The organism is Flavobacterium sp. IMCC34518 (assembly GCF_027111095.2).
Classification (GTDB): Bacteria; Bacteroidota; Bacteroidia; order Flavobacteriales; family Flavobacteriaceae; genus Flavobacterium; species Flavobacterium praedii.
Genome location: NZ_CP114284.2, coordinates 3,362,146 through 3,419,816, shown reverse-complemented (window position 1 = coordinate 3,419,816; position 57,671 = coordinate 3,362,146). Strand labels below are relative to the sequence as shown.

Sequence of the window (57,671 nt, the reverse complement as noted above, 5' to 3'; positions counted from 1 at the left end):
AATCCGATCGGAGGTCGTTCGGCAATAGTAAAATGGAAATGGGGACTTACAGCTGATGAAATGCTATACAAGGATCAACCAAAATTTATCAAATTTGCTTTGGGTGAAAATGTAAAACAAGCCAATTGGGGTACAGACAACCCAACCCGTTTTCCTCAAACCAGAATGGGTGTAGAACAAGTATTTACCGACTATTTCCAAAGAGCTAAGGAATATGAAGCTACTTGGAAAAACTACAATTCGAATGCTAAAAAAGACAAAACCAAAGCTCCAAGAGTGGACTTAGAATTGCAAACTTTGGTAGAAATTTTAAACAAAGAGCGATTCATCACTTGTCATTCTTATGTGCAATCAGAAATACTAATGATGATGGAAGTAGCTGAGAAATTCAATTTTAGAATAAACACTTTCACTCACATATTGGAAGGTTACAAAGTAGCTGATAAAATGAAAGAACATGGTGTAGGCGCTTCGACATTTTCGGATTGGTGGGCTTATAAATTTGAAGTTAATGATGCCATTCCTTATAATGGACCAATATTACACAATCAAGGTTTAGTGGTTGCCTATAACTCTGATGATGCTGAAATGTCAAGACGTTTGAATCAAGAAGCCGGAAAGGCCGTAAAATACGGAAACATTTCTGAAGAAGAAGCTTGGAAATTTGTCACTTTGAATCCAGCCAAATTATTGCATTTGGATGATAAAATTGGAAGCATAAAAGTAGGCAAAGATGCCGATATTGTGTTGTGGAATAACAATCCGTTGTCTATATATGCCAAAGCAGAAAAAACAATTATTGAAGGTGTAGTTTATTATGATTTGCAAAGAGATGAAGCACAAAGAATTGCAATTGCAAATGAACGAAATGAAATAATTGCTCAATTATTGTTGGAGAAAAACAAAGGAATGATCACACAAGAGCCTAAAAAGAAAGAAAAAAAGGAATATGAATGTGATACTTTAGAACAATAAAAATAAACAGAAAATGAAACACAAAAATATAGCAATCGTTCTTTTGGTTTTACTTTTATCGATAACGACAAAAGCACAACAAATTACGGCTCCAAAACAAAGCAAATCAATTTTAATACGCAATGCAACGGCCCATTTAGGCAATGGAAAAATTATAGAAAATAGCGCTATCGGATTTAAAGATGGTAAACTAATACTTGTTGCAGATGCTACCACGATTCGTTTGGCAAGTGGCACTTACGACATCACAATTGACGCTAGTGGAAAGCATGTTTATCCCGGTTTTATTGCACCAAATTCCACTCTAGGATTGGTAGAAATAGATGCCGTAAAATCATCGGATGATGAAGACGAAATTGGCTTATTCAATCCTCATGTACGTAGTATTATTGCATACAATTCTGAATCTAAAGTAATTGAAACAGTTCGTCCGAATGGAGTTTTGATTGCTCAAATTACTCCTCGAGGTGGTCGTATTTCTGGAACTTCATCAATTGTTCAGTTAGATGCATGGAGCTGGAAAGATGCACTTTTAAAAGAAAATGATGGTATCCATTTGGATTTTCCTTCTAGTTTCAAAAGAAGTGGAAGTTGGTTTGAACCTGGAACAAAGGAACCAAACAAAGATTATAAAACTCAAATCGAGGAAATTAATTCTTTTTTATCGAATGCTAAAGCCTATAATTTAGATACAGCAAAAGAAAGAAACCTCATTTTAGAAGCCACAAAAGGATTGTTTGACGGAACTCAAACCTTATTTATACATGCCGATGAAGAAAAGCAAATTAGAGACGGGATTCAAGTAGCCCTATCAAATGGGATATCAAAAATAGTTATTGTAGGTGGATATGACGCCTATAAAACTACCGATTTACTTCAAAAAAATAACATTGGAGTACTCCTAAGACGTGTTCACGATATGCCTTTAAGTGACGATCAAGATGTGGATTTACCTTTTAAAATGGCAAAACTATTGACGGATAAAGGAATCCTAGTTGGTTTGGAAAACAGTGGAAGTCATGAAAGAATGAATACCCGTAATTTACCTTTTTTGGCAGGAACTTGCGCTGCTTATGGTTTGGACAAAGAAATAGCATTACAATTGATAACTTATAATACCGCAAAAATTTTAGGAATTGATAATTTATGCGGAACTTTGGAAATAGGTAAAGATGCCACTTTGTTTATCTCCGAAGGGGATGCATTGGATATGAGAACAAATAAATTGACTCAGGCTTTTATACAAGGAAGAGCAATCAGCTTGGAGACGCATCAAAGTCAACTGAATACTAAGTTTAAAGAGAAATACAATCAAAAATAAAACCAAATTATGGGACTATTTAATGCAATTTTAGGAAATGCTTCAGAAGTTAATAACGAGAATCTTTCGAAAGAATTTGAACCCCTATTAATTGAAGGAGAAACTATTGAGAAAGGGTATAAAGTAATAAAAGACATGTTTGTTTTTACCAATAAAAGATTGATTTTGGTCGAAAAACAATTGGTAGGCAGCAAAGTTGATTACCTTTCGATTCCGTATTCATCCATTAAAAAATTCTCAAAAGAAAGTGCTGGAATACTTGACATGGATGCCGAATTGAAGATTTGGTTAACTGGTGAAGATGCTCCAATTTCTAAACAATTTGGCAAAGGCGGAAATAACATCAACGAAGTGTATCAAATCCTGAGCCAGCATATTTTGAAATAATCGTAGCTTTTCAATTACTGATTTTAATTATTAGAGAAAAGAAGATAGAGAAAAGAAAACAGATTGTAAGACGTTGATTTTAGAATACAGAATTTAATTTTAGTACTCTAACTATTGAATATTTATTCTTCTCTTTATTCTATATTCTTTTCTCTATTTTCTATTAAAAAAATCTTAAAACCCACTCTTATGAAAATCATTATTCGAACTTTTAAGCTAAAATTAAAACACACCTTTACAATTTCTAGAGAATCACATGATATTCAGCCCACTTTGATTGTTGAGTTACAAAGCGACGGATATTCTGGTTTTGGTGAGGCTACTTCGAATCCTTACTATAACATTACGGTGGATTCTATGAGAGCCAATTTAGAAGCGATCATTCCGTTTATTGAATCTCATAATGATGAGACACCCGAGGAATTTTGGAATAGCGCTTCGGCATTATTAAAAAATGACATGTTTGCTTTATGTGCTTTAGATATGGCTTACAACGATTTGTATGCCAAGAAAAAGGGCAAGAAACTATACGAACTTTGGGGAAATTCTCCATCGCACAACCCAAAAACCGATTACACTATTGGGATTGACAAAATAGACAAAATGGTCATGAAACTCAAAGAGATGCCATGGCCTATTTATAAAATTAAATTAGGTACAAAAGACGATATTGCTATTGTAACAGAATTACGCAAACATACTGATGCTCGGTTTCGAATTGATGCCAATTGCGGTTGGACAGTTACAGAAACGATTAACAATGCTGTTGCATTAAAAAAGCTAGGAGTCGAATTCCTCGAACAACCCATAAAAGCAGATCAATGGGCGGCCCACAAAGAAGTTTTTAAACATTCTGTCTTGCCAATTATTGCCGACGAGAGTTGTATCATAGAGGAAGACGTTGCCAAATGTCATCATCATTTTCACGGTGTAAACATAAAATTGGTAAAATGTGGAGGACTTACACCAGCCAGAAGAATGATAGCCGAAGCCAAACTCTTGGGTATGAAAACTATGGTGGGATGTATGACAGAATCCTCGGTTGGAATTTCGGCTATTGCCCATTTATTGCCACAATTGGATTTTGTAGATATGGATGGCGCTTTGTTATTATCAGAAGATATTGCCTCCGGAGTAACAATTACTGATGGAATTATACATTATGCAGATTCTAATGGAATTGGAGTTACACTAAATTAAATAACATGGATGTAAACGAGATTCCAAATAGAGTGTTTTATAAGGATGGAAAAGAATATCTATATTTTGGTGGTACCAATTATTTAGGAGTTACTACCCTACCAGAATTCCAATCAATACTTTGGAAAAGTTTGAAAAAATGGGGAACAAGTTATGGAAGTTCGAGATCAGCAAATATTCAATTAGAAATTTATAAAACCGCCGAAGATCTACTGTGCAAATTGATGCGTACGGAAGCTACTGTTACCGTTTCATCTGGGATGTTGGCTGGAAAACTGGCATTAGAACAATTACAACACACCACTGATTTAATTTTTCACTTCCCCAGTACTCATCCTGCTTTAATACATCCTTCTTCTTTGCCGTTACTTCTAAATGGAAAATTAAATCCATTTCTTTTTGACAATACTGTTTTAAAAATAGGAATAGTTGCCGATGCGATTCCTTCATTAGAGGCCACTCCTATTGATTTAAGTATTATAAATAAAATTCCAAATGAAAAAAAAATAACGTTACTACTAGACGAATCTCATAGTATTGGAATAATGGGTAATGAGGGCCAAGGTATTTTGAAGCAATACGAGTTACCAAACATTATCCAAAAAATAGCCATTGCATCCTTTGGTAAAGCCTTAGGGTTATCAGGCGGATATATCTCAGGTGATTTGGATTTTATAAATGGAATAAAAAAACTACAAAATTGTATTGGCGCTTCAGGAATGAATCCAGCATTTCTAGAAACTTTTGTAAACGCACAAGAAATCTACCAATTGCAAAGACAACTTTTAAAGCAAAATATAAAGCATGTTGCTGAAAATTTAATACCAAATCCAGCTTTTACTTTTTCAAAAGAATATCCAGTAATCTATTTTGACAATGAAGAAGTTTTACAATTAGTATTAGAAAATAATATAATACCAACCTGTTTCCCCTATCCCACTTCCTCGGGAAAATTAAGCCGAATTGTTATCTCCGCCCATCATACAAAAGAAGACTTAGATAAAATGATTCAGCAATTGAATATTGCAACAAAATTAGCTTCAGATTTTGAAGGCGATATCCGATTTGTGTTGTAATTTATGAATCAGCATTTTTCAAAGTGTATACTTAAAAGTATAACTGCAAAGAATTATGCACTTCAAACACATTAAACTTAAAATGCATTTTTAACATTAAACAACATTCTTATTTGATTTATAACATATCAATATATTTTGAAACAATTACACTGATTTAAAAAGAAAATCTGACACAAATAAGCTTGTATAATTACATAAAATTATACATTTTTCGATTTAAATACGAATTTAAACAAATGACCCCTAATTTAAGGGGGTCTAAATGAAAATATCATAAAAATTAAAAACCAACACCCATTTTAACTACCGCTTATGAATGATTTTTTATTTTTGCAAAAAAAATTAATTTTTAAAACAATGCGAAAAATAGTTTTAACTGTGATTCTAGTCACAATTTTGGTATTAACCTATTTCTCTAATTTTTTCCTGACCAACAACACAATAAACCCATCCGAAGTTGCTAAATTCAACACAGGCGATATTGCATGGATGCTTGTAGCCTCTGCTCTAGTATTATTAATGACACCAGGACTAGGTTTCTTTTACGGCGGAATGGTTGGAAAAAAAAATGTTATTAGTACAATGCTCCAAAGTTTTATGGCAATGGTTATTGTAACCGTATTATGGGTTCTTATTGCATTTGGATTATCCTTTGGCCCATCAATAGGAGGCATAATCGGTAACCCATTACCTTACATACTATTTCAAGGGGTAGGAATTGGAACTTCCTGGAAACTTGCCCCTACAATTCCATTTTTATTATTTGCCTTATTTCAAGTTAAATTTGCAATAATTACGCCCGCAATAGTAACAGGTGCTTTTGCAGAACGCATTCGTTTTTGGGCTTACATGCTATTTATGGTTTTATTCATATTATTTGTATATGCTCCACTTGCACATATGACTTGGCATCCAGACGGAATATTATTCAACCTTGGTGTACTTGATTTTGCCGGTGGAACGGTAGTACATATGAGTGCAGGATGGGCAGCATTAGCAGGCGCAATGTTTCTTGGAAAACGTAAAGTTCCCAAAGCAAATCCAGCGCGTATCACTTATGTGCTATTAGGCACAGGATTACTTTGGTTTGGATGGTTTGGTTTTAATGCAGGTTCAGCTATGGGAGCTAATGGTCTTGCTGCTCAAGCATTAGGCACAACAACAGTAGCAGCCGCAGCCGCCTCAATGGCATGGGTATTTATTGATAAAATAATGGGCCACAAACTTTCAGCAATGGGAGCTTGTATAGGTGCTGTAGTAGGTTTAGTAACTATTACTCCAGCTGCAGGATATGTTAGCATGCCACATGCAATAACAATAGGCGTATTAGGAAGTTTAATCAGTAATATCATGGTAAGTAAATTCCCAAAAGGAAAAATCGACGATGCTTTAGATGTTTTTGCCTGTCATGGCGTTGGAGGAATGGTAGGAATGGTATTAACAGGCGTCTTTGCTTCAAAAAATATAAATCCAGCAGTAGTAGATCAAGGTTTAGCTTTTGGAGAAACAAAGTTATTCACCAACCAAATGATTGCATTAGTAGGGGTTTCAATATTTGCATTTACAATGTCTTACTTCCTTTTCTTTATTGTTAATAAAATAACTCCTTTAAGAGTTTCTGAAGAAAGAGAAGAATTAGGACTCGATATCAGTCAACATGGCGAATACCTATAATACTATTAAATTTTAATAATTCTAAGCACTCTAAAAATCATTTTAGGGTGTTTTTTTTTACCAGCAATACTCCTAACTACAATTCCACAAAAAAAACAACATATTGAATATAATATCAATTTCATCATTCAAAAGATATGATAGATATTAAAAACAATATTTCATATCATTTAGTCTAAAGATTTCCCTTATAGTATTCAATTATAACTAAAATATTTGAAACACAAAAACATAAAGTAAGCTTCATACAAAATGCAATACTGAATAAAAATTAAGTTAACATTAACATTTTTACCGTTCAATTACCCAAAAAGTCGATAATCCCAACCAATACTTGCTTATTTAAGAATAAACTATCAAAAAATACTTAACTATTCATTAACACATTCTATATTTATCATTCAAAAAATATTTACCCCTCAAAATTCATGGGTATATAATTATAAATTCATAAAAATACGCCATCACACCCTATTTTTTTTGCACGTGTCAATACATTTAATACTTTTATAAAAAAATTAAAACCAAAAACTATGCGAAAAATTATTTTAGGTGTGATACTAATCACCATTCTGGTATTATCAATTTTCTCAATTCATTTCTTTGTAGAATCTCCAACATTAGGCGCTCATGTTGTCGAATTAAAATTAGACACAGGAGACACTGCTTGGATGATAGTTGCCTCAGCTCTTGTATTATTAATGACTCCAGGATTAGGATTCTTTTACGGAGGGATGGTTGGCAAAAAGAATGTAATTAGTACCATGTTACAAAGCTTTATGGCAATGGTTATAGTAACTGTATTATGGGTTATAATCGGATTTGGATTGTGCTTCGGACCTTCTATTGGAGGTATTATTGGAGACCCAACTTCGAACATTTTCTTTCAAGGTGTTAGTGCAAATACCGCTTGGGAACTAGCACCAACAATTCCATTCATTTTATTTGCACTATTTCAAGCAAAATTTGCAATCATTACTCCTGCATTAATAACTGGAGCATTTGCTGAACGAGTTCGTTTCTGGGCTTACTTATTATTCATGGTATTGTTCATTTTATTTGTGTACGCTCCATTATGTCATATGACTTGGCATCCTGATGGATTATTCTTCGGATGGGGAGTATTAGATTTTGCTGGAGGTACCGTGGTTCACATGAGTGCTGGTTGGGCTGCTTTAGCTGGAGCTATCTTCTTAGGAAAAAGAAAAGTACAAAAAACAAATCCTGCTCGTATCACTTATGTTTTATTAGGAACTGGTTTATTATGGTTCGGATGGTTTGGTTTCAACGCTGGATCTGCTGTAGGTGCAAGTAGTCTTGCTGCTCAAGCATTAGGAACCACAACTGTTGCTGCAGCTGCCGCTGCCATGGCATGGGTATTTATGGATAAAATCCTTGGACATAAACTTTCTGCAATGGGAGCTTCCATAGGAGCAGTAGTAGGTTTGGTTGCCATTACCCCTGCAGCAGGATTCGTAAGTATTCCTCACGCAATAGCCATTGGTATTATCGCCAGTATCATAAGTAACTTTGTAGTGAGTAAATTCCCTAAAGGCAAAATTGATGATGCCTTAGACGTATTTGCTTGTCATGGAGTTGGAGGTATGGTAGGTATGCTTTTAACTGGTGTATTTGCATCAAAAGCCATAAACCCAATTGTAGGTGATAACCAAGGTTTAATTTTTGGTGATGCTACATTATTTTTAATCCAATTGAAAGCATTAGTTATAGTTTCTATATTTGCTTTCACAGTATCATATGCATTATTCTTCATTGTAAATAAAATCACTCCTTTAAGAGTTACCGAAGAAAAAGAAGAATTAGGATTAGACATCTCTCAACACGGAGAATTCCTTTAAAAAAAAAACCACTAACCAAACCATTTTTCAAAAACACTCTAGAATTTATTTTAGAGTGTTTTTTTTTATAAATAAAAACATATTTTACCATAATAATGCCTTAGACTTTCCAATGAAACAGGATTATTCTATAAAAACAAGGGTTCACAAACTATTTTTAACGAAGAGAACAAAATACAGTGAATACCAGAACAAATAGCAACCAATGAACTATTACTTTTATCTATTGATTTAATAAATAAAAGTATTTTTTTGCTTTTAAAAAAGAATTCAGATATCGTAAATTTTAATACGGAATCAAGGATTAAGCAGCTTTAAATACCAATTTTAAAATTTAAAACTAAAAAACACATGCTTTTTCGTTCAATTATTTTCAACGCAAGTAATAAATATTAACAATTTTACAATAATTTATATTTTATTTGTAAAAGAAACAAATATTCATTTATTTTATAAAAATTTTACATATTATCATTTTATAAAATAACTCTATATGAATATTTCCACATGTCCTGAATTCACAACTGAAGAAGCTTTATTGGTATTAAAACAAAACTGGGGAATCACAGGATCCTTAAAGCCATTAGACAGTTATTTGGATCAAAATTTTCTAGTAAAATCAACAGAAGGAAATAAATATGTGCTTAAAATTGCCAATATAGAAACTCCAGAATCCTGGTTGGATCTTCAAAATAAATCACTAAATCATCTACAAGGAATAGCAATTCCCCAAATAATTAATTCTAAAGATGAAAAACAGATGCTTTTTATCCAATCACATTGGTGGAGAGTTTTAAATTTTTTAGAAGGCACAATGTTATCTACGGTTCCTTATCGGTCTCAAAAACTATTACAAAATATTGGAACTTTTGTTGGACAAATTTCAAATCAACTAGCTACTTTTTCACATGAAGCTGCCGAAAGACCTTTGCAATGGGATTTACAACAATCGGCTTCATTATTAGAAAATTGGGTCACTTTTGTTGAAGATAAAAAAACAAAAAGTACAATATTGTCTATCATGGAAAATTGGAAAAGCAAAGTTCCAGAAATTAGTAAAGTCCGCAGAAGCATCATCCATGCCGACTTAACCCGTTACAACCTTTTACTCGATAATTCAGGAAGTCAAATACAAGGGATTATTGATTTTGGTGATGTTTGTCTTTCCTGGACAATCGGAGAATTAGCCGTTTTAATTTTAGAATCAGCTATGACGGGAAGTCCAACCCCATTTGCCGATGCCTACGAAGTAATAAAAGCGTATCACGAAGTCTTTCCGATTACAAAAGAAGAAGTCCAACTGTTATATCCATTAATTCAATTGAGGTCTGCAACCATTGTAAGTGCATCGGCCAGACAATTATCTATGGAACCCGATAATGAATATGTTAAAAAACAAGCCATAGCCGATCGCGAAATGTTTCAGCAACTTTCTTTAGCGAAAAATGATTTTGCAACTGCTCTTTTTCTAAAAGCCTGCAATTTAGAAAGTGAAGTAGTGGAGAAATTAAACACTTATTTTGAAACCACAAAAATAACTTCTCTTTTTAAAGAAGCCATAAACTTTAAAACAATTGACATTAGTCCATCCTCCGATATTTATAATGATGGGGCATGGACAAATCCTAAAGCTTGCAAAGAAAACATCAAATCAAAGCTGAAAAATGGTTTCGGAATTACTGCAGCATATACTCCAATTATACAACCATACACAAATAGTACACAAGAAACCGAAACTATATCTTTAGGAATATATACTTTTGCACCAATTGAGACTGTAATTTATGCACCAACAGACTGTACTTTTATAAAACAAACCACCGAAAAACTGATTTTTAAAGCCAGTGATTTTTACATTTATATTTCTGGAATTACCTCCAATTTAGAAATCGGCACTAATTTAAAAAAAGGCGAAATTTTAGGAATAATAACATCCGAGAAAACAGATTCACCATTTCCTCCTCATGTTTTTATACAATTAGACGCTTCTGGAAATGCACCAAAGTATTGTCTGCCTAGCGAAAGAATGGGTTGGGAAATTCTATGTCCTGATCCTGTAGTCTTTTTACAAATAAAATCTAAAAAAGATGTTATAAACAACCAAACATTAGAAACACGCAGAAGCAAAATTATTCAACAAGCTCAGGAATACTATTATCAAAAACCGATGAATCTTGTGCGTGGTTGGCAGCAATACCTCATTGCAGATGATGGCCAAGTCTATTTGGATGCCATAAATAATGTGGCACATATTGGACATTCTCATCCAAAAATAGTGGAAGCAGCCACCAAGCAACTTCAAAAACTGAATACCAATGCTCGCTTTTTGTATGAAGACAACATCAATTATGCTGAACGTTTATTACACCATTTCCCAGAATCTTTACAAGTGATTTTCTATACTTGTACTGGAAGCGAGGCCAACGATCTCGCTTTACGATTAGCAAGAGCATACACCAATCAAAATGACATACTAGTTATTGATGGTGAGTACCACGGAAACACAACCGCTGTAGATGAAATAAGTACCTGCTTGATGGATAATCCCACTGCTTCCAAAAGCATACGACCCTTTACACATCCGCTACTACAACCCAATACATTTAGAGGAAAATACAAAGCTGACACTCCTAATGTAGCTGAACTTTATGCGCAAGATGTCGATGAAAAAATAGCCTATATTCATTCTCAAGGACGTGGTGTTGCCGCTTTCATATCCGAATCTTTATTGGGTTCTGGTGGTGGTGTAGAAATGCCAAAAGGGTATTTAAAAAAAGTATACGAATTTGTTCATCAAGCGGGTGGCGTATGCATAGCAGATGAAGTACAAATTGGTTTTGGGAGAATGGGAAGTCATTTTTGGGGTTTTCAAAAAGAAGAAGTTTTGCCAGATATAGTTACTCTAGGAAAACCCATGGGGAACGGGCATCCTATTTCGGCAGTGATTACAACTCGAAAAATTGCTGATGCCTATAAAGAAAAATATACTTATTTCAACACCTTTGCGGGTAATCCAGTTTCTTGCCAAATTGCGAATACTGTTTTGGATGTTATAGAAAACGAAAAATTACAACAAAATGCTGCAGAAGTAGGCCAATTCTTAAAACAAGAATTAGAAAAACTAATTGACGAATTCGAAACTGTAGGTGCTGTTTACGGACACGCTCTGTATTTGGGAGTAGATCTGGTCAAAGATAAGGAATCAAGAACTCCAGATAGTCAAAAAGCATTATGGGTGTCGGAAGCGATGAAACAAAACGGTATTATAATTTACCCTACAGGAGATTATTACAATATTCTTAAAATTAAACCGCCAATGTGTTTTACCAAAGAAAATGCAACTTTTCTGGTCGAATCTTTACGAATGATTTTGACAAAAATGGAAAATTAAAACACTTACGTTCGATACAAAAAAACCCAATCTTTTAAAGGATTGGGTTTTATATTTATTTTTTAAAATTGGCTATTCCTGTTTTTAACCAACTAAGATATTCTTCAACTGAAACATAACTTATAGTAGGCTGTTTTGTATTTAAAGAGTTTCCCTGTAAATCAGTCAAAACATACAATGGCTGCGTGTTGGTATTGTATTTTGTGATCATAAAATCAGTCCATTTATCTCCAATTGTTTCAATTTCTGAACCTGTTGATTTTGAAATAAATTGTTCCGATTTTGGTAATGGCCTTTTATCATCTACATATAAAGAAATAAGTACCACTTCATTATTCAATATCGGCAAAATACTTGCATCCGACCAAACATTGTTTTCCATTTTTCGGCAATTTACACAGGCATGTCCAGTAAAATCGAGCATAATGGGTTTATTTACCGTTTTGGCATAAGCCAATCCTTTGTCATAATCATCAAACACAACAATTTGATGCGGACCCAATTTGGCCCCATCTGGCAAAATAGTTGTTGATGTACTGGCTACATTTACACTACCAACACCCAGCGGACTTTCACTATATTCCATTGGAGGTGGAAATGCACTAATTAATTTAAGAGGTGCACCCCAAAGACCAGGAATTAAATAAATCGTAAAAGAAAGAACAATCAAACCCAAAGACAATCTCCCTACTGAAATATGACTTAAAGGACTATCATGTGGTAATGTAATTTTTCCGAATAAATAAAAGGCTAATGCTCCAAAAATAGCAATCCAAATTACCAAGAACACTTCTCTTTCCAATAAATGTAATTGCAATACCAAATCTGCATTCGATAAAAATTTAAATGCCAAAGCCAATTCCAGAAATCCCAAAACCACTTTGACTGTATTTAACCATCCACCCGATTTTGGCAATGAGTTTAACCATCCAGGAAACATTGCAAACAACATAAATGGCAAAGCCAAAGCTAATGAAAAACCAAGCATACCAATTATAGGAGCAATTCCACCTTTGGAAGCCGCTTCTACCAATAAAGTACCAACTATTGGTCCGGTACATGAAAATGACACAATAGCCAAAGCTAAAGCCATGAACAATATTCCAATAATTCCACCTCTATCTGCTTGACTATCTACTTTGTTTGCCCAAGAATGAGGCAACATAATTTCGAAAGCTCCCAGAAATGAAGTTGCAAAAAACACAAGTAAAACAAAGAAAATTATATTAAACCAAACGTTGGTTGACAAAGCATTTAAAGCGTCAGCCCCAAAAATCCAAGTCACTAAAAATCCTAATAACACATAAATCAATATGATGGAAACCCCATAAATAATGGCGTTTTTAATTCCTGCCGCTCTAGTTTTGCTTTGTTTGGTAAAAAAACTTACAGTCATTGGAATCATAGGAAAAACACAAGGAGTCAATAAAGCCGCAAAACCAGAGAAAAAAGCAATAAAGAAAATCGACCACAATCCTCTTTTCGAATTAGATTTTGGTATTTCTACTCCCTTTTTTTCGACCGTAGTTGCTGTTTCTGCTTTTACAACTGCAACAGTTTTTGAAGTATCTACTTTGGATGAATCCAATTTTACCGAAGCAGAACCTGGTGTTGTAGCAGAAATCGCTGTTACAACAGGTATTTTGAACGTAAACTTCTTTTCCAGATTGATGCAAACCTCTTTACAAACCTGATAGTTCAACTCGGCTTGAATAGAAGTAACCTTCTGGTTTACAATTACAATCTCTTGTTGAATTTGGGCTTTATCATGAAAGAACGTTTCATTAACCCCAAAAATATCATTAAAAGCAGTAGTTGTTTTACTTTCTTTGGCTTTGCCAACTAAATCAAAATTTCCTTTTTGATCCTTAAAAACAATTTCTAATGGCAGCGGTCCCCCGTCAGGAGTAAATTGAGAATACAAATGCCATTCTTTTTCAATAACTCCATTAAAAGTTAAAATGTAATTAGTTTCTGATATCTTTTCAACTTTAGTTTTCCATTTTACAGGATCTAAAAGCTGTGCATTTCCTTTGGCGAAAGCAAAAAAAGCAAGAAGTATAAATAGTAGTTTATTCATTATATAAATCTAAATTAATTCAATTTTTAATATATTTTTAGTTGAATCTGTAATTCTAAAACGGTTATCAGCTCGTATTCCAATTACCCAAACAATTTGATCATTAGAACACAAAATCCAAACATTTTCTTTTTCAAGAAGGGATAATTTTTCGTCTTTAAAAAGTTTACTGACTTTTTTTGACTTTCCGTCCATTCCAAAAGGAATAAAAATATCACCATTTTTCCACTTGCGTATCTTCAACGGAAAAACCAATTGATCAGCGTCGACAAAGATAGTTTTATTTGTGGCAATCGAAATGTCAGATACTTTACAAAACGTGATATTTAAGGGAATCTTAACTTCTTTTTGGCATTCATCAATATAAAAATCCTCCTCTATTTCCGAATCTTCAATTGGTACCAAAACCAACGAATCTCTATCTTTGAGTAATCGAAAACCATTGGTGAAAATCTGTTTTCCCGATTGGCTTTCAACCAAATCATAAATATCGTCCCATGCAGTAAAACCAAATTCTTTCAACCATTGATACAAATACGATTTATAATTTGGCAATTGCAACAATTTAACCAAATCAAAATAGATTAGATCTCCATCTTCTTTTGCCACTTGCTGATAGACCATAATTGCAGCATCTTCAACCATTACCAATGATTCCTGCAGATAACTTTCGGTTTTCAAAAAGGAAGTTATAAAACTGGGATTCAATTCTTTCAGTACAGGAATTAAATGATGCCTTATTTTATTTCTTAAATATTTATCCGATGCATTACTACTATCTTCTCTCCAAGAAATAGTCTGCTCTTTGGCATAATTGTCAATTTCGTTTCGAGAAAAATATAATAAGGGCCGAATAATTTTGTCATTTTGCTCAGGAATACCGGTTAATCCCTCCAATCCAGTTCCTCTCGTAAGGTTAATCAAGAAAGTTTCCAGATTATCATCGGCATGATGTGCTGTCAGCACATAATCATAATTCTCCGTATCCATCAACTCATAAAACCAATTGTAGCGCAATTCTCGAGCAGCTACTTGAGTCGATAACTTATAATCTTTGGCAAAAGCAATGGTATCAAATTGAGTTACATAAATAGGAATCGAATGTACCTCAGCATAATCTTGAATAAATTTTTGATCTCCAAAACTTTCAATACCTCGAAGCTGAAAATTACAATGTGCTATTGCAATTTCGTATTTTAGTTCCTTAAACAGATGCAACAATACCATACTATCTAACCCTCCACTTACTGCTAGTAATAGTTTTTTTTGTTTCAAAAAAGGAATTTCTGTATCGATATGATTTTGAAGTGCATTTTTCATTTATCAAAAATACTCATTATTATTAAGATTTAAAATCGGACTAAGCTTGAAAACAAAAATCAAAATACCTTGAAATAAAACCGCTCTATTCTTGCAAAACTTCCAGCATTGCTTTGGCTTTAAGCAGACATTCTTCATATTCTTTTTCTGGAACCGACAATGAAGTTATTGCACTTCCAACTGAAAATGAAACGTATTGATTTTCTTTATTATACAAAATACTTCGAATTACTACATTGAAATCAAAATCGCCGTTGGGTGCAAAATACCCAACCGCACCAGAGTATAATCCGCGTTTGGTTTCCTCAAGCCCTTCGATAATTTTCATAGTGGCATATTTAGGAGCTCCAGTCATACTTCCCATCGGAAATGTAGTTTTCAAAGCATCAACAGCGGTATATTGTGGATCCATTTTTGAAGTAATCGTAGAAATCATTTGATGCACTTGTAAGAAAGAATAAATTCCACAAAGCTCTTTTACCGTCACCGTTGCTTTTTGAGCTGTATGCGATAAATCATTCCGAACCAAGTCGGTGATCATAATATTTTCGGCACGCTCTTTTGGATCTGAAGCCAGATCATTTTTAGATTTTTCGTCTTCCAGCGGATCCAAAAATCGTTTGGCTGTTCCTTTTATTGGCTGAGAAATTAAGTTTTCTCTTTCTTTTTTCAAATACCGTTCTGGAGAAGCTGAAAGTAAATATTGCATATTATTTTTAAAAAAAACAGCAAACGGAGCTTTAGAAATAGCATTCAGTTTAATGAATTTATCTAAAGGATTAATACATGCATTTTCGGCATAAAACTCCATACAAAAATTGGCTTCATACAAATCCCCCTGATGAACATGACCCAGTAATTTATCAACTTTTTTAATATAATTCTCTTTTGAAATACGCTGGTTAATAGTTAATTTACCTTTGCTTTCACCTTTTGATATTTCCCTTTTGACAATGTCATTAAAATCAGCTTCAACTTCATCATCACACATGTTGAGATATTTAATTTCCAGTTGATTTCCTTTGCATAAAAAAAGTTTTTTAGGCTGGAAAAAGAATAAATCCGAAAAATCTAAACCATCATAATTATTGGATTGCAAATGCTCCACATCATTTTTCAAATCATACGACAAATAACCAAACAACCAATCTTTAGTGGTTTGTTGGTATTGTTTTAAATCTTCAAAAGCACTGTGGTAATCGGTTTTTATTGAAGTAAATGCATCGACAGCTAATACGTAATCATAACTTGAATATTCGTCTGAAAATGAATTACTATCCAAGAAAGTTATTTCACGAAACTGTTGTGCCCAAGCTATAAGTTGTTGCTTAAACTGCAAGGGTTGCTCAATAAATTTGTATATGGAGGTTCTCAAAAAATAAACTATTTATGGACTTCAAAATTACAATAAAAAAAGTCGCTTCTCAACAAGAAGTTTCATAAAACTATTGCTCTGTTGAATAAATATAAAAAAAGAGTAATCATTAAAATTATTCCTTTTTTTTATTAAGTAATATTTAAAATCAAAGTAAAACACATACTATTAAAGAAACAAACAAATATCGTTTGGTAATTTCTTTTTCATTAGTATTAATTAAAAATTAAATTTGGTTTAAAAAAGATAATTTTTCTAAAAATAAAAGACATTAAACTGCTTTATTGCAATATGTTATAACAAATAAAATCATTCTAATTACTGAAAATTTTAACAAAATTACTTATATTTGATAGTGAAATGGAAATAGCTTTTATTCAGAGAAAGCTATTAATAGTTTTTTTTCTATACAATTGTCAAAAAAAAAAATAGTTCTCTAGACATTTAACCAAAAATAATTTTGCTATGAAAAATGTTATTCTTTTTTTCCGAATCACACTTGGTCTAATATTGATCTCTTTACCTGTTTGTTACTTTTTCAACCTAATACCTGAACTCGAAAACACAGGGAATTTTAAAGCAATTGAAATCGGATTAATTCCTTCGACATACCTAACGCCAATCACCAAAGTTGTTGAATTCATTTGCGGTCTATCCTTTCTTTCAAAACGATATGTAACTTTGTCCAATATTATAGTACTTCCCGTTACGATAAACATTTTATTCATTAATTATTTTACTGCATCACCAATTGGATTTGCCATCTCTATTTTTATATTTTCAGGAAGTTTAGTCATTTTTTATGCCTATTGGAAAAATTATAAACATCTTTTTGTTGCTTAAACAATATATTAGTAGCAAAAAAAAAAAAAAAAATTATAATACTGCTTACTATATCGACTATCAAACAAATTCTGATTGTATAATTTATAGCACTTTAGAATCCTTCTTTTAAAAATCAAAAACCCCAATAGTGCATAAAATCTATTGGGGTTTTACAATATAAAATCAAAAACTATACGTGTAAAGCTCTATTATCCGTAGCTGCCAATGCTGCTTCTTTTATCGCTTCCGCAAAAGTAGGATGCGCGTGTGACATTCTGGATATATCTTCGGCAGAGGCTTTGAATTCCATTGCAGTAACAGCCTCAGCAATTAAATCAGCTGTTCTGGCACCAATCATGTGTACTCCTAGAACTTCATCGGTTTTGGCATCAGCAAGAATTTTTACAAATCCGTCAAGATCTCCACTTGCACGAGCACGCCCTAACGCTTTGAATGGAAAACTTCCTACTTTGTATGCTACTCCAGAGGCTTTCAATTGTTCCTCTGTTTGACCTACAGCAGCCACTTCTGGCCAAGTATAAACTACACCTGGAATCAAATTGTAATCAATATGCGGTTTTTGACCCGCTATAATTTCAGCAACCATAGTTCCTTCTTCTTCGGCTTTGTGAGCTAACATTGCACCACGAACCACATCACCAATAGCATAAATATTTGGTGTAGAAGTTTGCAAATGATCGTTTACCTCTACTTGTCCTCTATCGGAGATTTTTACTCCAGCTTTATCGGCATTCAATCCATCGGTATACGGACGACGACCAACAGAAACTAGAGAATAATCGCCCTCTAGAGTAATAGTTTCTCCTTTTGCGTTTTCAGCTTGTACAATCACAGCATCACCATTTCTTTCTACTGATTTCACTTTATGCGAAACGTAGAATTTCATTCCTTGTTTTTTCAAGACTTTCGTCAATTCTTTAGACAAAGCACCATCCATCCCTGGAATGATTCTGTCCATGAATTCAACAACCGAAACTTGCGCTCCCAATCGTAAATATACTTGACCTAATTCAATACCAATAACCCCGCCACCAATAATAACAAGGTGTTTAGGAACTTCCTTCAGAGCTAATGCTTCTGTCGAAGTGATGATTCTTTCTTTATCAATTTTAATAAAAGGCAAAGAAGATGGTTTTGAACCAGTCGCTATAATAATAGTTGCAGCTTCAATCGTTTCAGAAGTTCCATCAGCTTTTGCAATGGCAACATGAGTAGCATCTACAAAAGATCCTAAACCATTAAAAACGGTTACTTTATTTTTGTCCATCAAGAAATTAATCCCTCCTGATGTTTGATCAACTACGCTTTGTTTGCGGGCAATCATTTTCTCCAAATTTACTTTTACTTCTCCTGAAACTTCAATTCCATGATCAGCAAAATGTTTAATTTCTGAATAATGATGAGAAGATGACAACAATGCTTTTGATGGAATACATCCAACATTAAGACAAGTACCACCAAGAGTGGAGTATTTTTCTATAATGGCAGTTTTGAAACCCAATTGTGCACAACGAATAGCTGAAACATATCCTCCTGGCCCAGAACCTATAATGACTACGTCAAATGAACTCATAGTATCTATTTTTTATTTTTAGTGTTGCAAAATTAAGGAATAAAGTTTTGTTTAAACTTTATTTTTTGAGGTTTTTTGTTCGAATTATAACGAATACAGTAAGGATAATCTATAAAGTCATTAAATAATACAATAAATCAAGATTTCAAATCAAACTACTTTTTTTAAAAAATGTAGTACTCTTTTTTTAAGCTAATCAACCTTAAAATACAATTAAATTGAAAAAAAACTATCAATACCGCTTATGCATTCTATATAATCCAATAAAAATAAACTATTTATACTATAACTGCATTATATTATTTGGCTTTGGACTTTTAATTACAAATAAATTACTTATGCATCTAAAATTAAATTTAAATCCGATGTTTCGGTTTTAAATTTAAAACAGTATTCATTTTTTTGTTACAAAAAATAAAGTTACAAACACTATAACGTAATAGTAATAATCTAAAAAACAAAACTTACAAATAATATGTTAATTTTTTTAATTTTATAAAAAAAAGACCCCAAAAAACTATCAAATACCAAAAAACCATGAATAAAAATTTACTACTACTATTTCTGTTTTTATCTACTTTTTTTTGCGCACAAGCTCAAGTTCATACATCTTATCTTTGGCATTTGCACCAGCCAACTTACTGGGGAGACATCAGTAAAAAAAATCCAAACAGATACCAAATTGTCAAAGAATCGCAAGATTTAAAAATATCTGGAGCGAATAATGACAAAAATGGATTAGCGCACCCTACAAACAACTTACAAGAGATTTTTGGTGCAGGAGACCGTGTGGCAGCCTATCAATTCGCTCCAAAAAATGCTATCAATTCCATCAAAGATTTACCTGAGGCCGGAGCACAAATCACATATGGAGGTTCCTTATTAGAAAATGTAAATGAGCTTGCACAAGCCAATCAGTGGGGATATAGTCCAGCTTGGATTCAGAATATAAAAGACGCCAAAAGCTGGAAAACATCCGGTGGTTTTCCACGTATGGAAATGGTATCTTTTACAATGCACCACGCCCTATCTCCTTTGTTAAGCGATGAATCATTAAAAAAAGAAATTTTAGCACACCAATATTACTCCACTCAATTATTTGGTTCACATGATTCAAAGGGGTATTGGCCTGCAGAATGCGCTTTTTCTGAAAGAATAATAAAAACATTAACTGAATGTGGCATTGAATGGTCTGTAATTGCCAATAGTCATTTATCGAGAACACTTTCAGACTATCCTTTAAAATATGGTACCGGCGGTACCATGTGCGACATTCCCAACAAAGCAGATCAAGTAGACACAAAAGGAAACGACTGGCTTTCTGCTCAAAAAGATGCACGTGGAGGGCAATTTGCAATCCCATATAGTTATTTACCATACAAATCAAAATATATTGATCCAGAAACTGCACAAGAATACAAAATAACTGTGGTGCCTATGGCTGATTATGAAAGTTATGAGGACGGTTACGCCGCAATTGGCACGACATTAGTAGATCCAATAGTTGCAAAAGCATCTTCTTCCCCAAGACCTCCTCTTGTTTTGTTTGCCCACGACGGAGATAATGCTTGGGGTGGCGGATCTTCGTATTATGATGAATCTGTAAAAGGCTTTTCTCATGCTGCGTCAACAAAAGGAATAATCCCTACAACTATTCCACAATATTTGAAGGATCATCCCGTAGCTGACTCTGAAGTAGTACATGTCGAAGATGGAGCATGGGTAAATGCTGATGGTGATTTTGGTCATCCTCAATTTACAAACTGGTTGTGGCCATTTTACAACACAACAACCTACAAATTCAATCCAACGGGGTGGACAGAAGACATGATGAACCAAGCTATAACTACCGCTGGAGAAAATCATGCAATCATGGCAGAACAATTAGAAGGGAATGCGCTTCGCATGAGTGAAATTGTAAATCCAACAGCTGCAGTAAGCCCAGCCGAAAAAGCATGGCATTTCCTGATGGCTGGTTACGATAGTGGAAACGCTTATTATGGTCTTGCTGAAGATTTGGAAATAAAAACCACACTTGCAGTAAACCGATGTGTAGAATTTGCTAAACCAACCATCGATGCCCATCCAGGTGTAGATAACACAAAACCTTCCGTATTTATTCCACAACGTTGGCCATATAATCCTGGAGAAATGGGTTTTGGAGCACCATATGCCTACAAAGCATTTCTAAACTCTGCCGATTTTACCGTTTATACTTTTGCTTATGATGTCAGCGGTATTCAAAAATCGGAATTAAAATACCGTATTGATACAGATGGTAAAAATAACCCAGGCTCAAATCACAACGAAATTTATGCAGGAGGTAACGAAGTTGGGAATTGGATCACGTTACCAATGACCGAAAGGGTTTTTCCAAAAGGAAATATAACAAGCAATACTCAGGCTGATTTATACATGCTTCCAGATGTTATTGCCAATCAATATTCTGCAGAAATTGCTGGTCTATCTGAAAAGCTTGTTGATTATTACGTAGAAGTAACCGATAAAAAAGGGAATATCACAAAATCTAAAATTCAACATGTTTGGGTTGGTAAAAATTTAGACGTAGCGCCAAAAGTAACTTTTGCACCTAGTACAAATTACTCGGCAATACCATTAGATGTTACTATTGCGGCTACTGATTCTACAGATCCTAATCCAAAAGTATATTACACGACAGATGGAAGTACTCCAACAACATTATCTGCTACTTTTACATCGACAAAAACCATAAATATTACCACAACCACTACGTTCAACGTTTTGGCAATTGACATAGAAGGTAATCAAACTACGGCCAGCCAAAAGTTCACAATTGGAGGAAACATTACTCCTATTACAATTTATTTTAAACCAACAACCGCTTGGGGAACTCCAAAAATCTATTATTGGGCTGCAGCACCAACAGGTAGCGTTCCAACAATTACTTGGACACAATCTGAAGCCATGACTGCAACAACAGATGGATGGTTTAAATATACTTTTCCAGGTGTTACATCAATAAACCTAATTTTAAGAAACGAAGCGGGTAACGCACAAAGTCCAGATTTAACAGGAATAACATCAGACAAATGGTATGATTCATCCTATAAAGAAGTTGTTCTTTCTCAAAATGAGAATGTATTGATTAAAGAAAATATAAGCCTTTACCCTAATCCTACTTTTGGTACAGTACTAATTCAATCAAAAGAAATAATTAAGGAAGTTGGAATATTTGATATGAGAGGCACTTTGGTTTCGTTTCAAGCCATAGACAATCAAAAAATAGAATTAGGAGATTTGCCGACAGGAATTTACAATCTAAAGATGATTACTGAAGATAAAAAAACCATCTTCAAACAAGTGATTAAAAAATAACCTTTTTGCCCTGAAAAAAGAGACAAACTTTAATTAGTTGTCTCTTTTTTTTTAATGTTTATTTTAAATGACTGTGAATACTTTTAAACAAAATTTTCAAAATGAAATAGTTGCACTTTAAAGAAAAACACTGCTCCTAATCCCAATACCATTAAGTTAAGGATTTCTTACTAGGGTTTTTAAAATATAACTCTCGCAGAGACGCGAAGACGCTAAGTTGACATTGTCCCAAACCCCTCTAATGAATTAAATTCGATTCTACTAACAATCAACATTTGCTGGTTTATTGAGTAAATAAGACGAAAAATTAATAGAAAAAACATTAAATATTACACCTCAACAACTGTAGTGTATTTTACTTCGCTGATCATAAACGTACTGTGTGTACTACCAATATGCTGCAAAGTAGTCAATTTGGTAACCAAAAATTCGCGATAGGCCTCCATATCTTTGACCACAATCTTTAAAATATAGTCATAATCACCGCTTACATGATGACATTCCAATACTTCCTTGAGTTTGACCACTTCGCTTTCAAACTTGGATATAAATTCAATGGTGTGTTGAATCAATTTGAGATGACAAAAAACAACAAATCCCTTTTCGATTTTTGAATGGTTAAGCAAAACCACATATTTATCTATAATCCCTTCTCTTTCTAATTTTTTTATCCGTTCATAGACAGCTGTTACAGAAAGATTGAGTTTAAGAGATAATTCTTTTGTGGTTTGTTTGCAATCTTTTTGCAATAAATGCAATAGTTTTTTGTCGGTGGAGTCGAGTGTCATTTTTTTTTGGTTTTGAGTTATCGGTTTTGGGTTATGGGTTATGGGTTATTGGTTATGAGTTAAAAATTATGAGCTTTGTTGAATTCTCAATTTTAGCTTTCTGATTATTGCTTCTGATCATACTACTGAATACTGACCACCGACCACTGTCTACTAATCACTAATTAAAAAATGAAATAAAATCTATCTGCCTCTTATTTTAATAACAAATTTAGAAATATAATTTAAATAAATGATTTTCAATAGTTTTATAATCTAATATTTACTCCATGTATTGACTAATTATCTAAACTTTTTTTATTTTGAAGTAGAATTAACAACGAAAAGCCCTAGCCCCGATAGTAGTGAAAATCCTCCCGCTTTTTTTCGGGAGATTGCAACGGATAGCGGGAATAGCTCCAGATTACTACATACCTAGTAATGAAATAATTAAATAAATAAAAACATGAAAAATTTCAATCCAGCAGACAATATTCAGGATTTGCAATACTTTGGTGAATTTGGCGGGGTAAATCCTTCTATCTCGGATTCATCAACCTATACGTTTCTTTCGGCCAAAACCATGTTTGACACTTTTGAAGGCAATATGGAAGGCTGTTATTTGTATTCTCGCCACTCGTCACCAAGTAATTTATATTTGGACAAAGCTCTTGCCGCAATGGAAGGAACCCAATCGGCCAATGTATCCGCTTCGGGAATGGGCGCCATTACTCCTACTCTTTTGCAATTGTGTGGTGCTGGGGATCATATTGTTTCGAGCCGAACTATTTATGGTGGTACATATGCTTTTCTTAAAAACTTTATTTCACGATTTGGAGTCCAAACCACCTTTGTAGATATCACAAAACTAGATCTAATAGAGGCAGCAATTACTCCACAAACTAAAGTTTTGTATTGTGAAACAGTCAGCAATCCATTACTTGAAGTAGCCGATATAGCTCGTTTATCTAAAATAGCAAAAAAACACAATTTGACTTTTGTAGTAGACAATACATTCTCACCCTTATCGGTTTCTCCCGCACGATTGGGTGCCGATATTGTGATTCATAGTTTGACTAAGTACATAAATGGCAGCAGCGATACATTGGGTGGCGTTACCTGTGCCTCTAGAATATTTATTGACAGTTTGAAAAATGTTAACTCTGGTGCGAGTATGTTATTAGGCCCAACAATGGACAGTTTGCGCTCGGCCAGTGTAATGAAAAACCTGCGAACCTTGCATATCCGAATGAAACAACACAGCTACAATGCCCAATTCTTAGCCGAGCGATTCGAAAAAGACGGAATCAAAACGGTGTACCCTGGCTTAAAAAGTCACCCAAGTCACGAATTATATGCTGGTATGATCAATCCCGAATATGGGTTTGGAGGCATGATGACGCTTGATGTTGGAACTTTGGAAAAAGCCAACGCGGTAATGGAGTTAATGCAAGCGCGCAATCTAGGCTACCTAGCAGTGAGCTTAGGGTTTTATAAAACATTATTTAGTGCACCCGGAACATCAACTTCATCCGAAATTCCATTGGAAGAGCAACACGAAATGGGATTGACAGATGGATTAATTCGTTTTTCTATTGGATTGGATAATGATATTGAACGAACTTACCAAATGATGAAAGCGTGTTTAGTGGAACTTACCGTTTTGTAGGCTAAGACAGAAAAAAGTAAAAAAAAGCTGCATTATTGAAAATGCAGCTTTTTTTATTAGACAAAACAGAAAAAATCTATTTTGTTTTCATTGGCGGTAAGTCAAATGCTTTTGCATCATGTTCAAAACCATTACGATGTGAACCATCACAAAAAGGTTTATTGGCAGATAAACCACAACGACAAAGTCCCAATGTTTCTCTTCCTTGCAAGCCATAAACGTTCCCGTCTTGGTCTACTATTTCAAAATCTCCTTCAATTTTCAAAGAACCATTTTTATTGATTGTCAGTTTAGTTTTTCCCATAATCGTATTTATTTGTTTAGAGTTCAAAGATTGCAAAATATATTTTGATAGTTTAGCAATAATAAACATTTTTATCAAAACATCTTATTTATTCTTTACCCCTATTTATTTAAAACAAATTAACTCAAAAAAAAACCGTTCCAAAATAAATATGAAACGGAGATTAATTTTTAGGTTTACTACGAATTGTGTGAGTTTTTAAATTTAAGATTAAATTTAAAACTCTAAACAATTAAGGAATTAAGATTCATTAAGCCATTGTAACCTTTATGAATCTTAATTCCTTGATTTGTTTTCTTTTAATATTTCATTCTTAAATAAGTCCTATTTGATAAAACCCAAACAATTGGTAGTGCCAATTTTTGTAATTATCTTTCGATTATGATTCTTGAATGTTTAATTTACTGTTTTTGCGACTGAAACTAAAGTAAATCACTAAACCTATCATTAACCAAATTCCAAAGTATATCCAATTCCAAACGCTCAATTCCGCCATCATATACAAACAACAGATTAAACCCAAAAGCGGAATTAAAGACAAGTTCTCTTTGTAGGACCAAAAAACCAATCCAACAATTACGAAAAGGAAAATCCACATTGGAATTTTATGTTTAAACAAATCAAAACCACTTTCATATTTTATAGAATCAGAAATAGGCAATCCAGCAACAACTGATTCATATTTAGCGTCATCTTCTTGATATTGACTTAATAAATGCTCCACATCTAGTTTTTCAGTAGCATTAGTTTTACCTTCAATACTTACTAAATAATTGTATACTTTTTGAGTTTCCTCTTTATTTAAAGAAGTAATAATAAATTCAGAATCATTGGTTTTGGTTTCGTTGGTAATAAAACCCATTGTTGCTTTTTTATTATATCCAAAAGAAAAGATTAATGCAACAACAATCAACAAAGGAAAAATATATTTTGAATTGATATAAGGTGTTTTAAATTTACCCCTTGGAATATCGGTTCTATTTTGCAAAGCCAAAACACCAGCACAAACCAAAACAAAGGCAAATAATGTTCCTATACTACATAAGTCTGTTACCATAGTCAAATTCATAAACAATGCAGGAACAGCAACTACAAAACCTGTAACAATTGTAGCATAAGAAGGAGTTTTGAATTTTGGATGAACCGTTGAAAAGCGTTTTGGCAACAAACCATCACGACTCATGCTCATCCATATACGAGGTTGTCCCATTTGAAAAACCAATAAAACACTAGCCATTGCAACAACAGCACTTACTGCAATAATTCCTGACATCCATTTTAAATCCAATTGATCAAAAACAAAAGCCAACGGATCACCAACATTTAGAGTATTATAACTGACCATACCCGTTAATACCAATGAAATTGCAATATATAGAATCGTACATATAATAATTGCCCACATCATTCCACGAGGCAAATCACGTTGTGGATCTTTACATTCCTCGGCAGTTGTCGAAATAGCATCAAAACCAATATAAGCAAAAAACACGGCAGAAACCCCTTTTAAAACTCCAGAAACTCCATTTGGCGCAAAAGGGTGCCAATTAGTAGTATCTACATAAAAGATTCCAACAGCAATTACCAATAGAACAATACACAGTTTAACAACAACCATGATATTACTCGCATTACGCGATTCTTTCATACCGCGATAAATAAGGGCAGTAATCAAAACAATAATCAGTAAAGCAGGTAAATCGGCAACAAAATGAAAAGAACCAATAACTGGTGAAGTAGTCCAAGCGGTATAGGCATTTTGCATTCCTGAGCTTAAATTTTCAAATGTTTTACCAGCTTCCATTAAAGCAGTAGCATCTTTAAAACCATTTGAAGCCGTTAAGTAATCCATTTGCACCCATTGCGGCAAATCGATACCACCACTGGAGAGCAATCCGGTAAAATAATCACTCCATGAAATTGCTACCGTAATATTTCCGACAGAATATTCCATAATAAGTGCCCAACCAATAATCCAAGCGATTAATTCGCCAAAAGCTACATAAGAATAGGTATAAGCACTTCCAGACACGGGAACCATCGAAGCAAATTCGGCATAAGCAAAAGCAGCAAAACTACAGGCAATTGCAGTAAACAAAAACAAGAAAATTACAGCAGGCCCACCATCAAAACTAGCCTTCCCAATTGTACTAAAAATACCTGCTCCAACAATAGCAGCAATACCAAACGCAGTTAAATCTTTGGCAGTTAAATGTTTTCCTAGTGCATCATGCCCATCTAAATTGTTTTTCTCGACTTGTTTTAAAATATCTTGAACTGTTTTTTTTCTAAAAAGCCCTTTTAATGCCATGTTGTAAATTTTACCGTTAAAAACTATTTTTTTGTATTATTTGCAATATTTTTTTAATAAAAAAGAAAAAATATTAAAGTTCAAATATATAAAACAAATTCAATCTTTAATCTTAAGATTTTAATTTTTTATAAAATTGGGATATAAATACAATATTTCTCTTTTTTACCTTAAAAAAAGTCAAATATACATTTAAAAAAGACTATAAAACAAAATTAAATTCAAATTTTACTAAAAAACAAATAAAAATTCTATATTTTGTAAAATGAAACTTAATAAATACGAAAAGAGAATACCGTATTAAGCGAATATTTTTATTGTGTTAAGAAAAAAGTGTTTGTTTTTAATATTATATTAATTCAAGAGGCAGGACTTATGTTATCGATACAGGACTTCTCAAAATAGATAAACCAGACAATCCCATTGTTGATGTTTTGAATCCCAGTTCTTTTACCAAATACAATTTGTATTAATTTTATTGTTCATTTTTAAAATTCCTGAAATACTTTAGATTCATCATATGTTCACGGAAAAAGTCGGGAGACTTTTATTAGATTTACTGCTTTAAAAGAACATTTAAAAAAAGTACGAAGTCGGGAGACTTCGCAGAGCGGGAAAATCAAATTACTTTAGACGTAACCTATGTTGAAAATGGGGTTACAAAAACAAAAACAATTATACCTGACAATCTCATACAAATAGAGGTGGGTGGAATAAAAAAATATAAAGTAATTGATGCCAAAACAGCCAAAACAGATTTAGTAAACAAAGCCGACCTAACAAGTACCTGCACCCAAAACCAACAACCAATATATAAAATGATTGATGACAATGCCACAGCTGGAAAAATCACGAAAGTTGAAATGAGAGGCAAGCAGGCAACAGATGCTTTTGGTTTTGAAGATTTTGTAAATGGGAAAGCTCAAATTCAATTAGAAGCTAATGTAGAATTTTGGGTAAACAGCTCTACTACTGATTTTACTCAGTATTTAATAAGACCAAGAATAAAATAAATATGAATTACAGCGAAGTAAAAAAAGAATTAAAAAAAGAGTTTGAAAATCTATTAAAACCGTTGGGATATAAATCAAAGTCTGAAAGTCAAGGTTGTGAATTTTCTCTAACTAAGGATATTCAATTTTTCAGACTGGGTTTTGGGGTCGCAAATTATATAGATGAATTTAAAACTTCTTGCTCTATCGGACTTGGTATTTTTCCAGTTCAGAAAATTTTATTCAACGCATTAGATGAAATACCTATCATTCCGAATGATTACGGAAGTACTTTGGGTGTTAGAATTTCTGATTACTTTGGAGAAACAAATTATAATTACAAAATCAAAACCCAAGAAGATATTGTGGAGTGGGGGAAGATAGTCACAAAGTTTTATCAAGAATATGCTGTACCATTTTTTGAAAAATATAATTCTGTAGATGCAATTGATAAGTTACTAAATGAAAATCCAGCCGAAAAAGTAATTTATTGTGATGATCTGGGTTGGAGAATTATAAAAGGCTTAATCTCTGCCAAACTAAATCAAAATTCAAAATACAATTACTTACGAGATTATTATAAAGGTGAGGTAGAAAGTAAGTTTCAGGGATATTTTATGTATGAAAAATGTATGAAAGTAATTGATTTTTTAGACAGTCATAGCTTCGAAGAATTGAATAAGATTGCAGGAATTAATCAGAATATCGTAAAAACAGAATTAGAAAAAAAACTAGAGGAATTAATAATACTACTTAAAAATAGTAATAAACCTGCTTATCAATTTTTTGAAAACATTAAAGCAGAATTAGAGACTAGCAACAAACAAGAAGCATTAAATAAATTAAAAACATCTTTTGCAATCACACAATATGCGCATTTCAATTTTAATGAAGAAAAATTATTAGATGAAATAATTGAGATTGCTAGTTTGTAACCAGCTCCGCGAAGTATAGTCACTCTGCTCAGGCTATAAAATTAGAACAGCAAATGATTAAAAATTCAGATGCTATAAAGTTACCTCAAAATATAAATTCAATTCAATCATATTAAAATGGAATACAGCTATTATATCTATAATTATAATGGAATAGATACATTATATAGAATTACAGGCAAACTACATGGTAACGTTTCAACTTTAGAGGCTTATTATGATGGAAATTGGAGTAAAGAATCTAAATTAATAAACCCCCCCGCTCCGCGAAGTCTCATGACTTTGCGTTTTTTAAATGTTCTTGAAAACCGTAAATATGTCAAAAGTCTCCCGACTTTTACCGTGAATAGTAGTTGTACCATTTCCCAAATACAGAAAATAATAGTTACAAACTTCCAAAACGTAAATTGTATTCATTTCAACCCTTTTTATACTCCGCCCAGCAAAATAGGGCATCCAAAGAAAAAAGTATGCCCTGATACGAGCTTCGGAATGCCTGATACGAGCTTCGGGATGCCTGATACGGTCTTCGGAACGCCTGATGCATGCTTCGGAACCCCTGTTACATGCTTCTGAATGCCATTTGCAATCTTCGGACAAGTAATTACCTGCTTTGGATGGATTTTTACAGTCATCGGACAGCTTGATCACTACTAATGAGCCCCGCTCCGCAAAATCTCATGACTTTGCGTTTTCTTTAAAAATTCTTGAAAATCGTAAACATGCCAAAAGTCTCCCGACCCCCATGCTCCGCGAAGTCTCATGACTTTGCGTTTTTTAATAAAGTTCTTAAAAACCGTAAACACGTCAAAAGTCTCCCGACTTTTTCCGTAAATGTCTTCAGAATGATATGCGTTTCAAATCATCATAAAAAACTACAAAATAACAAACCACCAGCTCCACGAAGTGTAGTTGCACCCCCCGCTCCGCGAAGTGTAGCTGCTCCGCGAAGTCTCACGACTTTGCGTTTTTTTTAAAGTTCTTAAAAACGTAAACGTGTCAAAAGTCTCCCAACTATTTCCGTAAATATCTTTAGAATAATATGCATTTCAAAAGTTATAAAAAGCTACAAAGTAACAGTTCTATTATTTTGTAGTTTTTTTATTTTTATTTAAAGTGGGAGCGTTTCGATTTATAATAAAACGTTTTGAATTTATAAGATGTTTACGGGAAAAGTCGGGAGACTTTTATTAGATTTACATTTTACAAGAACATTTAAAAAAAGTTCGAAGTCGGGAGACTTCGCAGAGCGGGGACTTCGCAGAGCGGGTTTCAATGAAAACAACTACAACTAAAAATGTTGATAGTTGGCTAGGTACTAAAGCTGTTAAAGATAATATTGAAAATTTGAGTGGAAATATGGGAACAGCTCCCAATAAAGGGATTAGCTGGAATGGTAAAAAAATAACTTATAAAAAAGCCGAAATTCATATTTATATGCCAAAAACAAATATTACTCCTGAATTAGAAACTGAATGGATAAAAAAATTATCACAGTATAATCCTGATATAACATATAAAATTAATGCATTGGAAAATTTCATTAAATAAAAGGTTATGAAACTAAAAAAACTGAACGCTATCAAAGACCCAGATATTGCAATGGAAAAATATGAACAGTCACGCCTAATCAAAACTAAACTTGATTATAAAAAGTGGATTGAATATGTTGATAGTAATCAAGATTATTATACTTGGTATGAGAATACACAAAGTGGCATCGAGACTAAAAACAGAATAGACGAGGTGCCGGAAGATTTTAGAGATGGGGTGATAGACAGTTTAAATAAAATGAAAGTTTGTGCAGAATATAATAGTAAGAAAGGTTGGTATGAAATTATAATAGATTTTCATATAGATTATGGAGTTATTCATACTACTTTCATGAAAAAAATCACTAAAGAACATTTAAAAAGATTGCTTGATATGGCAGATTATCTAAATGCATATTTACTAAATAGTAGAAAAACAATAATTGACAAAAAAGTTATAGATGAATTAGAGTAACACCCGCTCTACGAAATGTTCCCCGCTCCGCAAATGTAGATGCTTCGCGTTTATTTTGTTGACTCCCCAGCTCCGCAAATGTCTCTGACTTTGCGTTTTTTTTTTAAAGTTCTTAAAAACCGTAAACGTGTCAAAAGTCTCCCGACTTTTTCTGTGAATAGTAGTTGTGCCATTTCCCAAACATAGAAAATAATAGTTACAAACTTCCAAAACGTAAATTGTATTCATTTCAACCCTTTTTATACTCCGCCCAGCAAAATAGGGCATCCAAAGAAAAAAGTATGCCCTGATGCAAGCTTCGGGATGCCTGATACGGTCTTCGGAACGCCTGATGCATGCTTCTGAACCCCTGTTACATGCTTCTGAACCCCTGTTACATGCTTCTGAATGCCATTTGCAATCTTCGGACAAGTAGTTACCTGCTTCGGATGGATTTTTACGGTCCCCAGCTGCGCAAAGTGTAGTTGCTCCGCAAAGTCTCCCGACTTTGCGTTTTTTTTAAAGTTCTTAAAAACCGTAAATGTGTCAAAAGTCTCCCGACTTTTTCCGTTAATATTTTTAGAATTAAGCATTTTTAAAATAAACTAAAAGTTCCATCAATGCACCAATGCCCCGCCCCAGATAGTAGCGGCAGCCCCGAGAATTGGAACACTATTTTTTACAGCCGATACAGAGCGACCGCAGGAAGCTCCTGTAGTGGCTAGTAAAAAAAGGGTTGCAATCGAGGGCTATAGCGGATAGCTGGATCAGGCGCATAAAGATTCTTTTTAGCAATACTGCAAAACCAAAAAGCAAATCCGAATTTTATTGGTAATTAATTTAATAAACTTAGCTAAAAAAACTACTTTTGAATGCTGGATAAAAAGAGTAAAAATGATTGTAAAGAAGTCCCTGTTATTCCCAACTATATACCTTCTGTTTTTTGCTGTCATTGGACAGGCCCAAAAAAGGGAGATGCACCCCAAAAACGAATTCAGAGCCGTATGGATTGCCACGGTGGTCAACATTGACTGGCCTAAAAGCAGTACTGACTCCGTGGAGAAACAAAAAACCGACTTCATCGAGATTCTAGACACTTATCAAAAACTGAATTACAATGCGGTGATTGTGCAAATTCGTTCTGTGGGTGATGCGGTATATCCAACGATGCTCGCTCCATGGTCCCGTTATCTGACAGGAAGAGAAGGGAAAACGCCTAATCCTAATTATGATGTACTCGAATGGATGATTACCGAAGCTCACGCTCGTGGTTTTGAATTTCATGCCTGGCTCAATCCTTACCGTGCCACTTTTGATTTGAAAACCGAAACTTTGAGTCCCAACCATGATTTTTACAAACATCCCGAATGGATGATTGAATATGGTGGCAAATACTACTACAACCCTGCCCTGCCCGAAGTGCAGCAACACTTAACCTCTATTGTGGATGAGGTGGTCATTAAATACGATATTGACGCGATACATTTTGATGATTATTTTTATCCGTACAAAATAAAAGGAATTGAATTTAATGATACTGCTTCCTATCAAAAGTTTGGAAACGGGCTTTCATTGGCGGATTGGAGACGATTGAATGTGACCACTTTTGTCAAAAATATTTCTGCTAACATCAAAAAATTAAAACCTTGGGTACAATTTGGAATCAGTCCGTTTGGCGTTTGGCGTAACAAATCGGTTGATCCTAAAGGTTCCGATACATCTTCAGGACAAACCAATTATGATGATTTATACGCCGATCCCGTTGACTGGATGCAAAACAATTGGATTGATTACATCGTGCCACAATTGTACTGGAGTATTGACCACAAAACAGCTTCGTATGCCAAATTAATCAAATGGTGGTCTGAGAATGTACCGAGCAACACCGCATTATACGTAGGAAACAGCTCTTATAAAATCAAAGCCGATTCAGACAAACATTGGAATAATAAATATGAAATTCCAAACCAAATTGACCTCACCCGCAGTTATGATAATGTACAAGGAAACGGATTTTTTAGTGCCAAATGGTTTATAAACAAAAACCAAGATGTGGTCAAGGTGCTTCAAGATTATGAATACAAATATCCAGCACTTCCTTTACCTGTACCCAACTTCAAAAAAGCGATTACAGAGAGTTTATTGATCAATTCCATCACTAAGGATACCAGCAGTTATTATGTTTCGTTTCAGAAACCAAAACAGTTGGCAAAAGTTAGATATATAGTGGTGTATGGCGCCAAAGATGTTTCGAAAATCAACATCAATGATGCCAGTCAAATTCTAGACAAAATTGCCGTAACAGAAGAAAATGAAGCATTCAACATCGAAGTAGCGGATTATAAAATGATAGGAAAAACGGCTTTTGCCTTCACCTTCGTAGATTATTATGCCAACGAAAGTCCAGAAACCATAATCGATTTGCAAGTAGAAACACAAACAAAATAAAAGTTTAAAATGGTTTAATTACTAAGCCGTTTAGACAATCAAAATTTTAATGGTTATTTAAAAAAGAAACATTAATAAAGTCTTGATGAATCTCTAACCTTTGTCAAAGTTTTAAACTTTGACAAAGGTGCTAGACGAAATTATATGATCCTATAATTTTTGATTTACAATTACTATTTGCCAAATCCAAACAATTTAACAATTTAACTTTAAACAATTTAAACGATTAAACATTATAAAAAAATGAAAGACAACAAACCGTGGTATTGGATTCCGTTTTTAAATTTTGCTTCGGGTTTTCCGTATGCCATTATTATTTCGGTTTCGGTAATTATGTACAAAAGTCTAGGGGTTGCTAATGAAGACATTGGCGTTTACACCAGTTTATTGTACTTGCCTTGGGTAATCAAACCGCTTTGGAGTCCTTTTATCGATTTGTATGCCACCAAAAGAAAATGGTTCCTAGCGATGCAATTGGTGATTGCCATTGCATTCTTGATTGTGGGATTGACCATTCCGATGAATCATTTTTTTATGTTGAGTTTAGCACTTTTTTGGGTAGCGGCATTTGCCTCGGCATCCAATGATGTGGCGAGTGATGGCTTTTATATGTTGGCTTTATCCAAAGATCAGCAATCCTTTTTCTTAGGGATTCGAAGTACGTTTTACCGCCTTTCGATGCTTACTGCCAATGGATTGATTGTAATTCTTGGAGGTTTTTTGGAGCAAAAATTTGGCGACAAAACTAAGGCTTGGTCCTACACAATGATTGTTGTAGCGTTGATTATGGCTTTTTTAACGATATATAACTTTTTTACGACACCTAAAGTGGAGGAAATCACGGAAGCTGAAGTAATTCACAAGGCTAGTTTTGGTGAAGTGTTTGCTACTTTTTTTCAAAAGAAACAAATTGGTCTTGTATTAGCTTTCATATTACTTTTCCGATTGGGAGAATCGCAATTATTAAAAATGCTGACTCCTTTCTTGATTGATGAAAAAGCCAAAGGAGGAATGGGATTGACCACCGAAGATGTGGGGATAATATACGGAACATTTGGAGTAGCAGCACTTGTTGTAGGTGGAATTTTGGGCGGAATAGCCATCTCCAAAGGAGGATTACGAAAATGGATGTTACCGATGTTTTTGGCCATGCATTTACCTATAATTGGGTTTGTTTTATTAGCTCATTTTCATCCAGCTTCTGTTCACTATATTTATGCCACAGTTATTGCAGAACAGTTTGGATACGGTTTTGGTTTTGCGGCCTTTATGATGTACTTAATTTATGTTGCTGAAGGAGAATCAAAAACTTCTCACTACTCTATTGCAACAGGATTTATGGCTTTGGGAATGATGCTTCCAGGTATGGCAAGTGGTTTTATACAGCAATATTTAGGCTATGGCAATTTCTTTATTTGGGTGTTTTGTGCCACTATTCCTGGATTGATTTTATCGCAGTTTTTGATTTATCCAGCGGAATTTGGTAAGAAAGTGAAGGAGAATGATTCGTTATCCCAAAAAAAGTAAATAGAACACAGATTTCACAAATTTGCACAGATTTTTTTTTATAAACTATAAAGTCTATATGAATATATTTATAAGGAAGGGCTTTAAAACAGAGCGAGTTCTTCCAATAAAGTTTACGCAACTTCAATTTCGTCAACACAGTTGACTAAATTGAAATTAATGAGTCAAATAGATTCAATTACGCAGAAGGCTTCTGCGCAATTACAAATTAATGATAATCAATTCAACTCAAAACGACAGAAGCCTTCTGTCGAATTAAGATTTATTAACTTTTTACCAAAATTAAATTGAACATCGATATCCTAAATTGAAAAGTTTTACAGATTATTTCGAGAATTTAATCTGTGTAAATTTGTGAAATCTGTGTCTCAACTTTAATCTAATATTCATTTCAAAATGACACTAGAACAAAAAATAGGACAATTCTTTTTCCCTGCCGTTTTTATCAACGACACGGAAGAGAACATTCAGGAAACAGAGCGATTAATCAAAGAACACAACATTGGTGGATTGACTTTTTTTCACAGCAGAGCCAGTGCGGCTACTAATTACGAATCTAAGAAAAAAGTGGAATTCAACGACGATAGTTTTCAGCGATTGAAAGACCTGATTGTGCGCTATCAAAAATGTGCCACCACTCCCCTATTGATGAGCATTGATGCCGAATGGGGATTGGCGATGCGTGTCGAAAAAACGCCGCAATATCCGTATGCCATTACTCTTGGCGCTTTGCCCGAAAGAAAAATAGATTTGGTTTACGAAGTTGGAAAACAAATTGCATTGGATTTAAAATCGGCAGGGATTCATTATAATTTAGCCCCATTGGCTGACATTAATAACAACCCCAAGAATCCCGTAATTGGGTATCGTTCGTTTGGATCCAATAAAGATAAAGTAGCTCAATATGCTATGGAATACCTTCGCGGAATGTCTGATGTTGGAATTTTGGGCTGTCTCAAACACTTTCCTGGACATGGCAATACCAGTGTCGATTCGCATTTAGGATTACCGGTTTTACAGGAAAGTCTCGAAGAATTACTCGAAAATGAATTGGTACCATTTATAAAAGGAATAGAGAATCATGTTGACTCTATTATGATAGGACATTTGGCTGTTCCTTCTTTGAATGATGGAAAAGAAACCTCCGCCACATTATCCAAAAATATAATTGAAAAATTACTGCGTCAGCAATTGGGTTATGATGGTTTGATTATTTCGGATGCTTTGAACATGCATAGCGTTTCAAAATTATATGATGTTAAGGGGCAACTGGAATGGGAAGCCTTCAATGCTGGAAACGATGTGCTGTGTTTTGCCGAAAACGTAGCAGAAGGCATTCAGGAAATCCTCAAGAATGCTACGCCAGAACGAATTGAAGCGAGTTTGAATCGTATCCTGAAATGCAAACAAAAAGCTGGTCTTTTTGAAACAGAACCTATCATTACTCGTGATTTTGACTTTAAAATTACTTCTGATTTAAATCGAAAAATAGCCGATTATTGTATTACTGATCTTAAAGACAATAATAGTTCTGTCGTTCTTTTTGATGCTAAAAATAGAGAACGCTTGGCCAAATTGAGTGTCTACAAAACCATTGATAATCCATTTTTTAAAAGTTTAGCTTCTATCTTGCCATCACCTGAATATGCTATAGAAAATGCAAATGACCTTTTTGAAACTACTTTAATTGAAGATTTAAAGCCTTTTGACACCGTACTGATTTCATTATTTGTCCCAAAAGCCAAACCACTTAATAAATTCGAATTAGAGGATTCTATCTTAGCATTTTTAGGACAATTATTTCAAACCAAAAAATGTATTTTATACGTATTTGGAAATCCATATGCTTTGCAAGTCATACCAAACTTAGATCAAACCAACGGTATTGTAGAAATGTATCAAGATTTTAAAGAATTCCAAGAAAGTGCAGCCGAACAATTATTAGAAGACAAAAAAGGAAAAGGCAGCTTACCTGTCTCAATTACCGCAATTTAACCCGTCACTATAGTTGTTTGCTATTGTTAAATAAATATTAATAATTAATATTTATTTAATCAACCTTTTAATATGCCTTATATTTGCAGCAGTTAAAAAAACAAACCATTAAAATTTATAAAACATGTCATTAGTAGGTAAAAAATTCCCAAGTATTGCAGTAGACGCTATCTCAGAAATGGGAGATAATTTAAAAATCAACATTTTTGAAGAAGCTACAAAAAACAATAAAAAAGTACTTTTGTTTTGGTACCCCAAAGATTTTACTTTTGTATGTCCAACTGAATTACACGCTTTTCAAGCTGCATTACCAGAATTCGAAAAAAGAAATACAATTGTAATCGGTGCTTCTTGTGATACCAACGAAGTTCACTTTGCTTGGTTGAATACTCCAAAAAACAATGGTGGAATCGAAGGTGTTACTTATCCAATTCTTGCTGATACCAACAGAAACCTATCTAACATATTAGGAATTCTTGATATTGATTCAACTGAATATAGCGAAGAAACTGATTCTGTTATCATTGAAGGTTCAAATGTTACTTTTAGAGCTACTTACTTAATTGATGAGACTGGTAAAATCTTCCACGAAAGTGTAAACGATATGCCACTAGGTCGTAATGTAAACGAATACTTGCGTATGGTTGATGCATATACACACATACAAGAAAAAGGTGAAGTATGCCCTGCAAACTGGGAAGCTGGTAAAGAAGCGATGAATGCTGATAGAAAAAGTACTGCTGAATACCTAAGTCTTAACTAATAATATCAATGGCAATGACAATGGCAATTTCAATAGTTAAGAATTGCCATTGTTATTGAAATTGACATTGAAATTTAAAAATCTATGTTAATCGAATTAAACGAAGATACGTTAGGGGCTTTAATAGCCCAAAACGAAAAAGTGGTAGTTCAATTTTCGGCCTCATGGTGTGGAAACTGTAGAATCATGAAACCAAAATTCAAAAAATTAGCTTCAGAAAACGAAGCTTTGACATTTGTTTTGGTCGATGCCGAAAATTCTCCAGAATCACGAAAACTAGCCAATGTAAGCAACTTGCCTACTTTTGCCACTTTTGTGAACGGAAAATTGGTCAACGAGACCCAAACCAATAAACAAGAAGTTTTAACAGAATTGGTACAAGAAATACTATAATTAAGTTAGAGGTTAGATTTTAAAGGAATTACATTATTTCTAACCTCTAAAATCCAACCTCACAACTTATGAAGTTACCCGTAATAAAACACTTAACCCAATTCATACAAGAAAACGATCAAGATTACATCATCGAAACTATCGAAGTATTGGAAGCCATGACCGAAATTGCCTCATTAAAAGATGAAGAACTGGATGTCATAGGAGAATTAATTTCAAATATGTATGGTGCACTTGAAGTTCATAAATTGATTAAAGACGGAACCGACAAAAAAGAAGCCTTAAACACTTTTATGAAAAGAGTTCTTGGTTCTATCGATAAATAAAATCATTTGACAAGCATAGCAAAACGTACTCCATTTCAGAGTGCGTTTTTTTTATTTAAGAATAATTTCCTTCGTCAGTTCGCAAAAGTTCGTTTGGGCGAGACACCAAAAAGAAAAGTGGCCAAATCTAGATACCGCACATTCGGCCACTTCCCTTTATGCTGTCAGGCTGTATGCGCTACTTCGGTAGCCAGCTTCCATCCTTCTCGCAAAAAGAAGAACTTTTTTGATCAAAAATCAAGTTTCTAGTTTCAAAGACACACACAACCGAAAGCTCAAAACCCAAAACCCAAAACCCAAAACCCACAACTAACAACAAATTCTTTCAGTTTCAAATATTAATCCTTACTTTTGAACCTCATTAAAAAACAAACATCATGGCTACAATAACATTAGGAGGAAATCCAATACACACTTCAGGTGAATTACCAAAAGTAGGTTCTAAACTTGCTGATTTTAAATTAGTTCAAAATGATTTATCGGTTGCTGATTTAAGCACTTTTGCAGGTAAAAAATTAGTTTTGAATATTTTTCCAAGTATTGACACAGGAACTTGTGCTACTTCTGTTAGAAAATTTAATGAAAGTGCAAGCAACTTGGCAAACACAACCGTTTTATGCATATCTAGAGATTTACCATTTGCACAAAAACGTTTTTGTGGTGCGGAAGGTCTAGAAAATGTTGTCAACTTATCTGATTTTCAAGAAGGATCTTTCGGAAAAAGCAATGGTTTAGATATTGTAGACGGTCCATTGGCTGGATTGCATTCTCGTGTTATCATTGTTGTTGATGAAAACGGAGTAGTAACTCATACAGAACAAGTAGGTGAAATTGCAAACGAACCTAATTATGAAGCAGCTTTAGCCGCACTTTAAAAAAAAATATGGAATTCCAAAAAGACAACACTTTATTTACAGGCCGATTGAAAAGCATGAAATTTGCTTTTCAAGGCGCTGTAAAATTAATTACCACCGAGCACAGTATTATGGTTCAATTTTCTATTGGAATCATTATGACCATAGCCGGTTTTTATTATCATATTACCACTACCGAATGGCTTTTTCAAACCATGGCAATTGGTCTAATAATGAGTATTGAAGGATTGAATACTGCAGTTGAAAAAATTGCCGATTTTATTCACCCCAATTACCATGAAAGAATAGGTTTCATTAAAGATATTGCTGCTGGGGCTGTATTTTTTGCAGCATTGACAGCAATTGCAATTGGTCTTATTATTTATATCCCAAAATTTTTATAGGCGCAATTTAATTTAAGAATGGCAAAATCTACAAAAAAGGAAACTTTAGACAAAAAAAACGAAGCAGAATCTAAAGGTATAAGGTCATGGAAATTATCCAAACAACACCGAATTGTTTTGGGTTTTTTGTTGGTATTATTTTCAATAGCTTTATTCGTTGCCTTTGTTTCATTTTTCATTTACGGACAAATTGATCAAAGTGCGGTAACCGAATTATCGAATAGAAAAGAAATAGTTCAAAACTGGCTAGGTAAATTTGGAGCGTATTTATCAGATTTTATAATATATAGAGGTTTTGGAATCGCTTCATTTCTTTTTGTTCGTTTATTTTTCTTAACTGGTATGTACTTGATTTTGGATTTATCCATAATGAAACTCAAAGGTGTTTGGTTTTGGGATTTGTTTGTCATTATAATTCTGTCGGTATTATTTGGATTTTTCGCCACTTCATTGCCAGAATTGGGAGGAACTATTGGATATGAATTGAATTTATTTTTCCAAGATTATATTGGAAAAACGGGAACTTTATTGATTTTAGTTTTTGGATTAATTATTTATATTATTTTCAAACTTCAAGTTTCGCCAGAAAAAGTACAATCCTTTTTTGAAAAAACTAAAAATGAAATCAAAGAAGATTTGACAAAAAGTCCTGTACTACCATCAAATGACAGCGCTTACAATTTAGAAGAATTTGCAGTAGAAGAACAGGATGAAGAATTGGATGAAATACATTTGAAAACAACCGGTTCTCAGTTTGAAATCAATAAGGAAGCCTTAAAACCAACCATTTCAAATTCATCACAAATCAATTTAGAGCCTACCTTAAAACCTATTTCTATGGAGGTGACTCCAATGGCTGAACCTGAAGTTTCTCATATCAAAGAGGAAGCCTTTGTAATAGAAAAAGCGATTGAGGAAGACATCATAGAGGACAACTTGGCTTCGCGCCTAGTTTCAGACTTTGGATTGTTTGATCCTACGTTGGATTTATCCAATTACAAATACCCAACCATCGATTTATTAAAAGAATATTCGACTGGCGGTATTACAATCAACCAGGAAGAACTGGAAGAAAACAAAAACCGAATTGTAGATACACTCCGCAATTACAAAATAGAAATAGCGCAAATCAAAGCGACTGTTGGTCCTTCGGTAACGTTATATGAAATTGTGCCCGAAGCAGGAATTAGAATTTCAAAAATTAAGAGTTTAGAAGATGATATTGCATTGTCTCTTTCGGCATTAGGGATTCGAATTATTGCTCCAATTCCCGGAAAAGGAACAATTGGTATTGAGGTGCCAAACAAGAATCCAACGATGGTTTCTATGAAAAGTGTGATTGGTTCTGCCAAATTTCAAGAAGCCGAAATGGAATTGCCTATTGCGCTAGGAAAAACCATCTCGAATGAAACCTTTGTAGTTGACCTTGCGAAAATGCCTCACTTATTGATGGCGGGTGCTACAGGACAGGGAAAATCAGTTGGATTGAATGCTGTATTAACTTCGCTTCTATACAAAAAACATCCTGCAGAAGTAAAGTTTGTCTTGGTAGATCCTAAGAAAGTAGAACTTACCCTTTTTAATAAAATAGAAAGACACTACTTGGCAAAATTACCAGATACCGAAGATGCCATCATTACTGATAATGCCAAGGTTGTAGCCACTTTGAATTCACTTTGTGTAGAAATGGACAATCGTTATTCTTTATTGAAGGATGCGATGGTAAGAAATATTAAAGAGTATAATGATAAGTTTAAAGCTAGAAAATTGAATCCTGAAAATGGGCACCGCTTTTTACCTTATATTGTTTTGGTAGTAGACGAGTTTGCCGATTTGATCATGACTGCAGGTAAAGAAGTAGAGGTTCCTATTGCGCGTTTGGCTCAGCTGGCTCGTGCTATTGGTATTCATTTGATTATAGCCACTCAAAGACCTTCGGTAAATGTAATTACCGGTTTGATTAAAGCAAACTTTCCGGCTAGAATCGCTTTTAGAGTAACCTCAAAAATCGACTCAAGAACAATTTTGGATACCGCTGGAGCCGATCAATTAATAGGTCGTGGAGATATGTTATACACAAATGGTAATGATGTGGTTCGGGTACAATGTGCATTTGTAGATACGCCAGAGGTCGAAAAAATCACTGAATTCATTGGTTCGCAAAAAGCATATTCTACCGCGTATTTGCTTCCTGAATTTATAGGAGAAGATGGTGGAATAAGTTTGGAAATGGACATATCTGATAGGGACACATTATTTAGAGAAGCAGCAGAAGTTATCGTAAATGCTCAACAAGGCTCAGCTTCTTTATTACAACGAAAACTAAAATTAGGATACAACAGAGCGGGTCGATTAATCGATCAATTGGAAGCAGCTGGGATTGTAGGTCCTTTTGAGGGCAGCAAAGCTAGAAGTGTAAACATACAGGACATGACAGGGTTGGATCAGTTTTTTAGTAATGAAAGTTAGAGGTTAGAGCTTAGAGGTTAGAAGTTAGAAGTTATAAAATAGATTACAGAAAGCTGTTTTCGATTTAGAGAATTGACAATATTAGTGGATTTCAAAGTCCCTTTTGATTTTTTGTTTTTTATATTTTTTAAATTTTCATAAATAAAATAAATTTATTGATTAACGTACATGCGTGAGGGATAGAAGCTAGCTACCGAAGTAGCGCGAATAGCCCGACTCTTTTTAGGAAAGGGGCTAATAGCGACAATGAATGTTAGCCCCTTTTCTAAAAAGAGTCACGCCCAAAAAGCCATAATCTACTACTGAAGATTTCATATCTAAATAATAAACAACAAAAGAGTACTTTTGCAGCAAATAATTATTAAATGACACCACAATTCAAAACAACAATGAAACAATTTATCAGCCTTTTATTCGTTTTTTTTATTGGATTTTCGGCACAATCGCAAGATAAAAAAGCTAAAGATTTGCTAGACAAAGTAACATCTAAAGTAAAAAGCTACAACAACATCACTATCGATTTTAAATACTCCTTGAACAATGCAAAAGAAAACATTAATCAAGACAGTAAAGGCAAAGTGGTAATGAAAGGGAATCAATATGTACTGGATTTTATGGGTATCAAGAAAATTTTTGACGGAAAAAAAACGTACACAATTGTTCCTGAAGATGAAGAAATTACTATTTCAACCGTTAATGAAAAAGATGATTCGGCAATAACTCCATCAAAAATGTTGACTTTTTTTAATACGGGTTATAAGTTTAATATGGATATTGTTCAAAATGTAGGCGGCAAAAAAATACAATATATCAAATTGATTCCGACCAACCCAAAAGACCAAAGAAAAGAGATTTTACTTGGCATCGATTCTAAAACAAACGCAATCTATAATGTAATTGAAATAGGCAAAAAAGGAACTAAAACAACTTTAACCGTTAATTCTTTTAAAACAAATCAACCATTACCGAAAAATCAATTTACATTTACCGCAAGCAAATATCCCAATTATTACATCAATACATTAGACTAAATATTTAGGTGAAGATTCTAGACAAATACTTATTAAAAACTTTTTTGGGCACATTTACAACGGTATTTGTGATCCTTTTTTTTGTGTTCGTTCTGCAAACCGTTTGGCTATTTATTGCTGAACTAGCTGGGAAAGATTTGGATATTTTCATGGTATTAAAATTTTTAATACTTGCAATGCCAAGAATTGTACCTTTGGTGCTCCCACTTTCTATTTTATTGGCAGCCATTATGTCTTTTGGAAGTTTATCCGAACATTATGAATTTGCAGCAATGAAATCTTCTGGAATTTCGCTACAAAGAGCCATGAGAAGCTTGACGGTTTCTATTGCCATATTGAGTGTTATTGCATTTTTATTTGCCAATAATGTAATACCTTATGCCGAATTTAAGTTTGTTAATTTTAGAAAAAACATTGCGCAAGCTAAACCTGCACTTGCTATTGCAGAAGGACAATTTAGCGACGTTGGTTTATACAATATCAAAGTCAATAAAAAATCGGGAGAAAATGGGAATCATTTAACTGGAATAACGATCCATGAAAAATCACAAAACGGTGACGGAAGTAAAACAGTAATCAAAGCCAAAGATGGAGAATTGATTAGTAGCGACAAATCGAGTATTTTACAATTGGTGCTTAATGACGGAAATTATTACCAAGACATTGTTCCAAAAAAGTATGAAGATCGAAGCAAGTTGCCTTTTGCCAAAAGCTCTTTTAAGAAATACCGTATAAACATAGATCTGTCTAATTTGAATAAAATAGACAATGACCAATCTGTTTCTACAACAAACAATATGCTTAATGTAAGCGATTTGAAATACACACTGGATTCCTTGAGTAAAAATAGGGATACTGAAATTATTTCATTCTCAGAAAATAGCGCTGCTAGACTAGGCATTTTAACAGATAATAAAGCCCCTGAAGTTGCTAAGAAAAAAACTATAACTAAAAATTTATTATCTCTATTTTCCAACAAACAAAAAACAGAAATTCTAAATGCTGCCAGTAGTAATATTCAAAGTTTAATGTATTCAATTGATGCCACAAAAAGCGAACTGGATAACAAAAAGAAAAATATAAACAGCCACATATTATCCTTAAATGATAAATTTGTAATCGTTTATGCTTGTTTTTTGATGTTTTTTATTGGGGCCCCATTGGGAGCTATCATTCGAAAAGGAGGGCTTGGACTACCAATAGTGTTTGCTGTTTTGATTTTTATATCCTTTCACTTTATTAACACATTTGGGAAAAGGATTTCTCAGGAGGATGGATTATCCCCATTTTTAGGCTCTTGGATGTCATCTATAATACTGACCCCATTAGCCATTTTATTGACCTATCGAGCCACGAATGACATTGGTTTGATTAATATGGATGTATTACTTGCTCCAATTCAAAAAGTATTTCAAAAACTGTTTCAAAAATTAATTCCATCTCAAAATAAAGAATAAGATGTCTACCAACAAAATACAACTCAACACTATAGAAGAAGCCATTGAGGACATTCGTCAAGGCAAAATAATCATAGTTGTTGACGATGAAGATCGCGAGAATGAAGGTGATTTTCTGGCTGCTGCTGAGAAAGTAACACCCGAAATGATCAACTTTATGGCGACACATGGCCGAGGTTTAATTTGTGCGCCGCTTACTGAAAGCCGTTGTAAAGAACTTGGATTACATGTGATGGTAAGTAACAATACCGACCCTATGGAGACAGCATTTACCGTTTCGGTGGATTTAAGGGGTAATGGGGTAACGACAGGAATCTCAGCTGCCGATAGAGCCAAAACAATACTTTCATTAGTAGATTCAAATACCAAACCGCATGACTTAGCACGTCCAGGCCACATTTTTCCATTGATAGCCAAACAAGGAGGTGTCTTGAGAAGAACTGGGCATACCGAAGCAGCAATTGATTTTGCAAGATTGGCCGGATTCAAATCTGCTGGAGTGATTGTCGAAATAATGAATGAAGATGGAACAATGGCTCGTTTGCCACAATTGGTAAAAGTCGCTAAGAAATTTAATTTAAAATTGGTTTCCATCGAAGCATTAGTGGCGTATAGAATGCAACACGACAGTTTGATTGTCAAAAAAGAAGATTTTGATATTGAAACCCGTTTTGGTTCATTTAGATTAAGAGCGTACCAACAAACCACCAACAAACAAATCCACATTGCTTTAACCAAAGGAACTTGGAATATAGGTGAAGCGGTATTGACACGAATCAACTCTACTTCGGTTAACAATGACATATTAGGAACGTTGACCAATGATGCCAATAAAAAATTGGATGACATGTTTCAATTGATTAACCAGGAAGGTAAAGGTGCAGTATTATTCATTAATCAAGAAGTGGCTTCAATAGATTTACTGAACCGCATATCCGAATTAAAAGTTTTACAAGCACAAGGGGAATTCAAAGCGCCACAAATCAAGATGGACAACAAAGATTTTGGTATAGGTGCTCAAATATTACATGATATTGACATTTCAAAAATTCGATTATTATCAAATACCGAACAAACGAAACGCGTAGGAATGATAGGATACGGCTTGGAAATAAAAGATTTTGTGAAGTATTAGTTTTAGTAACTTTACTATTTGCAAAAATGAATAAAATCATCCTTCTGAAATATATTTAGAAGGATTTTTTTATGCTCTTTTTTGATTGAAACCAAACCACTCTGCACTGAAAGCACATAGATTTGACGGACCATACAGAATCTGCAAGGTAAAAGCACTCATTTATAGAATACAAATTACAGAATTTAGCACAAATTATTACCGATTACTTATCCGCTATGGTCCAATAAAAATAGAGCATTTTTATACTCTATCAGTATTTTATCGCTAGTAATAGGACAATTTAAAAAATTAGAGATAAGACATGTAAAAAATTGTTCGATTTGTAGCTAATAATGTTTTGGAGGAAAAGAAAACACATTATTATATATTGCTTTAAACTATATCTAAAACCAATTAAAAGTATAGCTATTGGAAATACAATATCGTTTTTTATAATTAGCCCTCACTCCGACTCCATCCGAAAGAGATAAAACTGGATATTAATTTATTTCTAAATGGTATCATAGCATCATTCAAAGCCAATTATCAATCACTTTTCACTAATCACAAAATGGCCACTAAACTTTTTTGAAAATTATTTTTCGCCTAAAGCAAAGCAAATGAAACAATTAAAAAAATCCTTAAAAAAAAGATGAATTTTTTCTAAAAATACACTTGCACAACCAAAAAAGGTTCTTATATTTGCACTCGCAATCAGCAATGATAGCAACATACTGGAGAAATGGCAGAGCGGTCGAATGCGGCAGTCTTGAAAACTGTTGACTGTAACAGGTCCGGGGGTTCGAATCCCTCTTTCTCCGCCAGTAGAAATACTAAAAAGGCTAAAACGCTGTAAATCTTAAGATTTACGGCGTTTTTTGCTTGGTGGCTATACCAATAAAGTTCATTAAATGGTATCCTTTCAGTGTCCTATTTAGTGTCCCATTCTGAAAATCTCAAATGGGTCATCAAAAACCGCTGGAGCACTTGTATAATAAGGCGTTCACGGGTTGAACATCTTGTTTTAAGTGTTTAAGATGAATAATTTTATCAAACTTAAAGTCACCACATTATGAACAAAACATTCAACCTACTTTTCTTTATCAAGAAAAGTAAAATCAAAGCCAACGGCACCGTTCCTATTTATCTGCGAATCACCATTGATGGTGTTCCGAAAGACATTGCTTCCAAAAGATATATTGTGCCCAACAAATGGGACAACAAACTCCAAAAGGTTACTGGAGTATCAGAAGAAGTAAAATCCCTAAATAGATACCTCAAAACACTGGAACAGGAAGTTTACGATGCGCATCATTCTGTAATGAAGGACAAAACAAAAGCGACCTCAACGATTCTAAAAGCCAAACTTCAGGGAACCGACCAAAGAGCCAGAATGTTGGTTCCGATTTTTCAAGATCATAACAACAAAGTGGAAACTCTGGTGGGCCAAGAATTTGCTCCCGGAACATTGGAGCGTTACAAAACATCCCTGAAGCATACTATTGAATTCATACAATGGAAATATTCCGTTTCGGATATCGACATTAAAAACATTGACCATTCTTTCATAACAGAATACGAATTCTTTCTGAGAAGTGTTCGCAAATGCGCCAACAATACTGCTGTAAAATACATCAAGAACTTCAAGAAAATAATCAAAATCTGCATTTCAAATGGATGGCTAGACAAAGATCCCTTTGTTAATTATAAAGCAAAAATTCGTGAAGTCGAAAGAGAGTATCTAACTCAGGAAGAAGTCCAGGATATTTATTACAAAGAATTTGCAACCGAGAGACTAAACCTGGTAAAAGATATTTTCGTTTTCAGCTGCTTTACTGGTCTGGCTTATATAGATGTCAAAAACTTAACGATATCAAATATCAGTATGGGTATTGACGGCGGGAAATGGATATTTACCCATCGCCAGAAAACAGAAACCGCTTCTCGCATTCCACTTCTCCCAATTCCGGAAGAGCTAATTCTGAAATATGGCGATCATCCACAATGTGTAAATGAAGACAAACTATTACCGGTTTTGACCAACCAAAAAATGAATAGCTATTTAAAGGAAATAGCAGATGTTTGCGGTATTAAAAAAGATTTAACCTTCCATATTGCCCGTCACACTTTTGCGACGACTATAACCCTTACAAATGGCGTTCCCATAGAAAGCGTGAGCAAAATGTTAGGACATAAAAGCATAAAAACCACACAGCACTATGCTAAAATCCTAGATAAAAAAGTGAGTGAGGATATGGATTTATTAAAATCAAAGTTGAGCAATTTTAAGGCTCGCAATGTCTCGAATGGAACTAATGAATAAAAAAATCTTTAAAGACTATAAATTAAAATGTTTGTTATTTCAGACAAATAAGTCGATTTTGTCTGTAATAACGAACATTATAAAAATAAGTAGTAAAAAAAACTTCTTTCCTAAGTATCAATAGGTACTAGTACAGATGACAAAAATCAGTTAGACTTGAATATAGATTAATATTTGACCTACGGAATCCTCTTATTCTTTATAATTCAAATTGAAATTCATCATTAAAAAATGTACAATCGTAATTCCAATTAGAAAGAATAAATTTACCTATTTTTACATTCACTGAATAAATCAAAATAAAAAAAACACAAAAATGGCAGATAAAGAAGAACAAAAACCAGAACCAAGCAGACCAAGAACTGTTACTGACGAAACATCTTATGAAGTAAGAGGAACAGTTACCGAACCAAGTACCAGTACGCAAACGAAATCAGAAAGCTAAGCGGCAAACTAAGCATAATATAAATTGCCCAAGAAAGCCTTCTGTTTCTTCTATTATTAATTGTAATATTAGAAGTTATTTTATTTTGATAAGTTTCACACACTTGAAGAGCCAAATTTAAATACTGTTCATTATCCGGATAATCATCGACAAAACGGGTATTAAGTATAAATCTTGGTTCTTCACCTTTTGTGCCAATTTTATATAAAAATAAATTTTTAACAAGATATACTAGCGACAAAATGAGTATTAGCATCATTGCAAACAAGGAAATAGAGAGATAACTATTTAGAATCTTCTCCAATCCTTTTGAAGTTAAATATCCTAATATAGCAGTAATAATGGTTATATTGAGTGCAAGTAACTTATCATTTCTATCGGTTATGTTCTTTGCAGTCTCAACTGTTTCATCAAGTCTGTTTTCAGCTAATGTGATATATAATTGCGCTGCGCTTTCCGAAAGCTTATTCCATTCTATGATATCAGTTGACCATTTTTCCATTTTGAGTAGAATTTTAATTATACTGTAAAGTTAAAATAACAATCTGTAATTAAATATTTTATTTATCTCATATCTTGCTAGAAATCCATTCTACTAAGGGTCATTTTAATCAATACGTGTCCTACTAAATCTCACGATTTTGTTTCAACGACAACGGATTTGCGACACTAATTTGTAAACAAAAACTACATTGAGAAAACATTTTTCTCTAGTTTTTAGGTTATTTCCCGTTTTGAATTAATTGTAAGTTTGTAGCAATGGATAGTAAATCAAAATACATTCATTGTACAGCATAAACAAATGATTCATTACAATAACGAGACATTCGCATTAGCAAAATGGTCTTAAAATATCACTGCTTTTTTGTGTCCTTTTTCTATCTAAAGCCATTATATACCTTTGAAACATTATTAATTTAAAATCATAATTATGTACTTAAAGGACATCGAATTTAAAATTGCTATAAAGCTTGAGAATAATGGTAATTACCTACACTCAGAGTCAATTAAACTTTGTGAAGCTGCACAAGCATGTGTTGATATTCAAAAAAAGCAAAAAAAGGAAATACAGAATCTTAAAGAATATGTATCTAGACTCCCAGACCCTTATGGATGGAACAGAACCGCTAATGTAAAGGATTTGCAAGAACTTATTGTATGCCTGAATATATTAAAAGAAATCATCAGACAATAAATTTTGAGTTGGTTCGGAAAAATCAAAAACAAGCCTCAGTTAAAAGAACATAACCGAGGTTTGTTTTTATATTATTTTTCTTCATTTCGTTTTAAAAAAAGCTGTACAACGGTACTGCTACTAGGAAACTCTTTTTTCGATTTTTGGATATTTTTCGTTTATTTCATTTGCTAAACATTTTATGTAGATTGGTACTTCTTTAAAATACTTATTTACTTTATCTACCAATATTTTTCTATCAAAATCTCTAAACGATTTTAGTTTCAATGTTTTACTTAGACTATATTCTTGAATATAAGAATGTTTTAAATCATTGCTGATCTTTCTAATTTCAAAAACGCTATGATAACCTGAAATTCTTGATAAATAAATATTTGATTCTTTAAATTTAGTTTTACAAAAATCAAATGTCGGGCTTTTTGACAAGTCGATTTCAAAATCATCAGTTATATGTGCAATAAATTCATGATGATAAACCTCGATTATTCGATTTAATTCAAGTATTGAATATTCGACTGCATTTAAATATAAATAGTATTCTTGAACTTCAATTTTTTCACTATCGGTAGAACTTTTTTTTGCAGTTTTTTTCTCCTGATCATAAATTTGTTTTTCACCTTTTTGTGTCGCCAAAACAAATTTTGATAAATTAGTTATTCTCAAACTAATCATCATTGAAATCATTCCAATTGGCAATTCTGAGCGAACTATTTCAGTCCAACCGTCATCATCATATCTTCTTAATTTAGCTTTTTTTAATTTCACTATTTTGTGATTATTTAAAATGTTTGCCAACTTATATGATACCAACTATAAGGTAACTACAGTCTTCGCAGACATGATTAATTTTGTGTTTAAAATGGCTACATAAACTTTGGCTAATATATTATTTTAATAATAATTTATGTAACCTAATCTTCGCCTGATTGCCTTATAATTATTAAAATTCATTAGTGAGATCAAAAAAAAACGCGCTAAATAACCATAAACATATAATATATTATTACTACCAATATGAATCATTCTATCAGGTCTCTCTAACTTAGACTAACAAATTATAGGAGAGCTTATTTCCTTTCATATCGCAAAAAAAAATAGTTTTTTTTTATATTGTAGGTTATTTTTTTATGAACATAAACATTTCATTTAGCTTATTGATTGATTACTTTTGTTCCTCTTTATTTGCGGTTTGATAATTTTAAAATATAAAACCACATGAAAGAGAAATTGATTTTGGAAATAAAAACCGCAATGACAGAAATAGTAAGCCAACAACAAATGGAATTATTAAATATAGTTCTTATTAGGAGTCTTGATAATCTGTGTATTACTGAAATTGATAGTGAAATTAAATGCTCCAAAACCAATAATCAGAAAATCTTGTCTTTTTTTATTGCCTCAAAAAAAGTAGAAGGTTGCTCCGATAAATCATTGAAATATTATATCAATACGATTGAAAAGATGCTTCAAAAAATAAACAAATCAGTCATAGATATTTCTACTAACGATTTGAGAACCTACTTATCCGAGTATCAGGAATTAAAAAAATCCAGTAGGGTAACAATCTATAACATGCGACGAATTTTTTCCAGTTTTTTTTCTTGGTTAGAAGATGAAGATTATATTTTAAAAAGTCCTGTAAGGCGTATCCATAAAGTAAAAACAGGCCGTCTTATAAAAGACACTTTAAGCGATGAGCAACTCGAAATACTTAGGGATAATTGTTCTGAAATCAGAGATTTAGCTATGATAGAATTGCTTACTTCTACCGGAATGCGTGTAGGAGAACTGGTGAAAATAAATAGAACAGATGTCGATTTTTACGAACGACAAATTGTGGTTTTTGGCAAAGGAAACAGTGAACGAGAAGTCTATTTTGATGCGCGCACTAAAATTCATCTGAGAAAGTATCTTGAAACGAGAACAGATGATAACATAGCATTGTTTGTTTCTTTAGCAAAGCCTAATGACAGACTTTCTATTGGAGGAGTTGAAATGCGATTACGCACATTGGGTAAAAAGGCTCAAATTGACAAGGTACATCCTCACAAATTTAGAAGAACACTAGCTACAATGGCGATTGACAAAGGCATGCCAATAGAACAAGTGCAAAAACTACTCGGGCATGTAAAAATTGACACCACGATGCATTATGCCATGGTAAACCAAACGAATGTCAAAAATTCTCATAGAAAATTTATAGGATAAGATGAAAAAGATTAAATTAAAGAATGTCGTTTCTTATTCAAAACTACGATCCAATCATAAAGATCTTAGCTTAGAAACCTATATTACTACCGATAATTTATTACAGAATAAATTAGGTATTAAAATTGCCAATAGCTTACCACCAAATGGAGATTCATTTCCTAAGTATATAAATGGGAATATTTTAGTTTCTAATATTAGACCCTATCTTAAAAAAATATGGTTTGCAAACAGAAGTGGTATTTGTTCTGCTGATGTTTTAACTTTTGAAACACAAACCGAATTTTCTTCAAAATTCATTTATTACAATCTTTTCCAAGATGCGTTTTTTGAACATATGATGAAAGGAGCAAAAGGCACAAAGATGCCTCGTGGGGAGAAAAACCAAATATTAGAATTTGAAATACCTGATTTTCCTTTTTCTGTTCAAGAAAAAATTGCTGAATTTTTATCGGCAATAGATAATAAAATACAACTCAACAATAAAATAAATGATAATTTAGAGCAGATGGCAAAAACGCTTTACGATTATTGGTTTGTGCAGTTTGATTTTCCAGACGCGAATGGGAATCCTTATAAAACTTCGGGAGGTAAAATGGTTTGGAACGAGGAATTGAAGAGAGAAATTCCGGAAGGTTCAGAGGTTAAACCTTTACATAAAGTAATAGAAACTATTTTAGATCACAGAGGAAAAACTCCAAAAAAACTTGGAAGTGATTGGACTGATGATGAAAATGGCATAATAGCTTTATCAGCAAAAATTGTTAAAGGAGGAAAATTAAATAATCTTAGGCAAGCAAATAAAGTCAGTAAAGAATTGTACAACAAATGGATGCCAACAAAACTAATTAATGGTGATATTTTGATGACTTCTGAGGCTCCAGCTGGTGAATTTTATTTTATTCAAGGAAAAACCGATTATTGCATGAGTCAAAGACTTTTTGGTATAAGAGCAAATCAACTGAAGATTATTTCAACTTACTTGTATTATGAATTATCAAAAGGAAATGGATATTCACAGATTATGGGAAGTCTTAGTGGTAGTACTGTATTTGGAATTAGACAAGATGTGCTTCGAAAAATATTAGTTGTTATTCCTAATCTAGAAATACAAAAAAAGTTTAATAAAATTGTACTTCCTCAATTGAAACAAATCAAACAGTTGGACGAGCAAAACCAAGAACTCGCTTCGCTTCGTGATTGGTTGCTACCTATGCTGATGAATGGACAAATAACAGTGAAAGGTTAATAAAATGAGAGGCAAATAAAATTTAATTTCTCTTCGATAAATTATCATTTATCTTATACACATCATTGAATTTTGCGATTTTTGACATGCATGTAATCTATCTTATTCTCGAAAAGCATAATCTTATCTTGAACAACATTTAATACCCAACTCTTCAAGAGTTTCTGACCTCGAAACTATAATTCAATTTACTTCATTTCGGTAAGAACTATTTTACATCAATTATGACCAAATGAAACATTAGTTTTCTATTTTTGTTAAATGCTATTGAAAAACCTACATACAATATACACCATCCCAGATATTAAGTTAACCATCCAGTCTGGAGGAAGCATTGAATTTGTAAAAACAGGAATTCTTCCAGAGTTTTTAGTATTTCATTCCCCACAGCTCCACAGAACTTGGCGTTTAAAACTGAAAGAAGATAAGCAAAACGGTGTTTTGAAAGTAAATGGTCAAATTGCGTTTCATTATTTTTTTGACGGTTTGGGCTGTAAAATGCAAAGTGTAAACGTGGGAGTTGTTACTGGCGAATGGGAGATTGAAGAGATTATGACGGAAATGCGGGATTAAGTGTAATATGCTCAACAACCCACCTCGTTTTGCTATTGGTTATTACCTATATTGAAGTATAGTCGGGTAAGTGTGGGAGACATAGATGAGGAATTGGGAATGGTTACGGAGGAGAGAACTGAGTATAAATTAAATCGAAAACTATAATTCACAAGATGACAATTTCATTAAAAACAAAACAAGAAATTTTTAAAACAGTACTTTTAAAAGAGGATCCATTTGGTTTTAGCGATTTCGATAATGGGTTGATACCTTTTCTTGAAAATATATGGGATTTAAAATCGATGCCTTCAACAGATGGTAGATTTAATGATGCTGGAGGTGATATTTATCAACACATGATTAACAATAACGATTGGGATTATGAATATTTGTTTATAGAAAGATTAAAATTGTTCTCAGATGAAAATATATTTAAAAAGTTTATAGAAACGTTAGTTAATCCAAGATTTAGAAAAGATGAAAATGATATTTTTCAATACGCAATCCTAATAAATTCTTATCTTGAAAAAGAGAAATTAGAATTGGTAATAACAGACTATAATGAAAATGAATTACCTGTTCATGAAATTATTGAAAAAAGTGGATTTAGTCCAATCAAAACAAAAATAAACAATATTCCATTTTACATTCTAAATTTTGAAAAAGCAAATATAAATTTAAACGACAATGGTTTACCTAAACTTTTCCCGAGCTTTGTTTTAGATTTCAATCACGGTTGGAATGATTACAGTTTTAGAAGTTCATTCAGGCTATTTTATTTTAACAGTGATGCTATAAAATGTTTCATCGGAGATGTCAAAATAATAAAATATGAAGAAGACACTTTGATTGAATATTTAGAAGACTCATTTACAATGTTAGATGATAGTTTTTGTTCACTGGGTCAAAACATAGAATACTACAATAATCTTAAAAGATATTTAGGTAAAGATTTTGAAGCTGTTTTATGGGCGATAAAAGACGTAGGTTTATATAGTGAAATTTTAGAAAAATTTGAAAATACTTATTATTTTAAAAACTCAATAATTAGGGGTAATAATCAAGAAAGACTCTTAAGAGAATTAAAATACCTAATCTACAATTATGATCTTTCAAACTTATATAGTTTTAAATATACCTTTAAACCAAAGTTTGCAGAGAACACCCTAGAAATAGATTTTGATTTCAAAAACAGCATTTATCTGCCCAATCGTATATTTGCTCTTATAGGTAAAAATGGTACAGGAAAAACACAATTAATTACTTCCTTACCCCATGATATTGCAAATAATGAAGATGAATTGTTTTTTCCAAAAAGACCATTATTCAGCAAAATAATATCGGTTTCTTATAGTTCTTTTGATCGATTTAAAATTCCGAAAAAAACGGAAAACTTTAACTATGTTTATTGTGGTCTTAAAGATGATAAGGGAGAATTAATTACAGAAAGAGGCTTAATATTAAGATTTCATAATACTTGGAAAAGAATAAAGGAAATCCAAAGAATGAATCAGTGGAAGAGCATACTTGAGAATTTTTTAGATGAAGAAATTATTAATGAATTTATTAAATTAAATGCAGTTGGAGAATTAAGTGTTGATCTAGATGGTTTTGGCAAGATCAGAAAAGTATTAAGTTCAGGACAAAGTATAATTCTTTTTATTATTTCAGAAATCATTGCTAATATCCGTTATGATTCATTAATTCTTTATGATGAGCCCGAAACTCATTTGCATCCAAATGCAATTTCTCAATTAATTAATACAATTTATAATTTAGTAAATGAATTTCAATCTTATTGTATTATTGCAACTCATTCGCCTCTAATAGTTCAAGAATTATTATCCAAAAACATTTTTGTAGTTGAGAAAGAAGGAAAAATAGCTTCTGTTAGAAAAATCGGAAAAGAAACATTTGGAGAAAATCTAACGGTTTTAACAGAAGAGATATTTGGTAATAGATCAATCCCGAAACAATACGAATCGATTTTAAAAAATTTAGTTAGTAAAAATTTGACATTCGACCAGATTAAAAGTAAATTAGAATCTGATAATTTACCATTAAGTCTTAATACTATTTTATACTTAAAAAGCCTTTTTTATGAAAAATCTTAATCCTTATGATTTGTCATCAATAGATTTTTATGATGAGTTATTATTAACAAAAAAAAAAATCGATCAAAAACCCTAACTACAAAGCCCGATTAGTTACTTACAAGACCAATATTGGTATTAATTTTATTCAATATGATACAAATTATAATGACAATAGTCTTACTTCAATGATTCCAAGCATTTCTAACGCTCAACAAACTACAGACCTATTAAATTTATATTCATATAGCAATAGCATAATTAGCAAGTTAAAAATAAAACTAACAACATCTGAATTCAATAGAGTTGAAAATACTTGTCAAAATTGTACAATTGGAGAAGTAAGTTCTTTTGATCATTTTCTCCCTAAAGATGAATTTCCTGAATTTTCAGTTCATCCAAAAAATTTAATTCCTAGTTGTTCAAAATGCAATGGCAAAAAAAGTGTTAATTGGAGAAATGGGTTGAATAGTCTTTTTCTAAATTTATATTTAGATAATTTGCCTGATACACAATATTTATTTGTCAATGTTGATCATAATCTTGATTTCACATTTATCATTGATAACAGAAATCACATAGATCTTGATTTATTTAGTGTTATTGAAAGTCATTACATTAAACTTGATTTAGTAAATCGGTTCTTAGAAAATAGCAACAAAGTAGTTTCTGAATTATCTAACACAATTAATTCGTTTAAAAACAAGTTACCGAGGGCGGAAATCATTGATAGTGTAATTGAAACAGAAAGTTCAAATAGAGTCCTTTATGGCTCAAATTACTGGCAATCAATATTAAAATTAACATTGGTAAACAATGCTGTTTTTATGAATAATTTTTATACTTAATATATGGTATTCAAACCAAACGATATAACAAAAGAACATGTCCTCAAAGCTATTGAAAAAATAGGTGAAGAAAATATTGAATTAATACCACCAACACGTTGGGAAGTAGAGATCAACGGTAAAAACTATCCGCCAAAAGAAGTAATGCGGTATGCCCATCAACAAATGAACGGTGAAAAGGTATGGAATTATGGTGGTGGTGAAGCTACAAATAAGTATCTAAAAAAAATGGCTTTTCAGATTATTGATACACATGATGATCCTATTAAAGAAATTATTAGAAAATATAAAAACCACATTCGTGAAGGTGGTTTAAAAGATGAAGTTTACAAATGGAATTTGATAGCCCAATTTAAAGGAAGACCAAATCCCAATGCTGCTGATTTTTACGAAGAAATTAAAAGTATAAACTTCGCCAATTTAATTTATCCAATCGGTCAAGCTGTAATCAAACACATTGCACAAGATAGAACCGAACCGTATAAGGAGTGTTTCAAAGTGTTATTTGATGAGAATATAGATTTGATAGAAAGAGTTAAATATTTTAACGAAGAAACGCTTAAAATCTAT

Annotated in this window: 47 protein-coding genes and 1 tRNA gene (2 of these 48 only partly in view); 37 read left to right on the top strand and 11 right to left on the bottom strand. The window is 33.1% G+C overall.

Annotated elements, in window-relative coordinates; all coding sequences use genetic code 11:
- From OZP06_RS14725 to OZP06_RS14690, 8 genes are all read left to right on the top strand, one after another.
- Positions 1–975, top strand: the final stretch of a protein-coding gene (locus OZP06_RS14725) for an amidohydrolase family protein (RefSeq protein WP_281323912.1). Its footprint begins 2,022 nt before the window's first position; the window shows 975 of its 2,997 coding nt (coding positions 2,023–2,997); its start codon lies off the left edge, out of view; its stop codon occupies positions 973–975.
- 13 nt (positions 976–988) lie between these two features.
- On the top strand, positions 989–2,296 hold the full coding sequence (locus OZP06_RS14720; RefSeq protein WP_269222531.1) for an amidohydrolase family protein: 1,308 nt from the start codon (positions 989–991) through the stop codon (positions 2,294–2,296).
- Positions 2,297–2,305: 9 nt separating this feature from the next.
- Positions 2,306–2,683: a PH domain-containing protein gene (locus tag OZP06_RS14715; RefSeq protein ID WP_269222530.1), complete on the top strand. Its 378-nt coding sequence runs from the start codon at positions 2,306–2,308 to the stop codon at positions 2,681–2,683.
- Positions 2,684–2,872: 189 nt separating this feature from the next.
- Positions 2,873–3,883, top strand: a complete 1,011-nt coding sequence (locus OZP06_RS14710; protein WP_269222529.1) for a dipeptide epimerase — start codon at positions 2,873–2,875, stop codon at positions 3,881–3,883.
- Positions 3,884–3,888: 5 nt separating this feature from the next.
- Positions 3,889–4,959 (top strand): aminotransferase class I/II-fold pyridoxal phosphate-dependent enzyme, encoded by a 1,071-nt coding sequence (locus OZP06_RS14705; protein WP_281323911.1) that lies wholly within the window; start codon positions 3,889–3,891, stop codon positions 4,957–4,959.
- 360 nt (positions 4,960–5,319) lie between these two features.
- Positions 5,320–6,636: an ammonium transporter gene (locus OZP06_RS14700; protein WP_281240021.1), complete on the top strand. Its 1,317-nt coding sequence runs from the start codon at positions 5,320–5,322 to the stop codon at positions 6,634–6,636.
- A 533-nt stretch (positions 6,637–7,169) separates the two neighbouring features.
- On the top strand, positions 7,170–8,495 hold the full coding sequence (locus OZP06_RS14695) for an ammonium transporter (protein ID WP_269222526.1): 1,326 nt from the start codon (positions 7,170–7,172) through the stop codon (positions 8,493–8,495).
- A gap of 493 nt (positions 8,496–8,988) precedes the next feature.
- Positions 8,989–11,886 (top strand): aminotransferase class III-fold pyridoxal phosphate-dependent enzyme, encoded by a 2,898-nt coding sequence (locus OZP06_RS14690; RefSeq protein ID WP_281323910.1) that lies wholly within the window; start codon positions 8,989–8,991, stop codon positions 11,884–11,886.
- A 55-nt stretch (positions 11,887–11,941) separates the two neighbouring features.
- Here the strand turns inward: OZP06_RS14690 and OZP06_RS14685 are convergent, their stop codons facing one another.
- The 3 genes from OZP06_RS14685 to OZP06_RS14675 all read right to left on the bottom strand — a co-directional run bounded on the left by OZP06_RS14685 (position 11,942) and on the right by OZP06_RS14675 (position 16,661).
- Entirely contained in the window at positions 11,942–13,966 is a 2,025-nt protein-coding gene (locus OZP06_RS14685; protein WP_281323909.1) for a thioredoxin family protein, read from the bottom strand.
- Positions 13,967–13,975: 9 nt separating this feature from the next.
- Positions 13,976–15,286, bottom strand: a complete 1,311-nt coding sequence (gene tilS / locus OZP06_RS14680) for a tRNA lysidine(34) synthetase TilS (RefSeq protein WP_281323908.1) — start codon at positions 15,284–15,286, stop codon at positions 13,976–13,978.
- Between the two features lie 85 nt (positions 15,287–15,371).
- Positions 15,372–16,661 (bottom strand): anthranilate synthase component I family protein, encoded by a 1,290-nt coding sequence (locus tag OZP06_RS14675; RefSeq protein ID WP_281323907.1) that lies wholly within the window; start codon positions 16,659–16,661, stop codon positions 15,372–15,374.
- Between the two features lie 465 nt (positions 16,662–17,126).
- Here OZP06_RS14675 and OZP06_RS14670 point away from each other — a divergent pair, with 465 nt between their 5' ends.
- Positions 17,127–17,504 carry a DoxX family protein gene (locus tag OZP06_RS14670; protein ID WP_269222524.1) on the top strand — a complete coding sequence of 126 codons (378 nt, stop codon included), beginning with the start codon at positions 17,127–17,129 and terminating at the stop codon, positions 17,502–17,504.
- 172 nt (positions 17,505–17,676) lie between these two features.
- Here OZP06_RS14670 and lpdA read toward each other — a convergent pair whose 3' ends face one another.
- On the bottom strand, positions 17,677–19,080 hold the full coding sequence (gene lpdA, locus OZP06_RS14665) for a dihydrolipoyl dehydrogenase (protein WP_269222523.1): 1,404 nt from the start codon (positions 19,078–19,080) through the stop codon (positions 17,677–17,679).
- 537 nt (positions 19,081–19,617) lie between these two features.
- Between lpdA and OZP06_RS14660 the strand changes: the two genes are divergently transcribed.
- Positions 19,618–22,437: a starch-binding protein gene (locus OZP06_RS14660; protein WP_281323906.1), complete on the top strand. Its 2,820-nt coding sequence runs from the start codon at positions 19,618–19,620 to the stop codon at positions 22,435–22,437.
- A gap of 329 nt (positions 22,438–22,766) precedes the next feature.
- Here OZP06_RS14660 and OZP06_RS14655 read toward each other — a convergent pair whose 3' ends face one another.
- Positions 22,767–23,225 (bottom strand): Lrp/AsnC family transcriptional regulator, encoded by a 459-nt coding sequence (locus OZP06_RS14655; RefSeq protein ID WP_269222521.1) that lies wholly within the window; start codon positions 23,223–23,225, stop codon positions 22,767–22,769.
- A gap of 445 nt (positions 23,226–23,670) precedes the next feature.
- Here OZP06_RS14655 and OZP06_RS14650 point away from each other — a divergent pair, with 445 nt between their 5' ends.
- Complete coding sequence (locus tag OZP06_RS14650; RefSeq protein ID WP_281323905.1) at positions 23,671–24,873, top strand: aminotransferase class I/II-fold pyridoxal phosphate-dependent enzyme; 1,203 nt, start codon at positions 23,671–23,673, stop codon at positions 24,871–24,873.
- 76 nt (positions 24,874–24,949) lie between these two features.
- Here the strand turns inward: OZP06_RS14650 and OZP06_RS14645 are convergent, their stop codons facing one another.
- Both OZP06_RS14645 and OZP06_RS14640 read right to left on the bottom strand, forming a co-directional pair.
- Entirely contained in the window at positions 24,950–25,177 is a 228-nt protein-coding gene (locus OZP06_RS14645; protein ID WP_269222520.1) for a CDGSH iron-sulfur domain-containing protein, read from the bottom strand.
- Positions 25,178–25,556: 379 nt separating this feature from the next.
- On the bottom strand, positions 25,557–27,488 hold the full coding sequence (locus OZP06_RS14640) for an amino acid permease (RefSeq protein ID WP_281323904.1): 1,932 nt from the start codon (positions 27,486–27,488) through the stop codon (positions 25,557–25,559).
- 704 nt (positions 27,489–28,192) lie between these two features.
- Here OZP06_RS14640 and OZP06_RS14635 point away from each other — a divergent pair.
- A complete protein-coding gene (locus OZP06_RS14635) occupies positions 28,193–28,501 on the top strand; it encodes a hypothetical protein (RefSeq protein ID WP_269222519.1) in 309 nt (102 codons plus the stop codon).
- A gap of 2 nt (positions 28,502–28,503) precedes the next feature.
- On the top strand, positions 28,504–29,415 hold the full coding sequence (locus OZP06_RS14630) for a hypothetical protein (RefSeq protein ID WP_281323903.1): 912 nt from the start codon (positions 28,504–28,506) through the stop codon (positions 29,413–29,415).
- Positions 29,416–29,706: 291 nt separating this feature from the next.
- Here the strand turns inward: OZP06_RS14630 and OZP06_RS14625 are convergent, their stop codons facing one another.
- The gene (locus OZP06_RS14625) at positions 29,707–29,832 is read right to left on the bottom strand and encodes a hypothetical protein (RefSeq protein ID WP_269222517.1); all 126 of its coding nucleotides are present in this window, start codon (positions 29,830–29,832) and stop codon (positions 29,707–29,709) included.
- An 858-nt stretch (positions 29,833–30,690) separates the two neighbouring features.
- On the opposite strand from OZP06_RS14625, the gene OZP06_RS14620 reads away from it, so the two are divergent.
- Both OZP06_RS14620 and OZP06_RS14615 read left to right on the top strand, forming a co-directional pair.
- Positions 30,691–30,966 (top strand): hypothetical protein, encoded by a 276-nt coding sequence (locus OZP06_RS14620; RefSeq protein ID WP_269222516.1) that lies wholly within the window; start codon positions 30,691–30,693, stop codon positions 30,964–30,966.
- Positions 30,967–30,972: 6 nt separating this feature from the next.
- Entirely contained in the window at positions 30,973–31,422 is a 450-nt protein-coding gene (locus OZP06_RS14615) for a hypothetical protein (RefSeq protein WP_269222515.1), read from the top strand.
- Between the two features lie 239 nt (positions 31,423–31,661).
- Here OZP06_RS14615 and OZP06_RS14610 read toward each other — a convergent pair whose 3' ends face one another.
- Positions 31,662–31,994: a hypothetical protein gene (locus OZP06_RS14610; RefSeq protein ID WP_269222514.1), complete on the bottom strand. Its 333-nt coding sequence runs from the start codon at positions 31,992–31,994 to the stop codon at positions 31,662–31,664.
- A gap of 382 nt (positions 31,995–32,376) precedes the next feature.
- Here OZP06_RS14610 and OZP06_RS14605 point away from each other — a divergent pair, with 382 nt between their 5' ends.
- The 15 genes from OZP06_RS14605 (at position 32,377) to OZP06_RS14535 (ending at position 48,953) form a co-directional block, all read left to right on the top strand.
- A complete protein-coding gene (locus OZP06_RS14605; protein ID WP_348651434.1) occupies positions 32,377–33,849 on the top strand; it encodes a family 10 glycosylhydrolase in 1,473 nt (490 codons plus the stop codon).
- Positions 33,850–34,092: 243 nt separating this feature from the next.
- Positions 34,093–35,376 carry an MFS transporter gene (locus OZP06_RS14600; protein ID WP_269222512.1) on the top strand — a complete coding sequence of 428 codons (1,284 nt, stop codon included), beginning with the start codon at positions 34,093–34,095 and terminating at the stop codon, positions 35,374–35,376.
- Between the two features lie 396 nt (positions 35,377–35,772).
- Positions 35,773–37,371, top strand: coding sequence for a glycoside hydrolase family 3 N-terminal domain-containing protein (locus OZP06_RS14595; RefSeq protein ID WP_281323901.1), 1,599 nt, complete (start codon positions 35,773–35,775; stop codon positions 37,369–37,371).
- Between the two features lie 124 nt (positions 37,372–37,495).
- Entirely contained in the window at positions 37,496–38,134 is a 639-nt protein-coding gene (locus OZP06_RS14590; RefSeq protein ID WP_269222511.1) for a peroxiredoxin, read from the top strand.
- An 84-nt stretch (positions 38,135–38,218) separates the two neighbouring features.
- The gene (locus tag OZP06_RS14585) at positions 38,219–38,527 is read left to right on the top strand and encodes a thioredoxin family protein (protein ID WP_281323900.1); all 309 of its coding nucleotides are present in this window, start codon (positions 38,219–38,221) and stop codon (positions 38,525–38,527) included.
- Positions 38,528–38,595: 68 nt separating this feature from the next.
- Entirely contained in the window at positions 38,596–38,853 is a 258-nt protein-coding gene (locus OZP06_RS14580) for a hypothetical protein (RefSeq protein WP_269222510.1), read from the top strand.
- A gap of 377 nt (positions 38,854–39,230) precedes the next feature.
- The gene (gene tpx / locus OZP06_RS14575; RefSeq protein WP_269222509.1) at positions 39,231–39,728 is read left to right on the top strand and encodes a thiol peroxidase; all 498 of its coding nucleotides are present in this window, start codon (positions 39,231–39,233) and stop codon (positions 39,726–39,728) included.
- Between the two features lie 8 nt (positions 39,729–39,736).
- Positions 39,737–40,111 carry a diacylglycerol kinase family protein gene (locus OZP06_RS14570; protein ID WP_269222508.1) on the top strand — a complete coding sequence of 125 codons (375 nt, stop codon included), beginning with the start codon at positions 39,737–39,739 and terminating at the stop codon, positions 40,109–40,111.
- 18 nt (positions 40,112–40,129) lie between these two features.
- On the top strand, positions 40,130–42,580 hold the full coding sequence (locus OZP06_RS14565) for a DNA translocase FtsK (RefSeq protein ID WP_281323899.1): 2,451 nt from the start codon (positions 40,130–40,132) through the stop codon (positions 42,578–42,580).
- 389 nt (positions 42,581–42,969) lie between these two features.
- Complete coding sequence (locus OZP06_RS14560; RefSeq protein WP_281240367.1) at positions 42,970–43,611, top strand: outer membrane lipoprotein carrier protein LolA; 642 nt, start codon at positions 42,970–42,972, stop codon at positions 43,609–43,611.
- Positions 43,612–43,619: 8 nt separating this feature from the next.
- The gene (locus tag OZP06_RS14555; RefSeq protein ID WP_281323898.1) at positions 43,620–45,068 is read left to right on the top strand and encodes an LptF/LptG family permease; all 1,449 of its coding nucleotides are present in this window, start codon (positions 43,620–43,622) and stop codon (positions 45,066–45,068) included.
- Position 45,069: 1 nt separating this feature from the next.
- Positions 45,070–46,203, top strand: coding sequence for a 3,4-dihydroxy-2-butanone-4-phosphate synthase (gene ribB, locus OZP06_RS14550; protein ID WP_269222507.1), 1,134 nt, complete (start codon positions 45,070–45,072; stop codon positions 46,201–46,203).
- Between the two features lie 718 nt (positions 46,204–46,921).
- Positions 46,922–47,009: transfer RNA gene (locus OZP06_RS14545), tRNA-Ser, on the top strand.
- Between the two features lie 248 nt (positions 47,010–47,257).
- Entirely contained in the window at positions 47,258–48,508 is a 1,251-nt protein-coding gene (locus OZP06_RS14540; protein ID WP_269222506.1) for a site-specific integrase, read from the top strand.
- A gap of 316 nt (positions 48,509–48,824) precedes the next feature.
- The gene (locus OZP06_RS14535) at positions 48,825–48,953 is read left to right on the top strand and encodes a hypothetical protein (RefSeq protein WP_269222505.1); all 129 of its coding nucleotides are present in this window, start codon (positions 48,825–48,827) and stop codon (positions 48,951–48,953) included.
- Here OZP06_RS14535 and OZP06_RS14530 read toward each other — a convergent pair.
- Positions 48,910–49,455: a hypothetical protein gene (locus OZP06_RS14530; RefSeq protein WP_269222504.1), complete on the bottom strand. Its 546-nt coding sequence runs from the start codon at positions 49,453–49,455 to the stop codon at positions 48,910–48,912. The two genes, OZP06_RS14535 and OZP06_RS14530, sit on opposite strands and share 44 nt — an antisense overlap.
- A gap of 429 nt (positions 49,456–49,884) precedes the next feature.
- Between OZP06_RS14530 and OZP06_RS14525 the strand changes: the two genes are divergently transcribed.
- A complete protein-coding gene (locus tag OZP06_RS14525; protein WP_269222503.1) occupies positions 49,885–50,148 on the top strand; it encodes a hypothetical protein in 264 nt (87 codons plus the stop codon).
- A 120-nt stretch (positions 50,149–50,268) separates the two neighbouring features.
- Here the strand turns inward: OZP06_RS14525 and OZP06_RS14520 are convergent, their stop codons facing one another.
- A complete protein-coding gene (locus OZP06_RS14520) occupies positions 50,269–50,913 on the bottom strand; it encodes a hypothetical protein (RefSeq protein ID WP_281323897.1) in 645 nt (214 codons plus the stop codon).
- A 450-nt stretch (positions 50,914–51,363) separates the two neighbouring features.
- On the opposite strand from OZP06_RS14520, the gene xerA reads away from it, so the two are divergent.
- The 6 genes from xerA to OZP06_RS14490 form a co-directional block, all read left to right on the top strand.
- Positions 51,364–52,356 carry a site-specific tyrosine recombinase/integron integrase gene (xerA, locus tag OZP06_RS14515; protein WP_281323896.1) on the top strand — a complete coding sequence of 331 codons (993 nt, stop codon included), beginning with the start codon at positions 51,364–51,366 and terminating at the stop codon, positions 52,354–52,356.
- A gap of 1 nt (position 52,357) precedes the next feature.
- Entirely contained in the window at positions 52,358–53,605 is a 1,248-nt protein-coding gene (locus tag OZP06_RS14510) for a restriction endonuclease subunit S (RefSeq protein ID WP_269222499.1), read from the top strand.
- Between the two features lie 267 nt (positions 53,606–53,872).
- Positions 53,873–54,178, top strand: coding sequence for a hypothetical protein (locus OZP06_RS14505; RefSeq protein ID WP_269222498.1), 306 nt, complete (start codon positions 53,873–53,875; stop codon positions 54,176–54,178).
- 155 nt (positions 54,179–54,333) lie between these two features.
- Positions 54,334–56,274 (top strand): AAA family ATPase, encoded by a 1,941-nt coding sequence (locus OZP06_RS14500; protein WP_269222497.1) that lies wholly within the window; start codon positions 54,334–54,336, stop codon positions 56,272–56,274.
- 167 nt (positions 56,275–56,441) lie between these two features.
- Positions 56,442–57,101, top strand: a complete 660-nt coding sequence (locus OZP06_RS14495; protein ID WP_269222496.1) for an HNH endonuclease — start codon at positions 56,442–56,444, stop codon at positions 57,099–57,101.
- A 3-nt stretch (positions 57,102–57,104) separates the two neighbouring features.
- Positions 57,105–57,671: the beginning of an AAA family ATPase gene (locus OZP06_RS14490; protein WP_281323895.1), read on the top strand. Its footprint extends 2,091 nt past the window's final position; only the first 567 of its 2,658 coding nucleotides appear in the window; it begins with the start codon at positions 57,105–57,107; its stop codon lies off the right edge, out of view.

Excerpts from the sequence above, each read along its gene's own strand:
- OZP06_RS14715 (WP_269222530.1), top strand. The coding sequence starts at position 2,306 with ATGGGACTATTTAATGCAATTTTAGGAAATGCTTCAGAAGTTAATAAC.
- xerA (WP_281323896.1), top strand. The coding sequence starts at position 51,364 with ATGAAAGAGAAATTGATTTTGGAAATAAAAACCGCAATGACAGAAATA.
- OZP06_RS14650 (WP_281323905.1), top strand. The coding sequence starts at position 23,671 with ATGAAAAATTTCAATCCAGCAGACAATATTCAGGATTTGCAATACTTT.
- OZP06_RS14540 (WP_269222506.1), top strand. The coding sequence starts at position 47,258 with ATGAACAAAACATTCAACCTACTTTTCTTTATCAAGAAAAGTAAAATC.
- OZP06_RS14630 (WP_281323903.1), top strand. The coding sequence starts at position 28,504 with ATGAATTACAGCGAAGTAAAAAAAGAATTAAAAAAAGAGTTTGAAAAT.
- OZP06_RS14645 (WP_269222520.1), bottom strand. The coding sequence starts at position 25,177 with ATGGGAAAAACTAAACTGACAATCAATAAAAATGGTTCTTTGAAAATT.
- OZP06_RS14695 (WP_269222526.1), top strand. The coding sequence starts at position 7,170 with ATGCGAAAAATTATTTTAGGTGTGATACTAATCACCATTCTGGTATTA.
- OZP06_RS14525 (WP_269222503.1), top strand. The coding sequence starts at position 49,885 with ATGTACTTAAAGGACATCGAATTTAAAATTGCTATAAAGCTTGAGAAT.
- OZP06_RS14620 (WP_269222516.1), top strand. The coding sequence starts at position 30,691 with ATGAAAACAACTACAACTAAAAATGTTGATAGTTGGCTAGGTACTAAA.
- OZP06_RS14535 (WP_269222505.1), top strand. The coding sequence starts at position 48,825 with ATGGCAGATAAAGAAGAACAAAAACCAGAACCAAGCAGACCAAGAACT.
- OZP06_RS14720 (WP_269222531.1), top strand. The coding sequence starts at position 989 with ATGAAACACAAAAATATAGCAATCGTTCTTTTGGTTTTACTTTTATCG.
- OZP06_RS14670 (WP_269222524.1), top strand. The coding sequence starts at position 17,127 with ATGAAAAATGTTATTCTTTTTTTCCGAATCACACTTGGTCTAATATTG.
- OZP06_RS14500 (WP_269222497.1), top strand. The coding sequence starts at position 54,334 with ATGACAATTTCATTAAAAACAAAACAAGAAATTTTTAAAACAGTACTT.
- OZP06_RS14625 (WP_269222517.1), bottom strand. The coding sequence starts at position 29,832 with ATGAATACAATTTACGTTTTGGAAGTTTGTAACTATTATTTTCTGTAT.
- OZP06_RS14565 (WP_281323899.1), top strand. The coding sequence starts at position 40,130 with ATGGCAAAATCTACAAAAAAGGAAACTTTAGACAAAAAAAACGAAGCA.
- OZP06_RS14560 (WP_281240367.1), top strand. The coding sequence starts at position 42,970 with ATGAAACAATTTATCAGCCTTTTATTCGTTTTTTTTATTGGATTTTCG.
- OZP06_RS14710 (WP_269222529.1), top strand. The coding sequence starts at position 2,873 with ATGAAAATCATTATTCGAACTTTTAAGCTAAAATTAAAACACACCTTT.
- OZP06_RS14700 (WP_281240021.1), top strand. The coding sequence starts at position 5,320 with ATGCGAAAAATAGTTTTAACTGTGATTCTAGTCACAATTTTGGTATTA.
- OZP06_RS14510 (WP_269222499.1), top strand. The coding sequence starts at position 52,358 with ATGAAAAAGATTAAATTAAAGAATGTCGTTTCTTATTCAAAACTACGA.
- OZP06_RS14615 (WP_269222515.1), top strand. The coding sequence starts at position 30,973 with ATGAAACTAAAAAAACTGAACGCTATCAAAGACCCAGATATTGCAATG.
- OZP06_RS14530 (WP_269222504.1), bottom strand. The coding sequence starts at position 49,455 with ATGGAAAAATGGTCAACTGATATCATAGAATGGAATAAGCTTTCGGAA.
- ribB (WP_269222507.1), top strand. The coding sequence starts at position 45,070 with ATGTCTACCAACAAAATACAACTCAACACTATAGAAGAAGCCATTGAG.
- lpdA (WP_269222523.1), bottom strand. The coding sequence starts at position 19,080 with ATGAGTTCATTTGACGTAGTCATTATAGGTTCTGGGCCAGGAGGATAT.
- OZP06_RS14600 (WP_269222512.1), top strand. The coding sequence starts at position 34,093 with ATGAAAGACAACAAACCGTGGTATTGGATTCCGTTTTTAAATTTTGCT.
- OZP06_RS14685 (WP_281323909.1), bottom strand. The coding sequence starts at position 13,966 with ATGAATAAACTACTATTTATACTTCTTGCTTTTTTTGCTTTCGCCAAA.
- OZP06_RS14640 (WP_281323904.1), bottom strand. The coding sequence starts at position 27,488 with ATGGCATTAAAAGGGCTTTTTAGAAAAAAAACAGTTCAAGATATTTTA.
- OZP06_RS14590 (WP_269222511.1), top strand. The coding sequence starts at position 37,496 with ATGTCATTAGTAGGTAAAAAATTCCCAAGTATTGCAGTAGACGCTATC.
- OZP06_RS14580 (WP_269222510.1), top strand. The coding sequence starts at position 38,596 with ATGAAGTTACCCGTAATAAAACACTTAACCCAATTCATACAAGAAAAC.
- tilS (WP_281323908.1), bottom strand. The coding sequence starts at position 15,286 with ATGAAAAATGCACTTCAAAATCATATCGATACAGAAATTCCTTTTTTG.
- OZP06_RS14705 (WP_281323911.1), top strand. The coding sequence starts at position 3,889 with ATGGATGTAAACGAGATTCCAAATAGAGTGTTTTATAAGGATGGAAAA.
- OZP06_RS14570 (WP_269222508.1), top strand. The coding sequence starts at position 39,737 with ATGGAATTCCAAAAAGACAACACTTTATTTACAGGCCGATTGAAAAGC.
- OZP06_RS14690 (WP_281323910.1), top strand. The coding sequence starts at position 8,989 with ATGAATATTTCCACATGTCCTGAATTCACAACTGAAGAAGCTTTATTG.
- OZP06_RS14495 (WP_269222496.1), top strand. The coding sequence starts at position 56,442 with ATGATTCCAAGCATTTCTAACGCTCAACAAACTACAGACCTATTAAAT.
- OZP06_RS14610 (WP_269222514.1), bottom strand. The coding sequence starts at position 31,994 with ATGCTTAATTCTAAAAATATTAACGGAAAAAGTCGGGAGACTTTTGAC.
- OZP06_RS14655 (WP_269222521.1), bottom strand. The coding sequence starts at position 23,225 with ATGACACTCGACTCCACCGACAAAAAACTATTGCATTTATTGCAAAAA.
- OZP06_RS14660 (WP_281323906.1), top strand. The coding sequence starts at position 19,618 with ATGAATAAAAATTTACTACTACTATTTCTGTTTTTATCTACTTTTTTT.
- OZP06_RS14605 (WP_348651434.1), top strand. The coding sequence starts at position 32,377 with ATGCACCCCAAAAACGAATTCAGAGCCGTATGGATTGCCACGGTGGTC.
- OZP06_RS14595 (WP_281323901.1), top strand. The coding sequence starts at position 35,773 with ATGACACTAGAACAAAAAATAGGACAATTCTTTTTCCCTGCCGTTTTT.
- tpx (WP_269222509.1), top strand. The coding sequence starts at position 39,231 with ATGGCTACAATAACATTAGGAGGAAATCCAATACACACTTCAGGTGAA.
- OZP06_RS14585 (WP_281323900.1), top strand. The coding sequence starts at position 38,219 with ATGTTAATCGAATTAAACGAAGATACGTTAGGGGCTTTAATAGCCCAA.